Source organism: Planctobacterium sp. R6, assembly GCF_055755215.1.
This window is the reverse complement of sequence record NZ_JBVTQY010000025.1, coordinates 1-57,671: the sequence shown is the minus strand read 5'-3', so window position 1 is coordinate 57,671 and position 57,671 is coordinate 1. Positions and strand designations below refer to the sequence as shown.

The window sequence follows — 57,671 nt, the reverse complement described above, 5'->3', positions numbered from 1 at the left end:
GCACCTAATCCTTTTAAATTGGTTCCAAAGCTGGTTGGTAAACATGAAAAACGCCTTGAAGAGCTCAAGCAATGTTTTGAGGATGCTAAAACGAAGGCGAGACTTTTACATATTAAGGAAGCTGCCACGACTATGGCATTGCAAGCGGATCCTTTAGGACATGATGATAGTTATGTTCCGCAGTTTCCATTTGATAAACAGGAATATCAACGTACAGCTAAAGATTATAATCTGCACCTTGTCCGTAAGCCTTACGCAGAAGATCCGGTACAGTCATTCAGTAATTTTTGTCCGGATCATTTTGCCAAACAGGTGTGCGCGCAACCGGTGAATGAATATGAAGCTGGTATGATTAAAATTGGGACAACATACCAGTGCCCAATGTTAATGCGAGTATTCCCACGTGAAGATAGTTCCTTTTTGGCGTGGTTGGCTGAAATTGACAAACAAGTTCCAATACGTATCAACTTCAGGCTTACTGATGGTAAAGATACTATGTTTGAGTTCAAAAAAGCCTTTGCCGCATTAGTGCGTTGGGGTCACCCTGACAATAAAACATTTTCCAGTGCAGCATCAAAACGTTCCGTTGAAATGGCATCGAAAATAGCTTACTGCGGATTACAGATATCAGCAACAACCTGGGCAAATGATCCTGACAGCGCTTTGGCCAATCGCGAAACTTTGATGCGAGCCACAAATCGCTGGTCACAGGCGAAACTAACTGCAGATTTAGGAGATCCCACAGAAACTTATGTATCTACCATTATCGGTGGAACGAAGACTAATCCCGGGGTCACTGCTTTTCCTCCACTACGCAGCGCAATAGAGTTGCTGCCAATAGTGCAAACTGGCCGTATTTGGAATTATTCCAGTCTTATATTCAGAACTTTGACCGATGTTATTTATCCATTTGAAGTTGCGGCACGTAATCAAAACAGTCACATGGATTTGTTTATTGCGCCACCAAGGCAGGGTAAGTCGGTCATGGCTAACGCGATTAACAAGGCGCTTATTGAAAAAGCAGGAAACAGGCAACTGCCGTACATCACCATTTGTGATATAGGCCCTACCAGTGTCGGACTGGGACGTTGTATTCAGGATATGCTTAGTGAGAAAGATAAGAGTAAAGTAGTATTTCATACGTTTAACATTAATCAAAAAGAAAAGATTAATCCGTTTGATATTCAGTTTGGTCTTACAGAGCCTTTGGCGGAAGAGCATAGCTTTATGGCAAGGGTGTTGCGGATCTTCTGTACTGATGACAATACCGGAGATATTCCTTCAAACTGTGAAGGATTGATTAACAAAGTTATCCGCGTCACATTTGCAAAAGGTAAAGATATTCGCTCACCTAAGCGGTATGTACCTGGTGTGGATAAAGAAGCTGACGAATTGATCATTCAACATCAATTGGAAGTCAATGAAGATACAACTCAGTTTGAATTACGAGATATTTTGTTTAAAGCAGGAGCACTAGCGGCAGCAAAAAGAGCGCATTACAGAGCAATGCCTTTGATTGATGACTTTATAGATGTTGCTTCAACAACCACAGAAATTCAAAAAGATTACAGTATTCCTGTTGGTAATTCAGATAAGTTCACGGTGATAGATTACTTTGTGCTGAAGCTTAAAGAAGCCGTGGACAAGTATAAGCTATTTAACGGGCACACGATGCTTGATTTTGAAAGTGCCAGGGTTGTGATTATGGACCTCAAAGCTGTAGTACCAACTGGAGCTATGAGTAATTCGGGGCATTCACCTGAGGCGCAGCAAGCTGGCTTATTTTATATGGTGGCTCGTAATTTAGGGGCACGGAATTATTTCTTGCGTTCGAGCATGGAAGATGGTCACCTCCCGTTCTGGCCAGAGTTGTATCGGGCCTACCAACGAAAACGCATCGAGCAAATCGAACAATTGCCGAAACGGTTACAGTACGACGAATATCATTGTACGAACGGTTGCTATGGTTTTAGAGCTCAGGTGGCATATGATGGTAAAGAAGGTCCTAAGTGGGGGCTATCCCAGGCGATTATCAGCCAAGCGCCGAGTGACTTTGATGATGCATTGTTTGAACTCTATACAAATCTTTTTGTGTTTGGTGGTCTGGAGAAGAATGCGATTGATTACTTGTCGAAAAAAGTGCAGCTAAGTGAGGCTGCTGTGGATGCAATGGCAAATTGGTTACATGGTCCGCGTAAAGGAGGAAGTTGTTTCTTATTGCAATCAAAGATTGATCAGAAGGTATTTTCTCAGATTTTACGCTTTGCAAAAGGCCCACTAGAACTGTGGTCTATGACAACACAAAAGGAAGACAGACCGATAAGAGAAGCCTTGATCCATAAACTTGGAGCTAAGCAGGCTCGTTGGTTACTGTCGAAAGTTTTCCCTAAATCAACAGCTGTAGATTGGCTTCAGCATCGTGAGCATATGCTTGAAGGAAAGACACAGGAAATGAACAAAGAGCAACTTGAGGATACCTTAAGCGCAGAGTGTATAGAAATGCTAATGAGAAAATATCAGGATCACCTGGAAGGTGAAAATGTTTCTGAACAGTTACAATAAAGTAGTGTTCGAACTAGTCGTTTCTTCGATTGACGCGAGTAATTACTTAACCTAGAATCAGGGCTTACTCATGGTATGGGTAAGCCCTGACGGTAAACTTAATCTGACGAATGTTTACCTTGTGAATACTCCCCGTTTCGGCGGGGAGTAGTATCACTCAGAATCCGGTCACTCACGCACAGTTCTCATCGATATTGTTCAGCAGTTCTGAATTATTCGAGTTTCGGGTGTGTGTAAGATGCAGTTGGGTGGCATAAAACGAGCCAACAGAGCCATTTTCGGCAGGATAAAGCATCATGCCGCAACATTCCCCGTTCTCATCTTTCATCGGAGCCCATCGATATGTCCCGCGAGTGATTACTGAATTTTCCAGTTGGATTGGTTGTTGTTCATATTTTGAAGGTCTGAATTGCTCTGTGCATGCCTGCATCATTTCTTCTGACGAAATACTACCTTTAGCAACGAAAGACTCCGTTATACCAAGCCTGGATAGTTGAATTACATCAATAGCCATATAGGTCCTCTTTAGCTAAGGATTACGTTCAGTTAGTAGCAGTATCTTGCTACATTGTGAAATTTTGCATGTTGCCACAGTTTTTACGGAATATGCCACTACTAACTTCATAAGGTAGAACAAAAATCACTTGTGAGCGGTCGTGCGATCGTGGAAATGTTGTCTGGGTGTCATGGAAATCAAAATATTAGTCACGCGAAGTAGGGTATGCTATCTTATGCATAAGAATTAATATGTATGTAGGTTTGTGATGAGTGGTAAACCAGAAAAAGAGTGTTATCTGAGTAAGTTGTTAAAGGATGACAATCGATTGGGGAGCGGTATCCTTAACTCTCGAAAGGATCTTGAAGAGCAGTTTTATAGAATCGTTGATTTTTACATGAGTAATAATCGTCACAATGTGCCACGTCACGGATTGTTTAGTGTTGTGGCCAGACAGACTGGTTTTTATTTGTTTGATCATCCAGCACTTACCCAATTATGTGATACTGGGTTTACACAGGGAACCGGCGTTTTTGTTAATACACAGTTCTTTGAAGATTTAATGGTAGAGCGTGAGCGAGGGAAGCAGCGTGGGGTAGTTTATAACGATATTGAATTTTTATTGACTCACGAAATGCGGCATATGATGGATTTACATTTTTCTCGTCTGACGCAATACAGTAATGAACTCGCCAATATTGCACAAGACATGCGTATTAATATCACAATTGTTGATATGTTTCCTGAATGGACACTGTCCGGATTTATGACTAATGGTGTAGGGTTTACCGAAAAGGAGCGAGAGCTGTTTAGTGGGGATGCTGAAGAGACTATAGCCAGGAAATTACTGGCTATGGCTGAACGAAAAAATAAAGAGCAATCAAATCAGAATTCTGGTCAATCAAATAAAGAGGGTAGTGAAGGGCAACCGCAAGCCGGTAAAGAAGATCGTAAAGGACAGCCGCAGTCTGGTCAAAGTGGGATGTCACAAAATAATGAAGGTGTTGCTGAGGTGATTGAAGAGCTGATTGGTCAGGAGGTGCGTGAGCATGACCATGTTGTAACACCCGAAGATTTTGTAAATGCTTTACAGGAAGGTGCGGATAAAGATTTGCTAGAAAAGCTTGGCATTCCGGAAAATATGGACAATAAGGCAAAAGCCAAAATAGCGAAAGAAGCAGAGCAAAAACTACGTGATGCGGTGGCTGAGACCAAACGGACCAGAAATGAAAACCCTAATGGGCAACGAATGCCGGGTCAGCATATGGAAGATGATTATCAGATAATGTTGGATTCACTGACAAAACCAAAGCTGACCTTTAAAACTGCATTTAAACAGGCGGTTTATGGTGACGGAATGCAAATGGATCCAACAGATGACGTGCCAGATATGTTGTATTTCGTAGATCCAGATGTAATGAACATGTCGATGAATGTTTATTTGCCAGGAGTGATTCCCGCTACTCGTGATCCAGGTAACTTCTTGTTTGTTATTGACACTTCAAGCAGTAATGACGCGATTGATGAAATGTTTTCAGAAGCCCTGGGAGCACTCGATTCTGAGGAAATGCAAGGAGCACGGTTATTTGTTGCCAGTGCTGATACCCGGGTAAGAGGAAAGGTGTGGGAAGTCACGTTGGAGAATAAGTTAGAAACTGTAGCGATGTTGTCTGCATTTGGGGGGGGAGGAACAGATTTACTGAATGGTGTAAAGACTGCGTACAATTATATTAAGGAGATGCATTCAGGACTTGAGATATCGGCTTGCGGAATATTGACGGATTTAGGGGACACTCCCCCTCGATATGAACAATTACCTGAAGATATTCCTGCATATATTTATATATGTGCTCCCCACCATTACGACGAACGCTTCGCCGCAGCAGTTGAACATTACGCCGAAGTGGCAAGACTTGAAGAGGGAGCTGAAGTAGATCTTGAGGCACTGACAGAGAAGACAGCTGCATTAGCGCCGTAATCAGAACTAAGTAGAATAACTGTTAAGAAATTCTACTACATGACTGGCCGAGGAGGAGAGTAGGTGCTTTGAGGGTTCAAGCGCTGCTCTAAGAGATCGGCGAGTTGCTGTACTTCAGGTTTCCGGATTTTTTCAGGGTTCAGTTTGTGTTCAAACCCTGAAAAATTTATAAATTTCCCTTGCGGGGTACGCGTTTTCATAAAGTACCTTAACGTGTTGTCGTCGCTATAAAGCTATACGACGCTGTTTTCAATATAGTTGGTAGATAACGTTAATGTATAGGACGATTTTACCAAATCCTCATATTGCAAACCATTAATTTGCGGAGGAAGTTCAGCATACTGCGATGTACGAGCAGCATGTATCGCATCGTAAGTAGATTTTTGAATCGGAGCCTTTATCACAAACGTTACATCATCATCCTCATCTTCATCCAGTCCAGGGAAATTAAAAGCACTGTTTAATGAATACTCATCATCTTCATGGCATACATACAACTGATGCTCAGGGGCATATTGCACCCAAGCAAAGTAAGCCTGACTTACGGCATATAAAAAATGTTTATCATTTTCAAAAATAGCCAACCAGCTATGCTGATAATCTCCGCTAAACACTAGCGTTTTTACGTTTTCCGCGCTTTCTATGTACGCATTGTCAGAAGCTACCAAGTCAGCAAAAAATGTGACCAGTGCTGTACGGATGTTAGCATCGCTAAGGCTCATATTCAGACTACCCTGTTGCTTTATGAAGTAATGCCTATATAATAACATATATGTAGTATAACATACACAACGAATATGACTCCATCGGAGACAAAGAGCTGTATAAGCACAGCATATAAGGCATCGTTGCAAAACGCAAAAGTTTTGTGTCACGCATCTTATAGTCAAATTGAAGACCGAACCATACAAGATTTATGTGTTTATTATGCAAACGGCTTGAGTTTGCTTGTAAGGGAGCAACCCATTGCAACTGGTAAAGTCAACCCTGACGCAACGCTTTCACTATCTCGCCCGGTAGATGGCTCTCAAAAAGTCTTTCTGTTGTTGGCTACTACAAATCTTTTCATGCACTACGGCCAACTTAATGAAGCGAAAAACGGTCGTTCATTGGCTGAATTAAAGTCGCGTTGGCATAAGCAGTGTGAATCATTTGAAGGAAAGCAGATGGACATGAGTGAAGCCCAGTCTTTTTGTCTTCTTTTAAAATTACAGGAAAAAACCGGGATCCGAGCCATGCATCATCCGACTTTACTACCTAAAACTCTGGAGAATGTTTGATGAAGGAGAAGATCAAAACAGAGCCGTTTACGTTAAATAAGCTCACTGGTGGGGTTGGTGTACCTGACTCTCAGAGTATGTCTATAGAAGACCTGGAACAACTTAAAAAGTCGGTAATTGAAGAGCAGCAGGAAAAAGTGGCTAAGGCCAGTACTTTAGCAGACGATAATTATCGCGCACGGTTGTGTATGACTGCACTTAAAGTATTTCAACCGATGTTGGCCGCTGTAAATCATTTTGCTGATATGTCCGATGAAGATAAGATGGTGGCTCTGCAGCATATTATTCGTGATTGTATGTCATTGACACAGTACATTAATACCGGTTTAAAGAAGTCAGGAATTGAAACTTCACACAAAAAATATACTTGGATGTTGCGAAAGGTTGTTGCTGATGCGGCAGTCAATATTTCAAAGCAGTATGTTACGCACAAAAAGACTCAATTGGCGTCACTTAAGGCATCCTACGGTGCACTATTTAGTGTGATGAATAATGAGATAATGAATCCAACTGATAAACATAATGATAGTCTTATTGCTGCACTGATAGCGGATAATCATGAAGCGTATAAAGATTTTCTAAATGTACTTGCAAGCGATGATGAATATGAAGAGACAGACGAGCAAACCGCAATTGCATTAAGTACTTTGACGGGGTTGAGTGATCTCACCGTAGAAATGGCTCGATTTTCGTTTTTTACCAATGAGTCTGCCAGACAGGTTCATCATCAAAAAGCGGTAAAGAAAATATATGAAGGTGCGCAACGGATGTACCGAACGCTTTTAGATCACAATATGATTATTCCAGACACGAAAAATCGTACAGCATTACTGCAAGCTTGTATTCGTGATGCTTCGCAACACTATGTTTTTGCTTATAAAAAATACGCTCAGTTAGCCATTTCTAGAATTAAGGCAATGGAAAACCCAGACGATGTAAAACATAGTAAATCAGCGGTAGCCTTAGCTGGTATACCTGAAGAAGCTATTGGGGCTGAGTTTGATAAGATGATCCAAATCCATTGCGCTGGCGCTTGCAGTACAGTTGACCCGCTACGCGAACTTATGGAAGCGGAGGGACTATCCGCAAAAAAGTCTGAACACCCGGTGATGCGTGCCTGATGAATAAAATCCATAAAAGCAGAAGAAATTTTATGTTAACTGCGGCAGGTTTTGTTGGCGGTGCGGTTCTGTCACTGGGTGCTTCAAAAGCCCGTGCGAATCCATTGGAAGATGTCATAAAGAGATTGTTGTATGCGGCATTGGCGGGCATCGCTATTTATTTTGCCTGGCGTTACATCATGCGCGTTTATGAGTCTTTGGAACAGTGGATTGATGAACACACAGAGAATGAAGAAGAGAAGACAGATAAGCACGTTCTGTTAATTGCAAAAGATACAGATGCAGAGAACTTTGGCACTTATGTTGTGGAAAATGCGGAGTTGTTGGCTGAAGCAGAACCAAATAGCGCGGGATGTGAGACTCCTGCTGTGCAGAAGTTGACTAGAACACGCGTGCAAGATAACAGACGAGAATCAGCTAAACATTTCCAGCAGACATTGGAAGATACTCTGGATAATGCAAGCGTTGAGACACTGCGCAGAAAAGTACCTCAAGTGTATTATAAAATGGATACCGATCTCGATATGAGTCAACTTTTAGGGGGTAAAGGATACATAAATAGTCAGTCGGCTTATAGGTCTATACAGTTATTGATGGGCGAACTGGTACCTGACGCAGATATAGGTAACATAAAACGCCGGGGGGCTAATACGAGGGGAAGTAGTACTGCACATGTTGCACAAAAACTATTTGCTAAGAGTGTCTGGTTGGATATGTACAGCCGGCGCAATCGGGAACAGGGTATTGCAGAAGAACTTAAATCGTTGAGTGATTCAGAGTATTTGAAACAAGTAATTGATGAGATGGCGCAAGCTGAAAAGGGGTTGTCGGCCATCGACCTGATGACTTTCGATGTAACTGAGCGAACACAGTATAATGAGCAATGGCATGATTCTATGTCCACAAAAATGGGATTTACACCGTTGGTAAAAGAGTGGTCGCAATCGCAAGCGCAGTATAATTTCATACAAATGCAAATCCTTGAAGTTGCGAAGCAGAATGCTAATGCAGATGCCATGATTGAACTGCTAGAAGCGGAGGTGGCTCAACATGGCAATCGCTGAGGTTATTGGTACCGCAATCGGTGAAGCAGTAGGGTATGCGCAAAAACAGGCTACCAAATTGTTTACTGAAAATATTTACGATCAACTGATGAATGTTTTCAAACAAGGAGAGGTGACATTTAGTCAGGCGGATAATGTTAATGAGGCTAAACGGTTGATGTATGAGCACAACCTTATGCGCAAAGCTGGTCGAACAACAGATTCATGTGTGGCACCGGAAAAGGCGCAACGGTACCGTAGCAATAAATTTCGTACAGCAGATTCATCCGAAGCCATGGCACGACAAAGCGCTATCGGTACTGCCAGAGGAGTCGATGAAAGACGTAAACTGACTATTAATAAGTTACAGCGTTTGTTTGATTATCAACAACGAGCAGGGGCTAATGGAATGCCGGATGTACTTTCCGGTGATAGGGTGCTGAAAACTGCTCAAGAGCAATTAGATGCGGGTCTTGAGGTGCAGTTGCTGGTGGAATCAGTAGAGCAAACTATTTCGGATTTTCCTCAAGTGTCAACTGTAGAGGAATTGTCGGGCGAGTGGCTGACATCGACATCTTATAAACTTACTCAACAGGCCCGAGTTAATCTGGTTAAATGGGTATTGATGACTAACGCAAGTGAACGTATTGCGTTGAACGATGATCACAGTCGCATTGATGCTATTGATGAGGTAGTTAAGCGATTCTGGCCTGAGCGCGTTGATGGAAAAAATACACCACTTGACGATCTGATTTTGAACATAGCCCACACACCTGGTGCGATGAAAGAACTACTAGGTGCCGTGGTGTTGCGTAACGAATTAGCACTAGATAGTTTTTTACAGCAGGAGAGGCGTCTAGCTCTCAAAGCTTTGCGTATATTAACGTTACTTGAACAAGTCAACAGAGTAGGCTGAATAATGACATATTCTGAAAAAAATAGTGAAGATAATTCTAGAGAGCAGGAGAACGTCGAATCTGACGTTCAACCAAAGTGTCCGGATAGTGTAGAGCAGAATAGTGTCACCGATGATAATGCTACAGCGAAACGTGTTGGTATTGCTGCGGTGGCAGCTGCTGTATTGACTCATTCTCCACCTGCCAATGCGTGGGTCAACGACCTTGCTAAAGCTATATCGGAAAATATCACCAAGGTTATTACTGAACCTTTGCAAAGCTTGTTTGGTAGACTGGGAGAGGTATTCAGTGCATCAGGAATGTTTGGTACCCAGGAAGAAAGTAAAGCTATTGCGCGGTCAACAGATATCAAGAATGAGATAACTAAAGGGATTGAGCAAAGTAAAATCATGCGTGCCACTGAACCTCCTCCTCAGCCGTGTTATTCGGTGGCAGAGTCACAGCATATCGGTAACATGCAAAAAATTACGGAAAGTACGGTTGCAAGATTACAGGCGGGCCAAGCACAAAGTGCGCTGGAAAGCGCACAAAAAGGTAGTGAATCTGAACAATCAAAACTGATTGAACGCATGAAGCTGAATGCTGTTGGTAATCAGCCATCTGATTTTCTTTTGCAATGCAGCGCCTATGTCAGGGAAGGTTTAGATACTTACAATGATGAACAGGTTCAAGAAGCGGCCAAAATCAGTATCGATGTAATGTATGCTAATTTGTCTGATGCCATAGGTGTACCCCAGATAACCGGAAATATGTCTCGTGAGCAAGTAGCACGAGCACAGGCACAAGCGAGCAAACGTGCAAGATTGAATGTAGCTACGTCGATATTGCAGAGAGATGTAGCAGAGCGAATACCTGAACAGCCTGGGCAGGCATCTTATTATGAAACCCTTAAAAAGACGGTAAATCGTACCTATGGAGGAGATGGGGAATGGCACAGTGAAGTGATGAGTAAAGCAGATCCTGTACCGTTGCTAAAGGATCTGGTTCTGCAGACATCAGTTACCAATAAATTGTTGTTAGAACAGAGGGAACTGTTGCGTAGGGGTAATAGTGTAATGGCCACACAGTTATTGGAACAGATTGAATCGAATTTACGCGAGCGACCAGCGAGGTAATGTGTTATGAGTTTAGTAGCAGAGTCACAATTTCTGATATCTGGTGTGTCATTGGATACTCCGGGTTACCAAAAAGCCGCTGATTTTTTAGTGGATGAAGATCGTCTTGAGGCACTGGATAAAGAGCTCGGCGGTTTTGATGGGCACCCCATACCACAATTCAGTTATTTGGATGCTGATATGCCTGAATTGAGAGAATATGACTCAAAGGCAGATCCTGGAGGAGAGCAGACCAATGAGATGAGGAAGTTACTCGAAGACGAAATAGAGCATAATAGAAATAAACTCCGGTTACTCGAAAGTAAACAGCGCCCGGAACCATCTATTTTAGGTTCGCTGTTTGGTCAACAAAACAAGAATAACAACCTGCTTAATGATGAGAACACCTCGCACACTCATTTGCGACAATTGCATGATAATAACCGTCAGGCAGTTCAATTGGCTAATACCCTGAACAGGGACTCTCAGCGACTGAATTATGCTTTTAAGCAACTGAGCAACCAGATTGAAAAAGCCGGGTTGCAACATGCAAGCGTTGATGAAATGACTGAAGAGGCTAGAAGAAATCCAGATCTCAAACGGGCTGCAGATACTCTTTTGCATGCTAAGGCAAATATGTTCCAGCATTTAAATAATGAAAAAACGCAGAGTATCCTCAAAACGCTGCAAGATAATGATCTGGTCGGTAAAAATACCAAGTTTCAGTTAAACAAGAGTATCGAGGCAGCGAAAGCAGCAGGGGCCCAAAATGGCAGCTCGGTAAACAATATGCTGAAAGCTTTGAAAGACGGCAAGAAGATTAATGATGCATTAGGAAGTATTGTCAATAAGTTGGTGACGTTGTTCAGCCGTAGTAAGGGTTCAGCGCAGAATGCGAAAGGTATGTCATGATAAAAAGCACGGTAAAATGGTTATTTAAACCTGGGTTTTTTAATGGGAATCCGTTAAAGCCTAATCAGGACATACACCGTCAGTTCGAGAAGATAAAAAAGGAAAACGATGATGTTGCTGGTAAGCGACAGGAGCGCTTTGATTCTGTAAATGCGAAGCAGGCTGAAGCGTTATTTAAAGAAGAGATAAAGATGTACAATGTCAGTCCCGATATGATGGAACTTAGGTATCATCAGTCTCTATTGTTTGGACTTGTTTCGCTTGTCATTGCCCTTGTAATAATTTCTGTGCCAATTATTGGTCTATATAAGCCGATTAATATTCACATTCCGTTTATTTCATTATTTATGCCTGTGTTTACCTTTGCGGTGTTACTTATTGTTGTCCCCTTATCGATGTTGTTTACTTTGATAACTCTAAGCTTTTGGTATCAAGCAAAGATGATTCGTACTCGTCAGAAGTTCCCTTTTACTCAGTATTTAAAGAGTGGGCGGTATTGGCCATCAAGAACAAGTATCTTTCGTTAAATTAGTAGGGTGACAATATGGCAGGGCATACTACAAAAACGGACATCATTTTAATTTTCAGCGTACTTATCTTTGGTGGACTTATTGCCCTGTTGTATTTTAAACCTACGATAGTGACAGAACCATGGTCTACGGTAAAAAGAGTTGAACTGAACACTGTTGATATATTGCTTGAGCAGGTTTTTGGTGAGCGGCGTTCTGATATTCGCACGTTTAACGAGTTGGATGATGCATTGGAAGGGAGAGGGTGGTCCCTTGGCCAGTTGGTAGATGCAGAAGGACACTTTTATTGGTATTCATCTTGGCTATGGCCATTGCTTATCCTGATAGCTGGAATTTATCACTATAGAAATAACATACAGGATAAATACAACACGGTACATTCGTTAGAGACATTACTGGTACAAGAAACCAAAATTCATCGTTTTAACCGGCATCTTATTAATAATGATCCATTCGATGACTCCAGCGACATCACCAAAGGTAAGTACCGTATCGCTGAACATCCTTACCCTTACTGCGTAAAGCGTGGAATTATCGTGGAACGTCAGGGACAGCCAGATATGGTTAATTCTGTGCAGGTCCGTAAGGTTATGTCCTCGCAACTAGGGCCCCTGTTAACGGGACTAGAGTCATTTTCTGAAACTGAACGTTTGATTGTAGCGATTCTGCTATCGGCACTTGAGGTAAAGATTGAATCGGAAGAACAGACTAAAAATAGTGGAATTTTTGGAGCACTGAAGAAAAAGTTTCGACGTCGACGCGCACAAAAAATGAAAATAGGCAGGAATTACGCCATAAATGGCCTAAGCGGGGATGCGTCCTATTGGCTAAATGGAGAGATGAAAAAGGAGCAGGTATTTGAGCAGGTTGATAGAATCCTGGATCTTTACTGGGATTGTCCTTTGGTGGAAGCATTAGCACAAAAACATGCATATGTTTCTACTTTTATTCGCAGACTATATATTGAAGTAAAGCGTGATGGCACTTTTCAACCGGCATACTTAAACTGGATGAAATTGTTAGACAGGCGTTTGTGGTTTGTATTACATTCCACGGGGTGCCCTGGGGACAGTGAAGAATGGAATCCTTGTGAAAACATGCCTGCAGGTAATGCTGAAGTGATGATGGTTATTAAACAGTATACTTCAGAACGTATTGCTGATCAGGCAGTACCAACTCCGGAGTTTGATTTAATTCAACAGGATATCGAAAAAATGGTACAAGTACGTTTTGATCGTGCTTCATTTGGATAAGTATTACAGGACTGATAATTTTTATATAAGATGTTGTTAACGATATTGGTGAGTGTCTATATGGTTATCGTATAGGCGGTATTAATATTAGGTTTCGCACCATTGCCATCACCTTCTTACCATGGTCAATTATGGTGAAATCTCTATCACTCTGCAGGTAAGTCAGAACGGTGTTTAGAGGTGAATATGAGCTATCTATTGGTAGTTGTGTTCACTTATTAACATTGGCAGGTGTGCAATGAGCAGAAATGCTGCAAATCAAAACCGAATAATGAAATGGGTTGATTACACCCATTCGACCCCAAGGATATTTCTCCCTAAACCATACGTGACAGCTTTGGCAAAGGCCATAAGAAGAACCTCCAACTCTAAGCATAGGGAGTGTGTAACTGTAGTTGGTAATTGCTTCTGTGGTATTGAGAAGTGTTTTAATGAATACTATGAGCTGCACCGGTTTGATCTGGACTTTCACGAAGCACTAAAAGAACATCCGGATATTGTCCTTGATTGTGCCACAAATCTATCTAAAAGAAGTGGGTTAAGTGTAAAGCACATACTTGCCGTATTGGCTCTCCCTATCCGATATCATAAGAAATCTAGCAAACCATATATTGATTGGAAGAATGCTATTGATATTGAATACAGATAATTTTAGTTCTGCATCATATGTCCACAAGATGGGTAATTTATTGTTTGCAATGCGAATGTTTTACACTTATCAACTTCGAAAATTTGAACCTGAGGAGTAAATCGTACCTGAGCAGCTTGTTGCATGAGTGTAGACGGTCGATGAGAAATGATGCTTGTCAAAGTGAGTGGATTTGTCAGAGGAACTGGAGGGCGGAGGCTAAAAGATATATAAAGGTTTATTCTTTGGCTTAACGAAAATTCAAGAAAGTGCGATTGATGCAGAAAGGCCTCAGTCGGTTTGAATCAAGTGTAATGTGCAAGTGATTTTAAATGCCTGGTCTGTTTAGGGATGTGAATCTAATTTCCTGACAAAGGCATTGACTGGAAACAACACAGTAGCTACCGAGTAAAGTTTTCTGTGATTTAACCGGCACTTTTTATATTCAATGGGACACTTTCGTGTGCTGAAATACCGCATAAGATAGTGCATCGTACCTGCAATACAAAAGCTGACGACAGGATTGTACATTTACTTTAATGCAAATGAACTTATCTGAACAGTTGACAGGGTGTGCATATAAGATAATATGTATGCAGTGTTGTTTATTTTCAGGGTTCAACCATGGCTTACAGTAAAAATGCGCATTTTGCATTAGGAGAGATGGTAACTGACCTGCTAGGTCTTACCACCGTTGGTGGGTTAAATCCGCGACATGAGTCTTTACCGGAACCAGAGTTATCTTATAAGACGGAAGAAGAAAAAAGGTATGGCAGAAATTTAACAGACATTGAAAGGGCTGTCAGGCATGTCAGAAAGCCATGGAATTGTATTGAGCGTGATTTTGATATGGAGGCCTGCCTTGGAGCTCTCCAGTCATTTGATGTCATAAGTTTACCACGTAACAGTACTCAACAAGCAAAATATGAGGCATACAGCCGTCAACATAGTGCGTTAGATCATCGTCTATCTGCAATGCTCCAAAGAGCAGCCATTGAGGGGTATGTGACGGATGACGAACATGTTTCCCGTGATGAAAATTCTTATTTGAGTATTGGGCCAGATATTATGACCTGGGAACTGTATATGTGTAGCGACCTGCAGACCAGTGTTATGATGTTTTTTGAAGAGGGGATCAGGACTCAGCGCCATCTCGGAGTAAACTTTCAACAAAGTGACCTGGGTTATCCGGACGATGCTTTACATGATAATCCTCAGAATGCTATTGCATTGGCTTCAGTAATGGCCATTCACGATTATTACTTTCACCTGGCATATAACATTATGGATCTATTGCATTTTGGTGCACGACAAGCAGAGAACCCTGCTTTGCAGCAAGCGGTTGTAAATACGGTTGCCTCAGCGCTTGATGACACGATGGCGAAGCGTATGAAGGTGCAGCGAATGGTGGATATTATGCGTCCACATGCAAATATATCGTTGAATGGGAGTGCATTAGACATCAGAGTTATAGATTCGAATATTAATTTTAGGAAGATGGTTCGCAATGCCCCTCGTTGGACCTTTAAAGAGTACCAGTTACAGCATCTTGGTGAACCATTAATGATGCCATCTATGATTGAGAGTCGTTTGTGGAAAGCGGGTTTGCCGATACCGGAGTTCACTGAGGCGGATAAACGCTGGATTACCGATTCATTTTGCGACTTTACTGGGGTGGAAAGTGTTATGCAGCGATTGCCAGAGTGGGAGAACACATCATGTCCTACACTCTGAAAGATTTTGAGGGAATTATCAGCGCCTTTGATGATAAAGTTAAAGAGAAATATGGGATTAAGTCACTTCAGTACAGGCGTTTACAAAAAGAGTGGGCTATGCACTTTCCGAATATGGATGGGAAGAATGTCATTAGTGATATGCCGCTGACAGATTTGCTCAGGAGCGTTCCATATCGCATGTTGTTCATGTTGACCCGTCCAAATGAATTTTTCCCGTATTATACTGATGATGAATGTCTACATGTCCGCGGAACGCAAAAGGAAAGTATGACAGCGATACACGTCGCGGCTATTGAAGCGTCAAAAGCTAATGATCGATTTTGGAGACGGATGTCACGACAGGGGTTGTTGACTGGTGATAATGAAGCTAAGACGGAACAAGATGAACATAAACAGTTGAGATTTAAAGCGGACGTACACAACGCATTGAATGTAGCTGAAAAGCTGTATAATGAAGTCAAGGATTACCCCCGACTCCGGATCAGTGATCGTTTATTTAATGCAAGAAAGCAGCGAGATGATCACAAAGGTAATTTGATGATTATGGATCTGAGAATACGCCGGGAGCAACTTGCTGAGGAGTTGACTCAGCAAATTGAAGAAAAAACGCAAGGTTGTTTGTTGTCAGATCCGGAATTGTTTATCAAAGGTGGATCTGCGATTACAGAGGCGACTCGTAATAACCCGTTGTATCTTACTTATATGGCGGCTTATGTTGCATTATTAGAGTCTTCCTATAATCAATTTATAACTCCCTCTTACCTGATGAATGTGGTTCTCGAACAGGACAGAATTTCAGGTGAATTACGTACTCAGATCCTTAAAGGAGTGGCTAAGAGTATGAGTGGAGAGCGTAAGCAACAGTATGTCAAACAGCGTATTGATGAAATATGTTCAGTTATCTTGTCGCCGGATAAAGCTGACCAATTAAACTTCAGCTCGGGTGAGGCATATCAAACAGATGGTTATGCGTATTTGAATTATATCGCGTTGCCTAGTGGCTTTGTTGAGACTGCGATGTTGCAAGAAAAACATATTAGCACTAGTGGCCAGCGAATTAATCAGCAGATTTTTGGCAGTTGCGTTGATATCGAAATGGAAAAGATTATCCGAAAAGGGTATTTGGATGATACGTTCAAGTTGGCCACGTGGTTAGACTTCAATGAGCAACGACTGCAACAATGCCTGGCACGGGGATCTTATAATCGTAGTATATCGAGCGCACTACATACATTTGAAGAGATGCAGATGATATGCGCTCAAACACAATGCGCTGCAGTAAAAATAAGCCCTTGATAAGCGTTTGAATATTACTGTTCTTCTGGTGCTGCATCAGTATGATATCGACGACGAATGAAATCCTCTAATAGAGATACCTGTTTTTGTTTATCAGGTTTCAGAGTGGGTTCAGATGGGTGCTGAGCTTGCGTCGCTACATCGACAATAAGCTCGTCAGCTCGCTGTTGTGCATATCCATTTGGCATATCCGGGGAGAGTGAATCATTTAACTGGGTCAGCTGCTCTTTGATTCCCTGGGCGGTGATTTGCTTACCGCTAAAAATTTCATCAAATATAGCCATAGAGCGATAAAATGTCTCATTGGTTTTCTCAACATCTTCCTCAGTCATGAAATCGTCAATTGATGGCATATCATCAAAATCATCGATATCTGGTGGTGTCTCACGCGCAAGGTCTGCTTCTATCGCCTTGTCATCCATAATTGGTGGTGGGGTATTTGTTTCTTCTGGAGGTGATACTAAATCTATCGATGGAGCCTGACTGGTATGTTCTGGACTGGACTGTTCCGTTGGGTATTCTTCCGAGTATGAAAAATTCTGATTTATTTCGTCCTCAGTCCAAACCTGTTGCTCTTGTCTCATTGCTTGTTGTGACTCGGTATTATTTGGAACCGGCGATGTATAGCCCTGTTGGTCATTATTATTGCTGCTTTGTAAGTCAGAATAATCATCATGCCTGTTTTCATCAGTAGAGGGATTAATTGACGGATTATTGGTCTGAGGGGCTGAAAGGACATCAAGCGAATTGCCAGCCATGATATTGGCTACACTTACTTGAAGATGGTACATTTCAGCTGATGCGCAAGACGCGCCCCGTTCAAGGAGAGTCCCTTGTTTAGGAGACTGCATCCAACTCTCGTAAGTTTGGAAGCGTTCCGTGAATTCGTCTGTTATTGTGAAGGTCTCATCAGTTTCGAGTATTCTTTTAACTGCGCTCAGAAAACGCTGTTTATCGTTTTCCTTTTGAGTGACAACTGAGGTGTTGTTTTCAAGGGTGATATAGTTATTTAATGCCAGTACAGATATTTCTTTTGTTTTAAACATTGGGATCTGCATTAGCACAAGTTTATCGTTGTAATTCAGTACGACTTCACCTTCCACCAAATTCTTCAGGATACGTACGTTGACGCGATCTTCTTCGGTGATAGATACAGTGTCTTCTTTTAGGTTACCTACGACATCACCTTCACTATCTACAGATAGGCGATCTAGATTTGCATACTTGGCTTTACCTATGGACTCAATAATTATTTTGAGGGTTTCTGGATCAAGGTTCTTACCAAACAATTTGACGGCAGTGTTTCCCCAGATTGAGTCGACTTCTTTACTTACCATATCCGATAATTTACGCATAGCGGACAAATCCTGAGCTGCAAAAAGTAAAGCAAATCCGATGCTTCGAGCCTGGGCAGCGGTAACAGCAAAGCCTTCTACCATATAATACCCGCACTCTTCAAAGTCTGACATAAATGGTACTGGGGAGTTGGTAGGCTTATTATCTGTGTGCCGCTTTGTTTTACCGGATAGTGTACTGCCTAATGATTTTGCCATCATAGCTTTCTGGCCGCTTAAGGTTATGCGTCCAACGCTGGCCAGCGAGTTCATGGATAATTCTAAAGCAGGGAGCAAGATAATGAGAGCGCGTCTATTCATGACAACATCGGCCATTGAAACATGTCCGCGTTCGGAATAGGGATCAGAAAAAATCATACCGTAGTCTGAGCCGAGCATACTCATAACCGGTACTATTTGCATAGAGATGTAGCCAAACTGATCAAGAACCGTAGAGGCGCCTTGCCCACTGGGAGATTTTCCCGCCTTAATATCTGCAATGAACTTATCATTGATACCGGGTAGCGTGCGCATGAATTTATCCAGTTCAGACTTTGCAGCATCCGGAATGGAATCATTGCCAAGAACTTTACCGGCATTTTCTAGTATCAACATGTCAGAAAGAACAGCTACATTTAAGTCGATGCCCTGTTTATCTCTTAAATAGACATTAGGACGAATCATGGCAGAAACGTACGCGTCAGCACGCTTCGCCCAGATGTCACCATCACCATCAAGTAGCGATTTAGTCATTTCATTAAGGGTGTCGGAAGCGGCAGAGCCGTAAGGGTTAAAGCTATTAGTATTGATGTCGGAATCTGGTTTTATATTCCAGACGTCGCTGTCTCCACGGATGTAATTAATGATAAGTCCATCATCGATTCGATTACAGCGCCAAAGAACTGAAAAATGTTCGACAGGTAGTTTGAGATCAGCTTTTCCATCCTGCAGAGCATACCCGCTCCCAGCCAGGATGAAACCGGAAAGTATGGTTTTTTGCCCTACGGTTTTTCCCGAGCCCGTCGTGCCTGTAAAAAGTGAATGGGCTCGCAGGATACTGTCAGAGAAGTAAACTTCTTTATTCGTCCCGATTTCATTGCCGAAGTAAATTAACCCTTTTGGCTTGTCAAAATTTTTCTCAGCTCCAATTTTTCCAGCGCCGGGCGGAACACGGTTTTCAAAGTCTACACTGAGCCCTGATGATATAGGGGCAAACATTGGGAAAGTGAAACGACCAGTTCTTGCGAACACATAGAAAGGAAACAACAGGAATATTGAAAAGAAACCTATTCCAAGGCGTAGTTTAAAAAAACCTTCAACGACAATAAGAAAAACGGAGTAGAAAATTAGTAGCAACGCGAAGTTCTGTCCACGAAGAAATTCACCAAACCCTTCACCGAAAAATCGGTAATGTCGCTGATAGACTTTTTCTTTAACTTCTTTTCGTAAAAATGGGTTATGTGCTGTCATATCCTTGAGACTGATTAATTATTATCGTCTTTCTTATCCTGTGTGCCAAACAACTGATCGCGGAGTACTTTCATTGCATCCTCGTCATTTTCTTGTTTGACCTGAGGCTTTATCGTTAAGTTATTGGATCGAGGAGTGCTACCGCGAGGTTCCGATACTGGTGGATACGGTAGGTTTGGATTTCCCGCCTGTCCACTTTGAGGGGCTGGTGGAATATCAAGAGGCATATTGTTTAAGTTGTCAATAGCCTGATTTACGGAGCCTTGTGATAGCCCCTGTCCGGCTACTTGTGACTGATAATTTGAAATGCTGGATCCTGAGGGCTTTGAGGAATAATTTAATTGTCCACGTAGAGCATTTCTCTGGTCATTTACTGAGCTGTTAATTCTGTCCAAGATACCATCTGGCGGACCGTCTTCACCGTATACGAAATCCTCTGCAAGTGTTTCAATGCTTGGGGAAGAATAGCTGTAAACAGGCGAGTTTATACGTAAACCATGCTGATCAAGTGCGAAGCTAACGCTTAGGCTTTGTTGAAAATCGCCTATCAGGTCATTCGCAAAATTACAAAACAGGTCACCCAACGATCCAACAGATATCCCAAAGTCGAAATCTAAAAAACCTGATATCCCGCATTCTTCTAGCGCTGAAGGCATTTCAGGTAGTTCCCAGCGTTCAGTCACACTTTCATGGAGAGTTCCGATGTCACAGGTGTCACTTGCCATGGCAGAAAAACTCATACCCATTCCAACATATGCACTGACAGCCGTTAATTTGAATGTGAAGGTTTTTATCATTCTGATGATTCCTTTTTAGCGTTAATGTCTTTAGAAATACGTTGATAAAGCGGGTTTACGCCCTTAATGGTCGCCTGTCCCTGTTCGCCATCTGGCTCTTTAATCGTTATTTCTGCGGGTGTTTCTTTGACAGTTTCCAGAGATTGTTTTGTAAATGAAAATTCATTTTCATCAGTAGTTAATGCGGTATTGATTAAGCTGATCAATTCAGGATCAAAAAGTTCATGTATTAATTCCGTTCGAATGATATGAGTCAGGCGAGTCATCACTGTGTGTGCATAAACATCTCCATCTTCAATTCGTCCGGCCACATAAGGTGAAATTATTTGTGCAACGAACTCCGGATTTATCTGAGATAGATGTTGTAACAATTTTAAAAAACGTTTCAGATTAAACCGTGCACTGTTACCTAACAAAAGGTGCAATTGTTGATGAATCGCACTTTCCGGCAAACTCGCCAGTTTTTTACCTGCGACGTCGACCAGCGGCGTAAGGTCAGGTTCATCATCAACTGGCCATATTTCAGCCTGCGCCATTTTTTCAATAATGTTTTGGGTGCGAGGGGATAGGGAGCTAATATACTCCTCGACCTCTGATTTAGATAACATAAAAAAATATAAAATGTTGCATAATTGATATATTATAATCTTCAAATAAGCAAAAATATAGCGTTACGATGCGCTTTAGCTATGCCATATGAAATATAAAACCGCAATCCACATCCTATTGTTGAGTCTGATCGCAATCAAACTTAGTTTTCCTGTGCATGCGCAGGAAGATGACGATGCGTTAACATCTGAGCATAACATTTTTCCAGAAAACCAAGATGAGTTAATTGGATTTGGTAGTGGAGCGACAGTTGATACTTATGGGTTACCGGAAAGGGCATTTAGTGGCCCGGGCAATCAAGATATTGGACTGTATTTAGGCTATCAGATCATCGGCTCGCCAGTTATGAATAGTTTAACCCGTACTTTTGACAGGGAAAGTGCTCCATATGGAATGTCTGGTGAGGACGGAGGACAAATCACCGTTGTCACATATCTGGCTGCTTTGACAGTTGGATTAGCTGCCTTTTTCGCCAGTATAATGATGATGTTTGGGTTGTTTCAAGGTCTGATGTATACCGGTCGAGACGGTAAACTGCTTGGTGAGCAATGGCAGAGTAAAATGTTACCTTTTAGGTTATTCATCACTGCGCCGATGCTCGTTCCTATACCCGGATTTGGTGGTCTGTGTGGCATCCAGGTGGTTGTACTGTCCTTTGGTCTGCTAGGTATTGGCATTGCCTCCACTATTAATCAATTGGGCGCTGAATACTTGATAAGTGGCGGGCAGGCAGCAGTACAGCGCGATGGTGGAGTCGATCTGCTCAGTGAAAATATTATTGAGGCTGCGATGTGTGCCTCAGCGGCTAAGTATGCGACACAAGATGAGGATAATAGTTTAAATTGGTATGGGGAATCGAGTGATTCTCTGGGTCAGTGGGGCGATATTATATTAGTTAGCGGTGACAGAGGGGGGGCTTTTTACGATCGCTACAAAATCATGGATGGTGCATGTGGTGATTATAATTTGCGTAAAACTGCGAACATTGAATATACCGAACCTGTTATCGAAGAAATTCATCAGGCGATAAATCAGCGTTTCAGGGATGAAATTGTTAACTATTATAATGCTGTCAGGGCTATAGCGGACAGGTATCCATCAATTAATGAATATTTAACTAACCACGGTTCTTACCCGTCCGAAGCCTTAGAAGGTGGAAGTAGTGATGGTGAGTCTGTGGCTGGCTTTTACGCAGATTTGAACATCGAACGAAACAATTTTCTTAATGCGATTAATGGTCCATTTGACGTTGATGTTCAATCGCGATTGTTGGCGTCAAGTAGGGCATTCGTGGATGAGGTAAGTAGGTACGGCTTTATGATGATGCATACGTACTATTACGAACTCAACCGTCGACAGGGTTTAGTAAGTGGCGCTATTTCTATGAATGTTCCTGAAATGTCTGTTGGATGGGGGTGGTCTATCGAATGCAGCTGGTTTGTTTTTGGCTGTGATGACTCTGCGGGTGAAATAGCTCAAGCTAAGGCTGCGAAGGTATTGGCCGAATATAGTAGCAGGGAAGGACTTAATTTTTTAGCAGAAGTAGATAATCGGGCTGCTGAGGGAAGATTGACCAGCGACGCACTAAATGATGTGGTTTTTGGAGGGCTCAGTAGTGGATTGACTGAGGCTGTTCGAACGATTAATCAAGGTATAAATCATACAGGGCAAGTTGACCCAATCGCTGAAGTGAAGTTGGTAGGGGATCTTACTGTAACGGTAATAGAATTATCAATTACTCGGATTGCACTAGCTGTGGGAGCTGCGGAAGCCTTATCAGCTCTACCAGTAGGCATGGGAGCTGTGGGAGCGGGTGCATCAGGAGTAATGTCAGTTTTCCTGCAATTTGGGGTGTCGGGGATTAGTGCGTTGTATGCTATGGGATTTTTATATGCCTATCTTATACCGGCAATTCCTTCAGTTATGATGACTGTTGCTGTCATGGGGTTCATGGTGTATTGGATTCAATGCCTTTTTTACAGCCCGTTGGGTTGGGCGTTACACGTATCGATAAAAGGGGATGATCTGACCGGGAAAGCGGAGCATATGTATCCTATTCTTGTCAATTTGGTGCTTAGACCAACGTTTATTGTTGCTGGGTTTTATGTCGGGATGGGCCTTATGAAGGTCATGGGTTGGTATTTGGATGTTACGGTGTTTGCAGCTTTGGAAGATGCCGCAGCGATAACCAATGCAAACGCGGCTTTAAGTAGTATTGCTGGGAGCCTGTTCGTTTACGGGATGTTAACCCTGTTTATTATTTATAAATCCTTTTCATTGGCATTTGAGTTTCCGAATGCCATGGCTAAGTTCCTCAATGCGGACACTAGTCAGGACTTTGGAGAAAATGAAGCTAAGACCCAAATACTCGGTGGTGGTGCTGTTGCTACTAAAATGGCTGATGGAGCTAGTGGTGCCATCAGCGGTCAGGTAAGAAAAATGCAGGAGGAATCTCGCCGACAAAATGCGAACAATTCACCAGGAGCAGGGAAGGGTAAAAGCGCAGAAACTGTGAGAAAGACAGAACAGCCATTAGAAAAAATTAACCAACAATAGTCAGGGTTGAGAGAGTGAAGAAAACTTGTCAAAACAATGGGATGGTACATTTTGCTGAGCATGTTAAAAGCGACAGTACGGAGCTAAACTATAAAGGTGCTGAGACGCCATTTAGTGATAGACAAATGCTGGATCATATTATCAAATCGGCAGATGTTGATGGTGAACAGGTGGTTAAGATGCTTAATGCTTTATATGAGGTCATTCAATACAATCTTGTGGTTGAAGGGCAATTCAAGTTAAAGTCATTGTTTAAGTTACAAATGGAATATCTGCCCGAATCAAATCCTTATTCTGCTACAACCCGGACTGGCGTCAAACGCAAGTATAATGGGCGTCCTGAACGAATTAAAACAAAGATGATATTAGATAAGCAAGTGGAAGCGCTTTTGATCCAGCAGGCGCGCTCCCACCTGACACGCAAAGAGTGATAATCTGAATTAATGCCGTTTTTGCTTACTTAAAATTTGAGTTCTGCCACCTCTATCTTTGATATTGGTTTTTGCGGTGTTTCAGATGTTTGCTGTGTTTTTTCAACGGGGGATGGTTTCGCAGAGTCGTCGGGCGAAATGCGATGTTTTTGTTCGGCTTTCTTGATATCAGTTAACTGTTGCAGCGTTTCAGTTGATTTAGACAATGGTCTGTTAATACGTTTAACTTTTTGCTCAACCACACGCTGCCAGGTTTGCTCATGTTTTTGCATGCTCGCAACTATTGCGTTTGTATCATGCTCCATGGCCCTCTCAATGCGAGAAGTAAGAGCTGAAACCATAGACTCTTCATATCCGCCTTTTTTGCGCGATAGTGTCACATCAAATGAATGTGACTTTTTGAATGCAGCTGAGAGCTCACTTTCGGTAATTGTCTCGGTTTGGTTCATTGCCTTTATGATAGAGTCAATATTATCTTCATTAAGCTTTTCATCAACGGACAACAGACCTTCACGTTCAGCGAGATAGCGGATTTTTTCAAGGTCCGGAGAAGTTTTTACTTTGGAGCGCAGCGTACTATAGGCGTGCACTAGTTGATATGCCTGTCTCGGCATGTTTAGTGTTGCCATATAATTTTCCAGACGAGCTTTGTCATCCAGGATGGCATTCTCAGCTATTCGTTTTTTGATTTTGTTCGCGCTGATACGATGAATTACCTCTTTAATTGTATCAGGGTAGTCAAAGGCACTTTCTGTGGGAGTGCTGCTTATTTCATTGTATGGCACAATACCGGTAAGTATGTGTTGTTGATAGTAGTAGTTTCCGGTAGTAATGAGATCTGCTTCAAGAGCAGGATTGTGCTCAACAGTGGTCAAATAACACTTGTGTTCATCCCAGTCAAAGGCGGATATCACCATAGTGTCAAAGTGAATGGGGGGGTTATGCGATTTACCAACAAGGTTATAGTGATGCAACTGCGCAACATAATCAAAGTTTAATTTTTCTTGAAACGTTCTGGCCTTTCCCGCTGCAGGACATTTAATGTCGATAAGTATTCGCTTGCCAGCGACCTGTAGAATTAGGTCTGGATTACCTTCTAACCAGGGCATGTTTGGATGGTTTAAGCGTGAACGCATTAATTCCATAGCTTGCTCATCGATATTTACGTCAGGGGTGTACTGTTTAAAGGTTTGAATGGTTTTGGCTATTGCATACTTCTCACCTTCTATGCCACGTTTTAAATGATGGTTATCATCAGCACTTTCAGGTAGGCCACGACACAATTTCTCGTTAATGATATCCGTGTCATTGCGAAACCAGTCATCCACAAAGACACCATCAGTCTCGTATTTGTCAGGGAAACGGGTAGCAATTAATGTCCCTATATCACTTCCACCGATTACAGCAAGACGATTTAAATGGAACATTAGAATACGTTCCCGCTCATCTTGTACAGTGGTATGACGGCATGCATCACTATGAATATGAGCTACCCAACGAGCGACATCTTCATCTTTAAGGACATGGCGATGTGGTAAGGAGTTGATAAATTGTGTCGCGGTTTGAATGAGCGAAGACATTGCGAAAACTCTTTCGTTTCTTTATTTACATAAATATTATTATTTATGCATGTAAAAATCAAACAAAGTGTTGCATTTTTGTTCTTGATAGGTATTCTTTGCGTATGCACAAGTATTAATACATATGTATATGCGCTTTGGCTTGTGGAGCGCGTCAGTTAAAAAGGTGAAATGATGAAAAGTTCCTGGACAGCGTTAGAGCAATTCAAAGCATTAAAAGATGAACAGCAGCAAATCAACTTAGCTCAAAAACAAGAGCGTGAGATGCGAAACGCAATGCGCAAAGGTAAAGGAGAACGTGTAGTTGTACTGGTTACTGCTTTTGAGGACAACAAAATCCTGGCTGTTGATGCCATGGTCGAAAAGGATAATCAGCATTATCGCATTGAGTTGAAAACTCACGACAACCAAACGGTTGATATTAAAGAGCGTTATGGCAATCCAAATGATTTCAATTATTTTGAGCCGGGGGCGGTGATTAGTGTCTATGGTGTGCCGGTACCAGGTCAGGAGGACATGGACGTTAAAGATATGGTAGCTCAAAAGGTGACAACTTTTTCACATTATTCGCCGGAACGCATGAGCTCGCTTAAAAACAGTGGCGAACTTCCAAAGAGTCATTTATCTAGTTTTTCGAAGGTGCAGGCTACATTGAGCTTTAAAGAAAAACGAAAACTGCCAGGTGGTCGTCATATACCAGAGTCTGAGGTGATTAGTACTTTGCGTACAAATGAAGCAAAGGTCATTACCCCAAAAACACCAGAAGATCTGAGGCAGGCTATCCTTGAAATAATGCGCCAAAATGAGCGCCCAAATGTTACTGGAACAGTGAGTTTGCGAGTAGTCGCCCAGGACGCAAATGGCGAAGTGGCAACGATGAGTTTAGGTCGTATCGTTCAAAACGATAGTGCGCAGGACGTCAGACTTCCGGATGGCTCCATGGGGCAGCAGTTTGTTAAACGTACCCCTGAAGAAGCATTTGAGAAGGCGCTGCAAAACCCCAAAAATGCACTGTTGTCGGTGGTTATGGAACGAATTGGAAAGGGACAACAATTTGTTTTTGAGGCTATTCCTGGGTCGGAATTGCGTACAGGCATATTTTTAAAGCAACGTCGGTTTGACGCTAACGGCAGAATGAAAAGACCTTTTACATTTGCTATGGGTAAAGACGATGGCAGTATCCAGTACGGTCATAATGAGTTTGTGGCAAGAGAAGTGAATGGAACATTTCAAAAATTGTTTCTCGACAAAGAAAATGCTCGACGCGTAGAGGTGGCGCCCGGCAAAGATATAGGGCTTCTACCGGTGGTTGCAGATGGCCAACAGGTCTTTATTAAGGAGCAAGTTAAAGATAACAATGGCGGCGTACATGAGAAACAGTCAGCGTTGTTTTATCATTTTGGTCGTTTTACGAATGAGAAAGGACAGCAATTACCTCAACACCTGTTTAGTGATTTTGTACTTGCAGGCGTAAACTCTGATAACGAGTTATTTAAGCGTTTTAATTTAAACAGCCCTGTTCTTAACAGAGAGGCGCAAAATGCTGATAAAGTGAAAAAGCTCTTTAATGTCCACAACAAAGAAGAAGGCATAATTGAAGAGCGTTATTTGCCTCTTGCTCTGAAAATCATGTTTATGGAGAGGGACAATACCCCTTTTGTGGCAGAGTATGTCATTCCTAGCGCGAAGCCTAATTTGAAGCTGGATCAGGTCAACACTGTAAATTATATAGTGACACCACCTGAGAAAGAGGAATTAATGGTAAAAGAAGCTGCACAAGCACAGACAGAAACCGTCTCGCCCTCTAAAACAGAAGCGCCATCTTCACAAGGTACTGAAAATGAGGCAAGTCAGCCAATAACTCCGGAGGTGCAAACTTATCAGGACCCGGGTGAGCCTGAATCCGAATTTGCAGGCTCCCTGGAGGATATTGCTGATTTTGATGTGGAGCCTGATGAGGATTGGGGGGCTGAATTCGATGACGATTTTGAGGCTCTGGCAGGCTCCCTGTCCCATGCCAAAATGGGTTAATAATAAAAAACCGTGCGCTCCCAACCTTGCCCGCAAATTGCGGGCTTTTTTTTGTATAGGGCATTGTAGACATCGTTTGGCGGTGTTATAAAACCTTGCAATGATTATGCAAAAGAATTAATATAAATGCAGTCAATAGAGAGAGTGAAGCGTATGACCACCCAACCTGAGAAAACTACGAAGTGGATCAGTTTACCCGATTCTGGATTTGTCATGACTGATCTGAGTACACCGGCAGATCGTTGGGTGATTGCCTGGGGGGTAACACAACAGGCGGACAGGAAAACATTAAGCGCATTGGGTTTTTTGGAGAACAGAGAAAATCCGCGGTTGATGCAAATGCCATTTCCAACAGAGAAGGCTCAGTTTGTAAATTTTCTTAAAGGCATTAAAAAAGCATTTCCAGCAATGCAATATGAAGATATGGCAGTTGTGAAGCGGGTCATGCCTAGCCCTCAAGCTTGGAAAGCGTCTCAAACAAAGATACCTGATTTTTCATTGCAGTCTCCGGCTGAGTGGCTTAAACAGCAAGTTAAAACGCTAAAAATTCAGTTGGCTCAAGGGGTGTTTTTAGGTGAAAACGCCCAGGGTGAAAAAGTTTATAGAATGCCGCAAGGACGTGTTATTCGCCATGTTGATGGACAGGTTGAAGTGTTAAATGCTATGGCTGATCCGGCACGTTTCTTACGGTATGACGAAACAGCAGGACCTCGTCAGTTAGTAAAAGTTGTCGAAGGCGCGGTTAATAATATTATTAATGGGGCTCAGTATCATAAAGATGAACTGGTTAAGTTGGCAGAGGCTGCATATGATTTTAATTTCGAGCAGGTAGCTGCTCGTAGAGGGGATGCAGGCTATCCGTTTTTAAAAGCGGTAGAAGAGGCCATCAGCACGGGGATTACGTTAAGGATCCCTTTATTGCTAAAAAACCATGAGCGCGATAGTTTGTACAAGCAACTTGATGAAGCTTATGAACGTCGTCCAAGAGTACCTGTGAATTTGGAAGCGCAGGCAGAAACTTTAACTGAATTGCCGCCATCGGTTGCACAGTTAATGGAAAAGTTGGTAGATGCGAACGACTCTAAGCGTTTATATGTTCCATTCACTCGCTCTTCCACTGCTGAAGCGCTTTTGCCTCAAACACTCAATATTGTAGCGCACTGTCATCCCGGCTATGTGGATGTGATGAGTTCCAGGCAACGGGAGATGTTCCCAAATATCAGATTTAGCGACAGCAATGTTTCTGCAGCCCCGGGAAGTATGGAAGCAGCATATATTCATGTTCCGAACTACCCTGAGCAATCGAACTATGAGGTTAGCTATGATAATACGTTATTCCGTCAAAAGGTATTTGCTACAGCTGCGGAGTATTTGGACAGTATTACAGATAACGGACAGGCATTATTAGTATTACCGACATTGTCTGATAAGACAGGGATTGTTTCCAGTGAGTATCAGGCGTTTCTAAGTTATGTATACGATAAGTATTTGGTAAATGACGCTTATGAGTTGGATGCAGATGTAGTTAAACGCGAAGGTGGTGTTAATTACCGAATGCTTCATATTACTGGTAGAAATCTCGACCTGGTGGAACAGGCAGTACCACAGTCGCTTGAAGTGATCGACACCATTGAACAGTTCAGAACTCTATCAGAAAAATTATTTAGTTTGAATCAGGATCAAGCTCCATTAAATGTGGTTGACGATGCAGATACTTCTGGGCTGCACAGTGAATCCCAAGAGGAGTTACCTGATCAAGCGGTAGTCGCTAATGAATTTCAGACTAAGTACAGTCCACTGAGTAAAGTTGGGCCATCTGACATGATGATCCCCCGGGATCTCGCATCTCAGATGCGTCGAGCATTGGCTCAGCTTAAAAATGATGTTGGCGACGTGGATCAATTTGTTGCTGATGCATTGCATTATGATGTGTATGAATTGAGCGGGCTCTTTTCACCAGAGCAAGTAGATGTAATAGCAATGGCCATCAATAATGAACAAAAAGGTACCGGAATTCATAACGGTGGAATGACTGGTGTCGGTAAGGGGCGAATGCTTGCTGCAATGGTGCGTTACAGTCTGCTAAATGAACAAAGCGTGTTATTTACCACGACGAAAGAAAATCTTTTTAATGATTTGTGGCGGGATTTATGCGACATCAAAACTGAACATCTGGTTAAGCCATATGTAATTAACAATAATTCCACTTTGGTAGATGGTAGCGGTGCAGCCATTGATGTGGGCAGTCATGCTCGCAATAAGAATTATATGGATACGGGTAATAAGCCAGATGCTCACAATTTGTTTTTTGCGACGTATAACACCATACGCAGCGGTAAAAAGATGCAACCGTCTATAGCGTATGAATTTATTATGAAAGCGTTATCGCAAGTGCGCTTAATTGCTGATGAATCTCATGAGTTTTGTAATCCAAAAGCGAAAACGTTTGAGGCGATGTCGTCAATAAGAAATAAGTTGGTAGACAAAAATCAAACAGTAACCGCATCAGCGACGATTGATCGGAATGGTAATGAACACGCTTACACGCATCTTTTACCCCCGAATTTTGATGAATCAACGCTACATGGAAGCGAAGATGACCTGGTGCGTGCATTTGTTCGCCGTATGGAGGCGCAAGATGGTACTTACTGGCGCTATGAACATGATTTATCAAATGTGCCTATGTCTACATTAATAGATACGGATAATCGCTCTAAATATATTCAGGCTCAGGATGCATATGCCAAGGTTACTAAGCTAATGGCAGAGCTGAATCATCAGAAAAAGAAATCTGTTTTTGGAAAGCAGAATCAGCCATATGTCAATAACGTGTTGGTTAATGCTGGCTATCGCCAGCATGCGGCCGGTAACAGATTAAAGAAAGGTGATCAAAGCTGGCAGGCGGACAGTACTATTTTTACAAGCCGGGCATATAACAATGAGCGACTATTTAATCTTGTGGTCAAAAATGATTTTGCGGTCAATGATTTAATCAAAACCCTTAAGGATAACAAGCGTCCGGTGGTAATTCTTGAGCAGACTTGTGGCACGTTTCTCAAACAATATGTCGAAGACATGATACAAACAGCAGAACGTGTCGAATCTGGTGAGGTTAAGGTTTCAGATGATGTGCGTTCACGTCTTCCTCAGAAGATTGATGGTGAGTGGCTATTCCCGGAAAAACCTCGATTCAAAGATGTTCTGAAATATACCGTTAGAGATGCTATGAAGGTGGATATTAAGGTTAAAAAAGGCCGAAAGAAAGCCAGTGTAGAGAGTTTTGATATAACGGAACTTATGCCAGCTGGACCTGCTTTGGATGCAGTTAAAGAGGCGGTAAATGAATTAAACAACGCGATAGATTCGTTTCCTTCTGAGTATAGTTATGATGCAATTGATCATGCGCGTGAAGTATTAATGGAAAAAGCTGGCCTTACTGTTGCAGAGTTGACTGGTCGAGAGCGAGCTATGTTGCCGAGTGAAGAACATCAAGGGTTTTATCGGTACACAAATATTAGTGCTGATAAGTCAAATAGAACCAAGATGATCCGGGACTATCAGAATGGCGAATATGATGTGGCCATTATGAATATGTCAGCAGCAGAGGGTAACAGCTTACATGCGGATCCAAAGTTTGACGACACACGACAGCGTATTTTGAAAATTTGGCAATATCCTAAAGATGTTGTGAAATTCTTGCAATTATTAGGTCGTATCAATCGCAAAGGTCAAGAAATAAACCCGGAAATGAATTTTATTGAAGCTGATATTCCTTCAAATATTAAGCAACTGGGTATGATGACGCGGTTGCTGGAGAAAGTGTTCGTAGGTATTTCGGCTTCAAAGAAAAATGGTGTAATGCCGGATTCACCAATATCTCTTAATTCAGTATTTGGTGAAGTGTGTGCAGATTTCTGCATGAGTAATCCCGAACTGGTGGAGCAGATGGCACTGCCTGAATTGGACATGGAAGCACGCACAAAATCGGTTTACAAAAATATAGGTACAAAGGTTTCTAACGCTATCGGTAATCTGGATTATCTGACGCAGGAGAAAGTATGGAATGAATTGCAGAGGAATTATGAGAGTCGGTTTAATTACCTGTTAGCTCAAGGCGAAAATCCAGACGAAGCCAGGCATTATAATATTAAAGCTAAAGTTGTTAATAAGGCGCAGGTCCTGCAACCTACAGATGTTCGTAGTCGCTCTAAATTGATGGGGGGAGTGGATGCGTGGTTGCTAAAGTACGAGAACAAAGAGAAGAATATTGAGTCACGTGATATTGCAAGTTTGATTAAAAAGTATGATGACCAATGTCATAATGATTTAAAAGAATTTCACGAATTAGACTCCCTGGACGCGTTATATGAAAAGGCGATTGAGAATACTAAACGTCGTAATGAGTCATTTTTAGTTAAATGGGCTGATAATAATCCTAATGACGAAATGTTCCTTAAGAATAAAGCACGTAATGATACGGTGTTAAGTCTTATCGAGGAATATGAACCGGGAGTAATATTTGAAGTTACTGATAGAGATGGCGGCACTCAGAAGGGCGTAGTGTTGGGTTTGGAAGTGGCATGGCATGGTAAGACCAAAGTTCTCTCATCTGCACATAATACTGAATCTGCTTTTAGATTGATTTTAGCTGAGCCCGGAGACGTTATGGAAATATCATATTCGTTACGAGAGTTGGCCGATGCACACTTAAAAGGTAGATTCCGGTATACAGGAGAGATTTATTCCCGAGGTCACGCGATTGATACTGAGTTTGATACAGCAGATACATTTGGGCTGGATGAATATAGGGTGGTACTGACAGGGAATTTGCTGGCTGCTCAGGCTTATGCGAAAAAGGAAAAACTAGGGAATATGGGGACGTTTACTGATGAACTAGGTGACAAGCATGAAGCTATTATTTGCAAGAAGAGTTTGAGCTGGGAATTAGTAGTAAATAGAGGTGCTGAAATTCATGATGTGGATACTGTTACTAACTATGTGGGTTATTTGATAGGTAATAGTGCAATTGAAGGTAATAGTATCACTCTGTTTGATAATGCAAATAGTACCCACGTTGCTACTAGAGACGTCAAACTAAATGTGGACATACAAGGTGAACGAGTGTTTGTAGAGTACCCAGCGAATAAAACAGAAGGTGCCGCTTTTAATGGTGAAAATACGGATGAATGGAATGAGTTTTTGTTGCGTCATGGTGGAGTAGCAAATAAAACTGGTAAGAATAAGACTGCTGAGTTTGAACTTGAGCACCTGCCGGATTTGATTGAATACATATACAGCCACGGAAAAAATCGCTTTTATACAAAATCAGGCGATGGTCAGTTTATCCCACAGCATGGCAGTGGTGCGTATAATGACGCATTTAAGCATGCATTGGCTAATAAGGGGCTGCTGGACGACGTTGACCGTCCGATGGCTGCAACTATGTAAGTGATAAGGGTGAAAGAGATCATGACAGAAGATAATTACCCAGAGAGCCTTGTCGACTTAGTGAAGTGGTTTACTGCGCAGAGAGTTGATGCTAATCAAGAACCTCATGAACGTTGGCGTGTTGAGAGAGCAGTTGGCGAAGACGTGAGCTTTACCGTCACCATGGAGCTGGAAGATATTGATAACTTTGATGATGACATTGGTGAGGACGGGAATGGTGAGATGATTCCCGGGTTTAGAGTGACAATATCTCGATTCGATAAACAAACAGGTCACGATACGTTATACGACATTGTCTGCGGTGATGATGGAGATGCAATAGAGGTCAATAGTTACGGGCAATTAATAGATCTTGAGGAAGGGGCCGATCAGGTAAATGAATTCATTGAAACGTGGAATCGGGCATTATTTGGGAGTGCAACACTATGAACATTAGTGGAAAATTACATTTATTCAGTACGCCAGAAGCGCAGGGAATTATGTCCGTAAATGACGGGATAAATCCATTACAGTATACCGAACTGGTGTTTCAGACGGATCAGCGGGCACGCGTAGGCTACAGTCCGACAGGTCAGGTGATTAACCTTACTAAAGAAGAAGAATTTTTGCTTAATGATGAGGTGCCTGTTATTCAGTTTAACGGCCGAAACAAAGAGGTGTTTGCCGAAGCGCAGAAGGCAAGGGAAAAGCTGCAATTGATTGAGATTGATGAACCTTTCAAAGATTGGGCGGGAGGCCTACTTATGAAGTCTGCGGGTGATGATGAAACTATTGATATTGTGATTTCGCAGGTTGTCGCAAGCATTCCTGAGACATTAATGAAGCCGGTTAATGAATGGGTTGCTGCGTACAATGCGAAATTGGAAAGTACGAAGGATCAGACTATGGAAAATGAAGGCGGACATCTGACAATGTAGAAAGTAACCGTTAATTCTTCATACCGCATGCCGGGCTCACCGGTGTGCATTTTACGTTAAAGTTTAGATCAATCTGCTTGCAGTATTGTGTATCAACAGTTCCCGTCAACCTCATCCATAGTTCGAATTTTTAGGTAAACTGCAAGGGACTGTGAACTTAAAAATTTGATACTACAAAGCACAGTGTTATTTTATTTGAGTGTCACAAAGTCACTTAAACTAGTGTCACAACATCACATGTTGCGTATCGTTTAGTAGACTGTTAGATGCGCTTTTCGTTTTTTGAGGTGATTTGTGAGTATAGCCTGATTAACCGAATGTCAGAAGATATCGATCTTGCATTTTCATTCCCGGTTTTGGGTTGTGATCCTGTTGAGTTATCAATACATGGCTCTCGGACCGCTCGTCTAAAGCATGCCTTGCGTATTGATGATACCGCAAAAGGGTTTGTGAAGGATTATCTTCTTCCGAATTTTAAGGCATTACTTAGTAAACTTGATGACGGTATTGATGTTAGATTGATTTCTGAAGCTCCTCTGGATGTAGGCATATTTTACAGTCGTTCATTGAATAAAAATGAATATGGTGGAGCTGTTGAAGCGCGTGTGCTATTGGAGACTGGTGGCCGTTCTGATAATCAACCGACTGATGAAGTTGCAGTACAGCACATGTTAGGAAGCGCTGTAACAGAAATGAAGGATGAATCATTCCAAGTGTTGCCATTATCACCTCAACGGACGTTGTTGGAGAAAATTTTCGGTATTCATACGAATAATGATAAAGGTGAAGTTAAGTTACGTCACGCCAGACATCTATATGATGTTGTAATGATCCATGACTCAAATCCAGACTGGTGCCTTGATAAAGCGCTTTTTGGTAAAGTGGTTACGTTTTGTGACTATTATTACAAGTGGCATTTGCGATCTTGCGAATCCGCAATCCAAGGTCCAATAGTTCTTTGCCCGACAAAAGATGAACTGTTAGAGGCCTATAAAGTTGATTGGGAGTCTATGGCCGATATGTTTCCGAGAGGTGAGTTGCCATATTCATTTGATGAACTTCTGGAGAAACTTAGCTTGTTAGAGTCAAGTATAAATAACCACTATTTTTAATAGGATTAAGATGCAAGGAGCCGTCGTTGAAAATCCTTTTTCTGCTTTTTTTACTTCATGTAAATGTGTAATGGCTTTTAGGAACTCGCAGCAGCTTCATTGTATTTATCCTGGACATATTCAGCTATAGGAGCAATGTTTTTGGGGACAGCTTCCTGACTTGCGTGACGTTGGTGGGCGTAATGACGATGCTTTGTATCATCTACCTGTTGACCGAGTAAGTATGTTTGCCAGTGTTCAGGTACGTCAGAATTTTTAAGGTTGGCAACAAATTGGTGTCTGGCAGAATACAAATGAATGCTTGGGCCATTTCGCCCCCAAACTTCAATGATACTTTGCCTTAAAGCTTTCTGAATTGCGTTTATGGCTTCTCGTGGGCTATATGAATCCAGAGTGTTCTCACAATACATCAGTAATGAGTTAATCATAGTCATCTCAGTATCATGTAGATGATCAAGCGGAACGCCGCGATAGGGAAAACAAAATTGCAGCATTTCATCTTTAACTATGTTGGGGTGGAGGTGATTGGCTTTTTCTGACTCTAGTTTGTGAGTTCTGGTCTTTAAGAAAGGGCGTGATAAATGATGTTCAAGTGTGGTGTAGAACCATTCGTCCGGGCGTAAGCCAGTTAAGCGGGTGCAATGTAACCAGTGTGGGATTATGTGGGCCCATGAGCCGGCACGTTTGTGCTGATGGATATAGTCACTGAGGGCATTAAGTTGCTCGTCACTCAGGTATTTCTGTCGGCCAGCAGAAGTGTTTTTGCGCATATTTTTGGCTGGTTGCCCTTTAGTATTGCGCAATTGTGTTCCCAGATTTGTATAAGGGATCAAAGGTATAAGGGCATTCCGATAAATTTTATACGTACTATGGGAGACTTGTGAGGCTATATTGTCAGTAAGCCAATGAGTACAGGCGCTCCAGAACGGATATAGTTCTTCAGGCGTTTCGGGTAAAGAGTTTTTCGTTTGTTGACAGAAACGCAGTAACAGTTGGCGACATTTTGTTTGACGCATGTCAGAACGTAAACCGCTTACTTCATCGAACCCTTCAAAACGTTTTATAATTCTCAAGCTCTCATCAGGGGTAATCATGATAAACCTTGCTTTTTCAACCTTATCCCTTAATATTACCAAAAAATAGGCGTAACGTATAATTGATATGCAGTTTTATGAAATATATATGGCGGTTTTTTAAATCTTTTTTATGTGTGTTAGTGGTCAGCGGGTGTGCCACTACAGACGATAAGAATCAAGAGATGATGCTGCAGTCAAATAGGGTAGATGAGCAGTTAGTGCAAAGTGCACGTGCAATACAAGAATCTATACGCGTAATGCGAGAGATGCGTAACTATATTGCTCAGCATGCTAAATCTGACGAAGAAAGGCGTGCGGCGGCATTAGCTCGTGAAAAAGTTCCAAAGGGCACTGATAGGCCGCTAATATTAAATACCGATGGTGGCGTGATTGAGACAGTCAAATTGCTGGCGGGGTTAAGCAACTATCACTTTGAAGTGGTGGGTGTTCCTGTGAATCGCCCTATCGTGCTGCGGGCAAATGGTCGAATGATTATAGATGCATTATATGATCTCGATGGTCAGGTCATGGAAGTGGCAAGGGTCTGTATTTATCCGACACAAGGGGATACAGATATCAATGGCATGATAACAGTGAATTTTACAAAACAGTGCTGAACATGAAGAAAAAGTCCATAGTCAATTATTTTGGAATGCTCCTTTTGTTAGGTGGTATGGGAACCAGTCATGTAGCTAGCGCTCAGAGTGTTTTGTACCAGAGCATTCACGATTTAGAGACCACTGGTATTCCTAAAACGGATAATATTCAGATTAATGCAATGAAGCGTCATGCTACGACCCTCGGAATTGAAGGGGGAATGTACGAAGCAACGGCACTAATTAAAAAGCATTTGGAAGAAAAAGGAAGTCAGCTAGATGCTATTTTTGACTTTTCTATTTTGATGCTAGAGAAAGATGGTTATTTAATATTGCCGGCAAAGATATTTGAAACCGATTCTCGGGTGAAAACCGATTCAACGGTTATTCGTGCGTCAAGAGCTTCATTGAAAATTGTGTCTCAGCCTGTATTTGTTACCGCCGTACCTACGTGGCGTGATTACTTTACCTATGAAGTTTCTATTCCGAAAATCACCCCTAATACTATAACGCCTACCAGCGATAAAGAGCGCGAAATCTGGCAAAAATATGTCCGTCAGGGATGGAAGGAAGGCGAAGAGAAAGCCTATTTTGTGTATGAACAGCGTATGAAAAAGTTGGTTAGGGATTATCAGGGATATCTGCGTTATCACATGGCGAGAGAGCGCAATATGGTGTCTGAGCCAAAAATTATAAGAAATGACTACTCACTTACCGGCAATAAGAATGCAATTCGCTTAGATGAAACGGTTTTAGTTATTGGAGGAAGCAGTCAGTTTAATACAAATAGATTTGACTGGGTGGGTATACCACAACTTCCTGATTTAGACGATCTTCTTCCTGAGACATTGACTCCGAACGTGGAAGAATAATTATGAAAATTAATCGTGAGAAGTTTATTACAAAACATCCTAAGACTGTTTATCGGCCAGAGGATATGAAAGGTTTGCTTCGGGAGATGATCCAGCGCGATAAGCTTGAGGATATCATAATTGCCATTGGCGATGTGGTGAAAGTTAAATCAATGGCGACAATCTATCCGGCTACTCACAAGAAAATCAGCGAGTCTGAACTTAAGGATTTTGTTACAGAATACTTTAGTGCATCGGCATGGTCTGATTTATCGGCGGCGCGTGAAGAATTAGATGATGATATTGAGATAGAGCGATATCCTGAGGATCCCCGTAATCGCGAAGTGTACCGGTTTAGGGTTAATGGTGTTCGCTACAGGGCGCCCTTTGGCTACAAAGGGGTTGTGCTTACGATGAGGGCAATCAGTGATGTGGTGCCCAGTTTTGATGATCTTAAAACTCCCATGGACATTCGGCAAAACTTTGCGAGTCTCAAGGGGCTGGTTATCATTGGTGGCGAAACTGGTTCAGGTAAGAGCACACTGATGCATGCGGGCATCAAGGAGATGCTTGAAGATCACTCCAGGGACTTAGTTATAGCCGAATATAGTGCTCCTATTGAATACGTGCATGATAAAACAGATAAGGGATTTAGTGAGATTTACCCACAAGCTGTTGGTCCACATAAGGATTGCAAGACATTTGCCCAAGGGGTACGTAATGCGGTTAGACGGAATACCGACGTTGTCGTAGTGGGTGAACTTCGTGATGTCGAAACAGCTGACGCGGTTCTGCAGGCGGCTAACATTGGTAACCTGGTGATTAGTTCTGTGCATGCCAACAGTATCTGGCAGATAGTTAGGCGGATTGCAAACTTGTATGACGAAGATGTTCGTGAGTTTAAGGCCCGTGAAATGATGGAAGAAACACGATTGATGGTAGTACAGTATCTGGCGAAAGCAGGTGATGGGCGCATTCCTGTTCAGGAGATATTAGTCGTTGACGAACGGACTCGCGAAGCGTTAGGGCGCGCAAAATGGAAAGATTTCTACGTGGTTTTGAAGGAGTGTGTACATAAGTATGGCCAGACTATGCAGAGTCACGCTGAGAAGCTGTTTAACTCGGGAGAAATCACAGAAAAAACATACAGATTGATTTTGTCAGGGTGTTAATTATGGATGATCACTGGTCTAACATGAATAATGAATTATGTTTAAAGCACCCCTATGTTAAGTGGTGGTATTTCTATGTGCTCATAAGCTGGATTATGGTGTCAGGCGCTTATTGGATAATCATAATTGATTTTACATTGACGCGCCTATGTGCAATGAAAGGACTGACATTGACGGAAGCGATGCGTCGCTACCGCAAAGGGATGCTTAAAAGTGACAGAACAGTTCATGTACTTCCTCTACGTGACAGAGTTACCAGCAGAGAAGTTGTAAGGCGGTATCTCAAAGCTTGCATAGTGTTTTCAGTGCTAGGTGCAAGCATAATGCCCACAGGGGACTTAAGGGCAGTAGAAATTATTGAGATCCCTGCTAGTCCAGTCGAACCCCCATCAACAGGTGTTTTAGGGGAGCCACTTAGAGGGGTTGGGCGTGATGCACGTCTTGAGGACGTTTTGAAAATTATTTTGCCTAGCCAGTGGGTTTCCGTATTCCAGCACTCAGAATTAAAAGCGATGCGAGTGAACTGGTTCTCCGAAACCGATACGACTGCCGATGTGTTAGCTACATTGGGGAGATTGTATGGATTTGAGGTTTATTATCAGGCTTCCAGTAAGCTTTTGAATGTCCGATGGCGTACTGATGTGTGCTATGAAGCACAACTGCGCAATAAAGCTGTCCGGATGCAATTTCGAAAACTCGCTGGGTTTCCGTCGGAAATTCCATTAAATGAAGAAACGTTAAGAGTTAATGATGGTTCGCGTGATTTTTTGTGTTAGTTACCTATTAAGTGGGATCGCGCAAGCGCTGACATTGTCCGATGGGCAGAGAGATTTGTTATATCAGGAGTTCTTACCAGAACTTGCATCGCATAAACTCTGTGTCAAATTAGCCGCGCAACTTGAAGGTGTAGATGAGTTAGTATTGATGGGTATTTTAGGTCAGGAACGTGGGTATAAGAACCCGGTTAAGCGAAATAATAACGGCACCTTTGACCATGGTGTTGCACATATCAATACCGTTAGGGAAAAAGAATTAAAGCACTTTCCATTTGATTTAGAGGAAACCATATTTAATCCGTGCGCCAGTATTTTGGCAGCAGCACACCTGGTTTCCACTGAGATCAAGCAAGCTAATGATGTTTGGCAAGGTGTTGGAAATTATCATTATGATATACGGGGGAAGCATCCCCGGCATCACTGGCGATATCGTGATGCAGTAAAGAAAAGGGTGATCAGAATGAGGCAGACAGTGCAATGAGGACATTGGCCACAGTGTTTATGGTTAGTATGGCTGCGGCAGGAAACGTGTCAGCAGCGTGTCTAAGCCAGGAGCGATTTATTGAAGAGAATGGGCAGGTTTGTCAAAGTGGTAATAATTATGCGATGGCCAGTGTCGGGCAGCAGCTGATACCCAAAGGGTGGGTGATGCAGTTCGAAGCCAATGAGATAGAGCCTATACCAGTAAGCTTTCAAGAGGGCTTATTGTGGGTAGATAATCTGGATGCTATTGGAAAAGCAAAGGGGATGTCTTTTATCGTGGATGGGGCGGAAAAAACAGTGATTGCTACTTATCCAGACGATATCTTAGGCAAAGGCGCGGTGGTGATTAATTCGCAGGTTAAACGGGCACGGGAGCTATACCAAATGACTTCAAGGTATGCGCGACTCAGCGATGGGGCTCGTTTGAAGCGGGAGATTGCCAAAAGCAAGAGTCGGGTTAACGCACCTCTTGTGGAAGTAAATGATGTCCGTGACACCATGATCAGTGTTGAAGATGCGGTGTTCGATTTATCTATTTATCCCGGAATATTAGAAGAAAGCATAAAAGCGTACTTCATGAAAAAGTGGAATTACGGTGTAGTAGTTGAAAAGTATGGGTTTGTTTCCGCGCCTAAGCTTAATAGTGCTATTCAGTTAAATGGTGACACGGTGCAGCAGGATGTGGATGAACTGACTGCCATATTAGATGGGCAGGGAAATATACAGTACGAGTTTGAGGTGTATGGCAATACCGAAGTCTTGCATCTGAAAATGACCAAAATGGGTGGAGTAAGATAACCATGCAACGGAAACTAGTTAAGTTTGCAAGCATTGTCGCCGGTGCAGTGATGGGAGGCAGTGTATTTGCTCAGCCTCAACAGGATACAATTTTTATTGATGTAGATGAAGGTGAATTAAGAACTGTACTTGCGGATTATTTCGGTACGATTTACCCAGGTAAACAGGTTCTGCTAGAGAAGAGCATTACAGGAGTAAACCGTTTTAACACGCGGGTAAGTGGTAGTTCTTCCGAGGAGCTTGCAGTAAAGGTGCTCAAGGGACTGAACTTACAGGGTTGTATTTATCGGAATAATGTAATTGCACTACGCGCAAAAGTGGATAAACCGTTGTGTGAAGGAGAGAAATCCAACATTGAAGAGGACGTCCCGGTAACAGTAATTGCTAAGGGGTGGTTTGAAAAAACAGACAGGCGCTTCGATGTTGAGGGTTTACGTGATTACGGTAAAGCTGCGGCGCAGACGGGTCAAATGCCACTAGTAACAGATCCCAACGACACACCGATGTTGGCGGACAGTACTGATGAAGTTGTTTCAGAACAAGTGCACTTTCAATTGAACAGGGGGCTTATTAAAGGGCAGATTGAAAAATTGCTTGCTGATCATTTCATTCACAGTCCGAGTTTGGTTTGGCAACTGGATGAAAATGAAATGTGGCCAAATGCTATAAAGGTTAGCGGTGCTACTTACGATCATATTTTGGCCAGATTATTAAAGAGTTACGGAGCTGCGGCTTATTTTTACGACAATAACTTTGTTGTGGTCAAGAAGGATAACTAAAACATGAAGAAACATCGTCCTTTTAAATTCGCAGCATTAGCTGTGTTAATGGCAAGCTTAATGGGCTGTACAGCGTCGGATATTTTAACAGGGAAGACTAAGCGCATTATAGAAAAAGAGGGTACTAAGGAGGTTAGCAAAGCTCGCGAACTCGCCCCAAAAAAACACGCGCTCAGCAATATTCATCGTGTAAATGAGTTTTATGTCCCTCAATTGACACCGACGGAGCAAAATAGACCATCCTGGTTTTTTGTGGAAGAGTTTTTCCGTTTCAATGATTACACGCTTGGTGAGTTTATGTTGGATTTACAATCCAAGTTTGATGTAAACACACGCTATGTGGATAACATTGATCCTAAACTGATGCGCTTTTCGTTAGTCCATGACGGGCGGATTGGTGATGCAATGGAAAAAATAAAATTGGCGACGGGTTTATCATATACATTGGAAGGCTCTGTCGTGACATGGAGTAAATATGAAATTGCCCATTTAGATATTTCAGGTATCCCAGGTCTAGCCAATTTCTTAATTGGCAGGGATGAAAATGCAGATACTAATTCTTCTTCGGACAGTGGTGGAAGTTTTTCCACGGTGGTTACCGAATCCAGTATTGATAACAGTAGTTTTACTAACTTTTCAGCTACTCAAAAGGATAATTTCCAACAGATTATTGAAACACTGAACGAGCTAAAAACTGATGATGGTTATGTAAACGTCGATATGGCGACGTCTACACTGTTTGTACGGGATTTGCCGCGCAATGTAGCAGATATAACGCGATATGTTAAAGATGTTAATAAACGTCTTACCGCGCAGGTATACCTTGATATCAAGATTGTTGATTTTGACAACGATAAAGGCGATGAGTTTGGTATCGATTGGAATGCAGTTGTGAGTGAGCTTGAGGCGGGGGGCATTGCTACTGTAACCACGGGCTTTTCTGGGAACTTACTTAGTGGTCTGACACCGACAGTTTTAACTTATACGCGCAATGAAGGGAAGTATTCAGGTTCAGAGGCAATGATCCGGGCGTTACGGCAGCGCGGTGTAGTTCTGAACGTTACCGAACCCTCTGTTTTGGTAACAAATAACGAAGTGGCGCAGATTGTCAAAGGTGAAGATGTTACATATTTGGCTAGTTCCGGTAGTAATCAAACCGCAAATTCGAATAGTAACATATTGATTCCAGGTAAAATTCAGACCGGCTTGCAACTGTATGCTGTAGCCAATATTAACCTGGACGATATGTCCATTGTGGGTAAGATTTCGAACAAGTTCAGTGACATTGTGCGAATAGACAGTGTGACCTCCGGCGGCAGTCTTATTCAAACTCCGCAAGAAAGTAAAAATGAATTTTTTCAGACCTTTTATGCTAAAGATGGCGAGACAATTTTACTGGGTGGCATATCAGAACGACGCAGTGAGTATGAAACAAGAAGTACTGGCATGATGTTATTAGGGGGCCAGAAACTTGGCCGCAATCAGTACACTGACACTTTGATCATGATTACACCGCAAATTATTCGTCAATAACAGGAAGCACTGATGGAAATCATCACACGAGCTGACAATATGTCACTAGTGATATCCCCTTATCGCCAAGTGATCGAAGGTGTTGGTCAGAAAGAAAAAGTTACTGATATTGCTGAAGAGCAAGATCTAAACTATTTCACCTTGCATAAGACGGATCGTGTATCGACGGTTGGGCTGATCAAAGAGCAAAACAACGAAGATAAAATATTTTATTTTGATTTTGCACTGAAGTTACTGGCGTTGTATGAAGATTTGGATTTTTTTGTATATGTAGAATCCACTGAACAAGGTGATATGGAAGATGCTTATATCTTTGTTTTACTGTTGCGAGGGGAGCTGATAATTGATGAGATTGCCAGCTTTCCCGATATTGTTAGCGATATCCGATTAAATATTGGAAAGCTGCAAGAACGGATAGAGAGAGAGGGTAAAGGTGAAGAGCAGAAGATAAAGGTACAGTCTTCAGGTTTACGTGCTGCCGATGAAAATAAGATTAAGTTCCTATTTGGCGAAACTAAAATACAGTACGTTTCTAGCAGGGAACCTCTCACTGAATCAATTATTTTAACCAATGAAATTGCTTATCAGCATATACGCAATTTGGGTAAGAGCCTGCGTCCAAAAAGATTTGGATTGGGTTTGTTTATCATTGCTGGTGTAATCGCTGCGCTTGTTGGGAGCGTACTGGTTTATCAGGCGCAGCAGCCAAAAGAAATTAAGGTTGTGAAGCGGGATGATTTTAAAACATATCGAGAGGCGGTCACCAGTATACGTAATCCACAGGCCTATAACCGAATGAAACAGGAATACAATATTCACACCCTGTTTAACAATAACCTCGTTGGTTGGAAGGTTGTAAGGGTAGAGTATTCACCTTCGAAAGCGATTGTGTATACGTTACAAAATACGGGTGGCTTGTTAGCTCATTTACATGAACAAGTCAGGAATTTGTCGCTGGCTATCGGTTTTGCCGCGGCGCTGGACGTCACTAATAAAGGGGTTATGGTGGCAGTCAGTGGTGCAAATATTCCAGTGTTTGAACAAAGCGGCCCTGGCGTGAACGACGGGATACAAATATACAACATCAATGAAGTGTATCACTTGATCAATGATGGCTTTTCAACTTTTATCCCGAATGCGAACGTAGGGGTAATTGATTACGATACTGTATCTGATAAATGGAAAACTATGAATGTTCAGGTCAGTTTACAGGGGGTTCATTTCAGTGATTTTCTGCTTATTGGTAACATTTTTAAAGCTTTGCCTGTTTCGGTAGGGGGGGCTTCATACAGCATTTCCGATGGACGGGTTAGCGGTAATTTTGAGTTTAAGATCCACGGTGATCAGAATTAATAGGAGTGTCAGTAATGGCAAAGGGCAAAGCAAAGCAAGCGCAGGATAAAGATAAGACTAAAAAGCAAGTGACCTTTTTAGTGGTCGCTATAGTTATAGCATTGCCTGTATGGATGTGGCGACTGGGAATGTTTGAATCAACTAAAGTACCGCCCCCTCCGGCAAATCAAGCTAGAGCGGAAAATAATTCGGGGCAAAATGCACAAGCAAAACAAGCTCAGGGGCGGCTGGAAACGATAAACGGGGAAGTTCGTCGAGTAGTAGAAACACCAGCGCCACCCAGAGTAGAGCTTGGAAAAAGCGCTGATGAAGTGCTGGAAGATTATATTAATAGCCATCCTGATAAGCGCGCAGCCATTACTAACTTAGATTTGACAACACAACAACCTTTGGTTCAAAAGCAGCTTAGTATCCAAGAAGCTCGCACTCAAATTTCCAAAATGGAGTTTGAAGAACTGGAATATCGGTTACGTTTGAAGAGACTGCAAGAAGAAGGTCTCGAATCGCTTGAAGAGACTAGTGTAAGTACTCAACCCAACAACTTGTCAGGTATAACCGCCGGGCAGGTAAATAGTGAAGTCGTGACTGCGGTAGAAACTGACGAAGTCGAATTATCAGATTTTGCTTTGAGAGGGGTAACAAAGTCGGCCGACAGTGAAAATTATACAATTTTGTTGCGGGTCAACAATCGAAACCTGAGTGTGAGAAGTGGTGAGCGTCTGTTTGGTAACATCGAAGCAACCGTTAAACAGGATAGAACGGTAGAACTGTGCAAACGTAGTCGTTGTATTACTCTTTGACATATAAAAGGTGAGCGAGATGAATAATCCTGAAGAACTGTTTGAATCCTTTGATGCCGTTGAAGAGAAATCGGAACAAACAAAGGATGATGCGCATTATTTAAGTGAAGGGTATGAGCCGATTTTATCGCTTGTTGAACGTGCAGAAGCATTGCGTGGTGATGGATCAAAGAAAGAGGAAAACAATGCGTTTATAGTCGCATTAGTACGTAAAGATACCAACAGTGCTGTTGTGTTATCCACTCGTGAAACGTATGACCGGCATCGAATGGAAGTGCAAAACATGGTGTCTTTGGTTAAAGAGAAGAAATTCGAGAATGTTAACCGTGAAATTGCTTCTTTTGACACAATTGTGCAGTTACAGCGTGAGGGGCGGCAAGCTTTTGAGACCGAACTAGAACTTAGTAACGATACCAGCGTTAATGAATCGCGAGCAAAGGAAGATTTCGCACAGGTGGTAGAGCAGGGAGTGTCGCTTGGGGCCTCGGATTTTAATATAGTTAAGCGTAATAGAGGTAGCTATTATGCCTTTTCAGTTGATAACTTTATGACGAAAAAGTTCCATCTGAGTGAGAATGACGCACATCGGATGGTTTCTGCGGTACTTCAGACTGAATCTGAAGGTACTGAAGCGGACATGCATGAACAAAAGATTATATCTACCACAATCAAACAACAGATATATGTTGAGCGAAACGGCCGCACAGAAAAAGAGAGTGTGCGTCTTCGTGCCGAGCGAGTACCGTGTCACGGTGGATATAGCTTATCGGTAAGGATAATTCGCGAGAATCAAAGCGATTCCCGGTCAATTGATGAATTAGGGTTTGATGCAGTCACAACACAGATGCTGAAATGGTTGTCAAAACAGCCTGATGGTATTGTGTTGCTGGTGGGGCCGACCGGACAAGGTAAAACCGTCACAATTAAAGCGCTGTATGAATATATGGCTGGAAATAAAAAACTGGTGGTCATTGAGGACCCGGTGGAATATATAATTGATCATCCACATGTTCACCAGCAGGCCGTGAATATCAAGAATGACCTGACATTGAAGAAGTTCATTAAAAGTTCTTTACGACAGTTTCCTAAGGTTATCGGGATTGCTGAGGTTCGTGATGCTGAGGTCGGTGAAGACATGGTGAATGCTGCTTTGTCTGGTCATCTTATGGTTTCAACATTACACGCAGCAAATGTACTCTCTGCTCCGCAGCGTCTTGATAAGATCGGGGTGACCTACGATGTTCAGGCGCTTCCAGGACTGATTAAAGCTTTTATGTCACAGAGATTGTTGCCAAAGTTGTGTAAATGTAAGTTGGATGGGTTTCATCCTGAGTTTGGTAAGGTAAAAGTTAAAAACCCTGAAGGTTGTGTGCGATGTGGTCAAACGGGCATAAAGGGACGGGAGCCAGTAGGTGAGATATTAGTGTTAGATGGTGTCAGTCGCCGTTTTCTAGCTAAAGGTCAGGTGAGGGAAATGGAACGCCATATGCGTAATATGGGGTGGAGGTCGATGCGAGATCATGGGATTGAGAAAGTCAAAAGTGGCAACGTAGATCCTGGAGATTTATTTTCATTATTGGGAGACACTAAAGATACGCCTGACGCGGTGTTTAACTATGCTAAAGGCGAGTTTGAACTTGCAGAAGAATCAAATATATATAATGAAGCCTACGGTGAAGTTCCAATAGACCAGGTCACTTTTAATCGGGGCGTTATTTACGAACAACCAAATAGTGGAAAGCAGAACATTTCTGAAACAGCACTCTATAAGTCTGGTGTGAAGGATCGTGCTAAGACTGGCTTATGTGAAACTGCTAAAAATGAATATATTGATGATATCGCCAACAATAAGGCTGGCTCCGAAATTGTGAGTATAAAGCGTTTATCCACAGAAGCGGAAGATTTACACGGTACTGATGACAACAATGAAAAAAGTGGTCACGACACATCGGATTCATCGGTGGAAAATCAAATCCATTCAGATGTGAATGTAACATTGTCAGAAGAGGTAGGTGAAGCTGAAAACCTGGCTCATAATGAATCTGCAGAGACATCAGATAATAATGTCGCAAAAAAAACGCATGCATTTATTCCCAGAAGTTTTGAAGACCAGGATGATCACACCTCCTTAAGTAAACCTGAAGCAGATGATTCAAAGTATGAGCCTCTCAGAAGTTCGGTAAAGGGAGATAATCGCACTACGCCTGACCAAACTGCCAATTCCACAGAAGGAATGGAAAATGTTACAGAGCCGGATAATAGCAATACGGAAGATGCTCCTGATGCTAACCCTGGAATGGCTGACAATATTGCTGATGATGAGGGCGATTTAACTAGTACAACGTTACTGGAGAGTAGTGAGACTTCTAAAGAAACCGTTAAAGGAGAAAGCTCACAAAAAGAACCTCTACATGAGATACTGCAGCGATATAAGCAAAGTCTGAGTGATAAAGAATGAAGGCGTTGTTCAGCTTTATACAGCAGGATTTACGGTACATTGGAGATAGAATTGCTACCAATGTCTTAAAATTGAGGGACTTTAAACAGTACTGGCGGCGCTTTTTATTTAATCGGTCTCGACAGTATGAATTTATTAAAGATTACTACTCGTTCCTCATGTCTTCGAGCCATTTTGAGGCTTGTAAAGCTATAATCGACGGTGTGGACGCAGTGAATGATAATCCATTAAAAAAATACGTGGCTCAGGCTATTAAAAATGGTCTGGATGAAGGTCACAATGCTTCATATGGAATGCGACATTGGTTCGATGACGACATTGTACAGATATTTAGAGCTGGTGAGCAGGCAGGTAATCTGGAGAATGTACTAGATATCTACAGCAAAGAAGAAGAAAAGCATAAATCATTTGTACAGTCGCTTTTTGGCGGTGTAAAAACACAGGCTGTGATGGTTTCAGGGGCTACAATTGCTTATCTGTTATTGGCTTCTATTAATTGGATGGGGTTTCCTGAATTTACAGCTGTGTCTAACTGGGCGGAGCCCAGCCAAAAGGCCTATGCCATGAGTCAAACGGTGTACAACAATATTGTAATCATTTTGATAATTTTGGTTGGTGGGTTTTGGTTTATTAATAATCGAATGAAAAATTATACAGGGAGCTTTCGGGAAGTTCTGGACAAATTGCCGCCTTTTTCAATATACAAAAGCTTACAGGCGCTTCGTTTTTTTAAACTTTATGTGGTGTTAAAGACAGCGAAAGAAAGTGACCAGCGTGCATTCAGAATCGCCTATGACAATGGTAGCAAATATCTTCAAGATTATGTCAGCCTCATGGAGGGGGAGTTGCATCAAGGTGAGGATAATATTGGTAACCTTTTAGACGTAGGGTTATTACCTAAACGATTAGTATCCCGTTTATTTACTGTATCAAGACAGGCCAATGATGAAGCTCGTATCAGAGTATTGCTTGATATTGCAAATTATGCGGAAAAAGAAGTGGATTTAGCTCTGGGTAACACTTTGATGTATTTAAAGATGGCAGCGTGGATGTTTGCTTTATGGTATGGCGGCACGTTACTTGTGGGATTTGCGTTGGTAACTCAATCTGTGAGTGCCGTGTAAATAATAGTGATATCAAATAATTTTTTTTAAAACAAGCGAGGATAACAACATGAGAACAATGAAGCGGCAAGGCGGCTTTAGCCTGATAGAATTAGCAATAGTGCTGGTTATAATCGGGATACTTGTTGCGGCGATGCTGCCACAGCTACAGGCTTTTTTAGGCGGTGGTAAAGTAGATGCCGCCAAGACGCAACTAAATGCACTGCTAGGGTATGCACAAAGTTGGGCGCCACCTAATGGAGATATGACAGGTATAAGTATGACTGCGCTGGACAGCGATGGTTACCTCCCTGATGATTGGGGAACATGTACCAACTGCAACCCATGGGCAGGTGCGATTACAGTGACAGTAAATTCTAGTGACGTAACACAGATTGATTTGACGGTAACTGGTATTGATGATGATGATGCCGGCAATAGATTGGCTCGTGAGATGTCACAACAGTCGTCTACGGTGGGTACGCCCAGCTATTCTGCTGGCACGTTATCAATGACTATGGGAAGCACCTGATGACCCCCAGCCGTCAGGCCGGGTTTTCATTGGTGCAACTGACGATAGTTCTGGCTGTGGCTGGTTTTATCGTCAGTGGCCTGCTCTCTCAACAACGGCAGCAACAACAGATAGACGAGTATGCTCGTATTCATTATATTGCTGATTTGCTGGGTAAAGCGCTGGATAGTTACTATTTGGCACACTGTGATGAGTCCCCGTTCCCTCAACCTGATGTGGCGGCTTTAGTCGCCGAATCTCACTTAATGAATGACCGGTCGTTATTAACACCGTTAGCTGATGAATTCGGTGTATCGGTGTTAAACCCTGGTACTGTAAGTGTGTCAATGCAGGTGTCGGCTATTGTTGATGCGACTGCGTTGGCTACCCGAATAGCGGCTAATGCAGATAACGCAAGTTCAGTGGGGCTACAAATCACCTGGTTGTACAAACCAACCATTGCCGGCACAGAAGATCTCACCGGTTTACAAGACCTTAAAGGGGCGTTTGGAGACACTCGCTGTTAAGATCGTCAAACTACTCAATCTCACTGCATAAGTATTATAAAATATACCTTTTATAAAACCGCATACAATTCAACGCGAGAATGACGGTTTTATAATTGATAATAGTTATGCACATCATGTATAATGTATGCCTTGAAATACCTATCCTACGAGAGATATGTCAGCATGATGTTACACAAACGAGGCCTTAGTGGAAAACAAGCGGGTTTTACGTTAATTGAGCTAGCGTCAGTGCTGGCTATTGCCGGTGTTATAGCTTCATATGCGATTGGCTACAAACAACAGCAAATAATGGATGAGCGGGCTGATGTGGCCGTGGAAGACATTAAAGCGTTGCGTCAGGCATACAGACGGTTTTATTCAGAGACGTTGAGGGATCCTAACAACATAAACGAACTGGCACCTTATTATACCCGTAGTTTTACCTCTCCTTTTAATACCACTTATAGCGGGACTGTAACCGCGAATGGTTATCAAATTTCATTGGATACTGATGATAATCGCTTTGCTCACCGGGTTAATCGCAAAATGTCTGCAACCACGAGAGCTGGTGATACAGTTAGTGTAGTCACGCCAGTGCCATCTATCGCGACGATTGCAGCTCAACAACTACATAGGGTGCAGGTAGACGGGCGTCCGGAACTAAACCAGATGCAAACTCATATCGATGCAAATGGGTTTAACGTTTCCGATATTGGTGAGCTCAACGTTAGTAATGTTGATGTTACTTCTTTGACCGTAACAACGAGTATTGAAACGCCAGTGCTGGAAGTTTCCGAAACCATTGAATTCGGGGATAACTCAATTAGATCTGATGGCACTAATTTAATCATTGATGCAGGCAATGTTAATGTTAATGGTGCGCTGAGTGTTAATGGAAATATTAACGCAAATGGTAACAGTCTGGAAAATGTAGGGGTCCTAAGTGCGAGCAATGTTACAACTGGTGACATGAGAGTGACTGGGACTGCGGTTGTGGATCAGCTTGATTTTGACGTTCAGACATTTGATACCTTAACGATTAATAATGAATTGAGTGTGACTCAGGAACTGAGTACAACTAACCTGACAATCCTGGAAAACGGTGTCCTTAGCGCTAATTTAGGGGAATTTAATAACATAACAGTAGAAGGTCAAACTGTTACCGGGACAGCGGTAATCGGAAGCACATTAACTGTTAATGGTGACGCGACTGTGAGCGGGAGGCTGACTGCAGATCGAGTTGAGGCGAACAGTGGTTCCATTGATACATTAACGGGTAATAGTCTGACCTATACTCAGGGTAATTTTGGCAATTTAAACGCTAGTGACGTCATTGCAGCAGGGGTAACTGCAAATGTAGTTCAGGCCGCAATAGTTAATGCCACTAATATTAATCTTGAGGGAACTATTACCGCCGTAACTGGTGAGTTCAACTCAATATTGGCTACTGACATCACTGCTACCGAGGCGTATCTTGATACTGTGGTTGCCCATTCGGTTTTAGCAAATACGGTTAATACAGACGAACTCAAAGCGAAAGATGCTGAGATAACAGGTAGCACCGTTTCAAATGGGGTTAAAGCTAGCACTGCTGAGTTTGATACTGCCATTGCAAGGACAGTTGATGCAACATCTATCACGGGTGAGAACATGACATTGACTGGTAGTACAACTATTGAAGATACATTGACAGTATTTAACAGTATCGATGGACAAAGTGCGGCAAGGATATTGGATTTTGCCAGTGTGGCCAGTACCAATTATACCGGTGGTTCGTATACTGCTACGGGCGATTTTTCAACATCAAGCCGTGGGTATGATGGTGCCAACAACTCCGTAAATACTAATGAAGGGCGTCTTGCTGCCATTCGACAATTGCTTGAGCAATGTGATGCGGCAGGAGGTTGTTTGGGTATTAATCTGGATTAGACGAAGTTGGATGACTCATTATGCTTAGACAGACAGGTGCCGCTCTTCCTTATATGCTGGCAGGATCATTAACTGTTACAGGTATAGGGGCTTATTATGTGGCGCAAGAGCGGTCGGTTGATAAGTCACAACAGCGTGCAATAGCAATTGCTACACAGGTACAACAGGCACAAGAGTCGGCCCTTGATTGCTACAGTGGACTGCGTCGCTGGTGCACTGCTGATGAAATGGTGATGTTTGGCGCTGGCTTGATGCAAGGTCCTGATGGTAATGATTATGTGTTATCTGTTAATGCCAATAATGAATTAAATCTTCAGTTAAACGTAGCTGACCTTAAAGTCCGTGAAATTGTCACGTCGTTGTTACTAAATGGTCAAAGTGCCGGTAGCGCGGTTACCACTCGTATTAGGCCTCCAAGTGAATCAGATATTCTTGGCGATCGCTTGCAGCGATACGCCAGTGACAGAGATCCCAGTAGAACTCAATTGGAAACCGATATTAGCTTAGGCGGCTTTAATATCGAAGATAATTCAGATCCTGATGATGCGCAGTCGAGTTCTGTGAGTGCAGATATTGCTGTTATTGACCAAATTGTTGCGGAAGAAGTAGTTCAAGCGACGACGATTCAGGTGACAGAAACTTTAAGGATTGGAGAGAGTACTGAAATCAGCGTAGCTGATGGCGATGTTACACTTACCGGAAATACGATACAGGTTAATGGTCAACTGACATTGTACGGTACACTGAATGCAATGAATAATGACATTGTAGGTGTAAATCAGTTTAGTGCTGATGAAATTGAAACACAAACTTTGAATGTGACCAATGCAGAAGGAGATGGTAGTTTTACCGGGGATACACTAATTGTTAATAGTGGTGTTGGTGATGACTCTCAAGGCCGTCGAGTAACAGTCTTGGGTACAACCAACGCAGGAAATGTATATGTAGGCGGTACATTTGACGCTACCGCTGCCAGTGAAGCCAGGCTAAGTAATCTGAGCGTGAATAACAACTTGACCACGTCAACAATGGTAACTGGTGCATTACAAGCCGGCACCCTTGCTATGAACAACGGTATGTTGGTAGCGGACCATATACAGTCCGCCAGTGGCGAAATTACAGCGTTAACAGGTACAAGGGTAGGTACAGCCACAGAGCCATTTGCTTCGGGCAATTTTAACGGGATAGATGCTGACGGAGTGACTGTTAATAATCTGTTGGACGTGTCTGGGTCCATAAATGTTAATCGCAACGATGCCGAGGATAGCGGTAATATTACGGTAACCGAATCGGTGGATACAGATTCGGTCAATGCGAACGTGGCTCAGTTTACTGATAATAGTGATGACGCGACCGCGTTACAGACCTCCCAGATAAATGTTACTGGTACACTGACCACGGAGCAATTAGAAGTTGGTGTATTGACTGTGCAGGAAAAAGTTACCGATGACGGTGATGTGATACCGGGTACACTGACGGTCAGCGATAGAGTGACTTCAGGTACCTTCACAATACAGAACAGGCTCAATACAACGGGGCTGGTGGTATTGCGGAATAGCTCTGAGTTTTATAATGAAAACGGGTATGATGTGGTTGTTACGGGTGAGATGGATATTACTTCACTGGAGTTTCAGCGCAATGGGCGCATGAAAGCTGAAACTATCACAGCTACAAACGCAAGCATGGTGAGTGTTAAATCCGTTGACATCAGAGGAAATAACGCAACAACCGCGTCTAATTTTAGTTTAGTTGATGCTGATATATTTAATGGCGACAATTTTTCTGCGACGTCAGATTTTACTACAGATAAAAACGCACATTATGGAGGCAAAGCTAGTGTTAATCGTAACGCAGAGCAGATCGGCTTAATTTATGGTGAGGTCGAACAGTGTGTGGGTAGCGAGGAATGCTATGGACAGACGCCCGTTATAAATTTTATAAGCGCTTATTTGGATGATCAGGGTTTTAATTCACCAGATTGGCAAGGGAATTTTACGGTCACTATTGATAATTGCACACGGGGGTGCTCGCTCGGCATTGATGATAATAATTCCGGTGCAGCAAGTAATCTGCAATGTAACGACCTAAGCGATATTCCTGCCAACTCCAGCAGAACACTAAGTTGTACATTTGATGTCGATGACATACCGCCTAACGCAACATACTCCGGCCAATATATACTGTCAGCTGAAGGTGTAGTTTATGGGTTTCAGGCGAGTGTGCAGATAAATTATAGATTTCGTAATCGCGGCGAACGCCCTCCTATCGATGAAGTTAAAGCTGGATGTTTTTGGGATACCACTGAATTTGATCAGGCGACTCAAAATAATTGTATTCTGCTTGCAGATTCGGGAACACAGCATGTTGTTTATAGTGTTGGAGAGGCTCTTGGTGTTCAGGATTTTGAATTTGCAAATCGAGATGAATGGGAGGTGCAGTGGTCTGGGGATTGTGTTTCCGGAATTTATCAATGTAGTATCGACGTCGATGCGGGTAGTTCCCTTAAAAATCGCTTTCGAGCTACAGCAGATGTTTTACATATTCCAACAGGTGACAGACGTACTTTCAGCGTTTCAGCGTTTTTAGAAAGGTAATTTAGTCTGGGTAAACGAAGGGCCATATTATCGTGGCGGTGTAGTTGCCTAATCGGACACTAGACCGGGGTAAAGCGTCGCATGGGGATAGTTTTAAAACACTAAACCAAATTAGAACCATGATTCATAGTTCATGCAGGATTAATTTTAATAATTGCTCATCGGATACATCATTCAACGCAACAATAGCCGCTCTCACGATTGCAGCATTACTGACCTTCTTTATATTCTGAGTAGCAAGCCGCTGCTTAATTACTTCAAATCGTTTCATCTCATTATCACTGATATTGAATATTCTTCTTTTGCGAAAATCTTCCGGGGCCAGAGATACGGGCCTGCCCGCTTTTTTTTGTTTGTCATCATGAGATTGCATTCAAGAACCTAAATTAACAGTATATTTATGATGCTTATATTATACATGTAAATTATATAAATAAAATACAATTAATGTATGAATATTATTTGCATAATAAGTGTACTTGTGTTAAAGTCTACTAAACAATGCAAAAAACAGTTATTCAACTGAGAGTGCGAACGTAAACTTCTTTAGGATGAAAATAAAGATTGAATATTGTGCTTTGTTCAGTGCAGTTTTTATTCGAAGATGGTAAAACAGAGAGTTTGGGGCGTATTCGTTTTGCTTAGGAACAGTAAATTGATTAGTAAATCCTGGCAGTAGCAGTAGAGGTTTCATTGTTACCAGCTGAATTGAACCGAAGTAAATTAGAAGATTTTAAGAAAGGACCAAAATATGCAAAATATTAGAAGAAGTATTGTAAGTAGCAGCATTCTATCTACGTTACTGTTAGTACCGTGGGGGGCGTTATCTCATGTACCAATTGATGATATCACTGAAAATAAAAGTACGGTGATGGCAATCGCAAACGCAGGATTTGCTGCACGAGATTTACCAGAAGATCCTCAATCTACAATTGACGTTATGGTTTATTACCAACCAACTTACGCTACCGCATTGGGTAGCCATCAAGCGGTAGTAGAACGAGTCCATTATTTGTACGATGCAGTGCAAGCTTTACATAATGAAGAGGGTTTTGGTGTAACCTATCGCATTGTGGCTATCACTCCTACGGTGAGTGTGCCAGACGATCTGGCTATGTACCCTGAAGACCCGGATGTGGTAGGTGCCGATCAGTTAGCAAGTCGTGTAATTGGCAACCTTGGCAACCCGGAATACGATACTAGACTATTATACAAGCCAGACATGGTGACGTATATCAGGGAGTACACCGATGAACCGCGCCTGGGTACTGCTGCCAGTGAAACTGACGCTAATGACCTTGGTATTGAGGGTTTTTATGCAAGCAATACTGTGTTGGATGAATTCACAGATAGCTCTGTGAGAACTTTGGCACACGAGATTGGGCATAATTACGGTGCTGATCATGAAGAAGCTGACAATCCAAATACAGGCGATCCACGCAATCGAGCGTGGTCTTGTGGAGGTGTGAACTCGGTAATGCACACCCGTGGCACTGGTGATTTATTGTTTTATTCTAATCCTGACAGAAGTCATAATGGAGAAATCTGTGGGGATGCAAATGAAGCAGATAATCATGCGGTTATTGAGCAGGATATTGGCTGGTTCAATAATTTTTCTACTGCGACTACAGCAGTTGGAACGGTGGGCTTTTCTTCAACAGATATCAGGGTTAGTGAAGGTAATGCTGCGATGTTAACAGTGGTTCGTGATGGAGATTTAAGTGAAACTGCACGAGTTACTGTGTTGGTAACATCACAAACAGCAGCGTATAACGTGGATTATACAGACGGCTTTTATGAGCTTGTTTTTGAAGCTGGCGAAGACACCAAACAAGTGACTGTTAATGTATTGGAAGACGGAATTCAGGAAACTGATGAAGTATTAACCGCCTCATTGGTTTTTCCTGCACGTATGACTCCACAACCTGAAAGTGATGAAGCAAGTATTATTATTGAAGGTAATGCTATTTCAGGAAATGCGGGTACATTTTCACTACCAGAAAACCTCCTGGTAACGGAAGGGAACTCTGAAACGTTTACTGTTGAGCGCACGGGAGGTAGCGATGCTCAGGTAGTGGTAGATGTTACAACTACCTTTGGTAGTGCCTCTGGAGAAGATTTCGTTGCAATCAATGAATCGTTAATTTTCGAAGTTGGAGAAACTGTTAAAGAACTGACGTTAGAAACAATCAACGATGAAATTGAAGAGGGAGTAGAAACTGCAACAATCTCGATCAGCTCGGCGGCTAATGTGGATAACGCAGATATGAGCGTTACTATTGATGATGACGATGGTGTGGTTAATAAAGGTCAGTTCTCTGTAAGTGTTTCAGCGTCAACTATTTCAGAGGGCAGTGCTGTGGATGTTACAGTTACACGCTCTGGCGGTACTGGAGAGGCTGTATTGTCACTTTTGGCTGATTTCAGTAATGGAACAGCAGATGTGACTCACTCACTGACATTTGGCGATGGAGAAACACAAAAAACTGTATCAATTACTGCGACAGATAATAGTACAGATGAAGCTAACTATATGTTAACTATCTCTTTAAGTTCCACTGATGAAGGAGTGACGTTTGGTGATGATGAGGTATCAGTCACGGTGACGGATAATGACACTGCACCTGTGACCCCACCTTCTAACAACGATGGTGGTTCTGGTGGCGGTAGTGCCTGGTATCTATTGTTACTGGCTTTCGCTGGAATGATTAGACGTGTGATTCGTTAACTGAGAGGTTCAATATTCTTCAAGAAGCCGGTTTATACCGGCTTTTTGCGTTAAGGCGAAGGCTATGGAGTGGGATAGAGGTGGTATTTTTGAATCACACTGTTGGAAGCTCTCCTGAAGAGACTATGTAACTTCAGATGCTGGGCATGATAGCAGAGTATGAACGTGCCAAAATTGTGGAGCGTAATCTGCGGGGTAAACTACATACATGGATCCAAATGATAGTAACCTATGGCACAATCATTTTTTCAGGCAATTGACGTTAATAGTGATTCCGATTCTATCCACAAACTCTCAATGGATTCGGGAGTTTCAGTTGAATCGTTTAGGAATTATCAAAAGTCACATGTATTACCTGATATTTTCAGATTCAACAAGCTGTTAATAAACAATAAAGTATTCATATCGAAACCCAAGGGCATGATCAAACTTATTGATATAGCATTTGTTCTTAAGATCACATTTTGGCATAAGCTAATAAATTTGCTTTA

Annotated in this window: 45 protein-coding genes (1 of these 45 running past the window's edge); 37 read left to right on the top strand and 8 right to left on the bottom strand. The window is 42.3% G+C overall.

What is annotated here, in order from left to right:
- Window positions 1-2,562 carry the 3' portion of a hypothetical protein gene (locus AC0J20_RS15415; protein WP_473022375.1) on the top strand. 510 nt of this gene lie to the left of the window's left edge, so only the last 2,562 of its 3,072 coding nucleotides appear in the window; its start codon lies off the left edge, out of view; the stop codon is at window positions 2,560-2,562.
- Between the two features lie 172 nt (window positions 2,563-2,734).
- On the opposite strand, the gene AC0J20_RS15410 is transcribed toward AC0J20_RS15415, so the two are convergent.
- On the bottom strand, window positions 2,735-3,076 hold the full coding sequence (locus AC0J20_RS15410) for a hypothetical protein (RefSeq protein ID WP_473022373.1): 342 nt from the start codon (window positions 3,074-3,076) through the stop codon (window positions 2,735-2,737).
- Window positions 3,077-3,326: 250 nt separating this feature from the next.
- On the opposite strand from AC0J20_RS15410, the gene AC0J20_RS15405 reads away from it, so the two are divergent.
- Window positions 3,327-5,036, top strand: coding sequence for a DUF2201 family putative metallopeptidase (locus tag AC0J20_RS15405; protein WP_473022372.1), 1,710 nt, complete (start codon window positions 3,327-3,329; stop codon window positions 5,034-5,036).
- A 233-nt stretch (window positions 5,037-5,269) separates the two neighbouring features.
- Here the strand turns inward: AC0J20_RS15405 and AC0J20_RS15400 are convergent, their stop codons facing one another.
- Window positions 5,270-5,758: a hypothetical protein gene (locus tag AC0J20_RS15400; protein WP_473022371.1), complete on the bottom strand. Its 489-nt coding sequence runs from the start codon at window positions 5,756-5,758 to the stop codon at window positions 5,270-5,272.
- A 126-nt stretch (window positions 5,759-5,884) separates the two neighbouring features.
- On the opposite strand from AC0J20_RS15400, the gene AC0J20_RS15395 reads away from it, so the two are divergent.
- The 11 genes from AC0J20_RS15395 to AC0J20_RS15345 all read left to right on the top strand — a co-directional run bounded on the left by AC0J20_RS15395 (window position 5,885) and on the right by AC0J20_RS15345 (window position 16,846).
- Window positions 5,885-6,316: a hypothetical protein gene (locus tag AC0J20_RS15395; RefSeq protein ID WP_473022370.1), complete on the top strand. Its 432-nt coding sequence runs from the start codon at window positions 5,885-5,887 to the stop codon at window positions 6,314-6,316.
- Window positions 6,316-7,437 carry a hypothetical protein gene (locus AC0J20_RS15390; protein WP_473022369.1) on the top strand — a complete coding sequence of 374 codons (1,122 nt, stop codon included), beginning with the start codon at window positions 6,316-6,318 and terminating at the stop codon, window positions 7,435-7,437. The genes AC0J20_RS15395 and AC0J20_RS15390 overlap by 1 nt, the downstream gene beginning before the upstream one ends.
- Window positions 7,437-8,501, top strand: coding sequence for a hypothetical protein (locus tag AC0J20_RS15385; RefSeq protein ID WP_473022368.1), 1,065 nt, complete (start codon window positions 7,437-7,439; stop codon window positions 8,499-8,501). The genes AC0J20_RS15390 and AC0J20_RS15385 overlap by 1 nt, the downstream gene beginning before the upstream one ends.
- Window positions 8,488-9,396 (top strand): hypothetical protein, encoded by a 909-nt coding sequence (locus AC0J20_RS15380; RefSeq protein WP_473022367.1) that lies wholly within the window; start codon window positions 8,488-8,490, stop codon window positions 9,394-9,396. Before AC0J20_RS15385 ends, AC0J20_RS15380 begins: the two co-directional genes overlap by 14 nt.
- Window positions 9,397-9,399: 3 nt before the next feature.
- Window positions 9,400-10,512 carry a hypothetical protein gene (locus AC0J20_RS15375; protein ID WP_473022366.1) on the top strand — a complete coding sequence of 371 codons (1,113 nt, stop codon included), beginning with the start codon at window positions 9,400-9,402 and terminating at the stop codon, window positions 10,510-10,512.
- Window positions 10,513-10,518: 6 nt separating this feature from the next.
- On the top strand, window positions 10,519-11,403 hold the full coding sequence (locus tag AC0J20_RS15370) for a hypothetical protein (RefSeq protein WP_473022365.1): 885 nt from the start codon (window positions 10,519-10,521) through the stop codon (window positions 11,401-11,403).
- Window positions 11,400-11,930 carry a hypothetical protein gene (locus AC0J20_RS15365; protein ID WP_473022364.1) on the top strand — a complete coding sequence of 177 codons (531 nt, stop codon included), beginning with the start codon at window positions 11,400-11,402 and terminating at the stop codon, window positions 11,928-11,930. The genes AC0J20_RS15370 and AC0J20_RS15365 overlap by 4 nt, the downstream gene beginning before the upstream one ends.
- A gap of 17 nt (window positions 11,931-11,947) precedes the next feature.
- Window positions 11,948-13,186 carry a secretion/conjugation apparatus DotM-related subunit gene (locus tag AC0J20_RS15360; RefSeq protein ID WP_473022363.1) on the top strand — a complete coding sequence of 413 codons (1,239 nt, stop codon included), beginning with the start codon at window positions 11,948-11,950 and terminating at the stop codon, window positions 13,184-13,186.
- A gap of 238 nt (window positions 13,187-13,424) precedes the next feature.
- Window positions 13,425-13,835 carry a hypothetical protein gene (locus AC0J20_RS15355; protein WP_473022362.1) on the top strand — a complete coding sequence of 137 codons (411 nt, stop codon included), beginning with the start codon at window positions 13,425-13,427 and terminating at the stop codon, window positions 13,833-13,835.
- A 603-nt stretch (window positions 13,836-14,438) separates the two neighbouring features.
- Window positions 14,439-15,548, top strand: coding sequence for a hypothetical protein (locus tag AC0J20_RS15350; RefSeq protein WP_473022361.1), 1,110 nt, complete (start codon window positions 14,439-14,441; stop codon window positions 15,546-15,548).
- The gene (locus AC0J20_RS15345; RefSeq protein WP_473022360.1) at window positions 15,533-16,846 is read left to right on the top strand and encodes a hypothetical protein; all 1,314 of its coding nucleotides are present in this window, start codon (window positions 15,533-15,535) and stop codon (window positions 16,844-16,846) included. The genes AC0J20_RS15350 and AC0J20_RS15345 overlap by 16 nt, the downstream gene beginning before the upstream one ends.
- 14 nt (window positions 16,847-16,860) lie before the next feature.
- On the opposite strand, the gene AC0J20_RS15340 is transcribed toward AC0J20_RS15345, so the two are convergent.
- The 3 genes from AC0J20_RS15340 to AC0J20_RS15330 are packed head-to-tail and all read right to left on the bottom strand — an operon-like array spanning window position 16,861 to window position 21,055.
- A complete protein-coding gene (locus tag AC0J20_RS15340) occupies window positions 16,861-19,650 on the bottom strand; it encodes a TraM recognition domain-containing protein (protein WP_473022359.1) in 2,790 nt (929 codons plus the stop codon).
- Window positions 19,651-19,664: 14 nt separating this feature from the next.
- Window positions 19,665-20,447 carry a hypothetical protein gene (locus AC0J20_RS15335; RefSeq protein ID WP_473022358.1) on the bottom strand — a complete coding sequence of 261 codons (783 nt, stop codon included), beginning with the start codon at window positions 20,445-20,447 and terminating at the stop codon, window positions 19,665-19,667.
- On the bottom strand, window positions 20,444-21,055 hold the full coding sequence (locus AC0J20_RS15330) for a type IVB secretion system protein IcmW (protein ID WP_473022357.1): 612 nt from the start codon (window positions 21,053-21,055) through the stop codon (window positions 20,444-20,446). The genes AC0J20_RS15335 and AC0J20_RS15330 overlap by 4 nt, the downstream gene beginning before the upstream one ends.
- 88 nt (window positions 21,056-21,143) lie before the next feature.
- Between AC0J20_RS15330 and AC0J20_RS15325 the strand changes: the two genes are divergently transcribed.
- Window positions 21,144-23,612 carry a DotA/TraY family protein gene (locus AC0J20_RS15325; RefSeq protein WP_473022356.1) on the top strand — a complete coding sequence of 823 codons (2,469 nt, stop codon included), beginning with the start codon at window positions 21,144-21,146 and terminating at the stop codon, window positions 23,610-23,612.
- Window positions 23,613-23,626: 14 nt separating this feature from the next.
- Window positions 23,627-24,043 (top strand): hypothetical protein, encoded by a 417-nt coding sequence (locus tag AC0J20_RS15320; RefSeq protein ID WP_473022355.1) that lies wholly within the window; start codon window positions 23,627-23,629, stop codon window positions 24,041-24,043.
- A 29-nt stretch (window positions 24,044-24,072) separates the two neighbouring features.
- On the opposite strand, the gene AC0J20_RS15315 is transcribed toward AC0J20_RS15320, so the two are convergent.
- Window positions 24,073-25,623 carry a hypothetical protein gene (locus AC0J20_RS15315; RefSeq protein WP_473022354.1) on the bottom strand — a complete coding sequence of 517 codons (1,551 nt, stop codon included), beginning with the start codon at window positions 25,621-25,623 and terminating at the stop codon, window positions 24,073-24,075.
- A 174-nt stretch (window positions 25,624-25,797) separates the two neighbouring features.
- Between AC0J20_RS15315 and AC0J20_RS15310 the strand changes: the two genes are divergently transcribed.
- From AC0J20_RS15310 to AC0J20_RS15290, 5 genes are all read left to right on the top strand, one after another.
- On the top strand, window positions 25,798-27,654 hold the full coding sequence (locus tag AC0J20_RS15310) for a hypothetical protein (protein WP_473022353.1): 1,857 nt from the start codon (window positions 25,798-25,800) through the stop codon (window positions 27,652-27,654).
- Between the two features lie 153 nt (window positions 27,655-27,807).
- Entirely contained in the window at window positions 27,808-33,102 is a 5,295-nt protein-coding gene (locus AC0J20_RS15305; RefSeq protein WP_473022352.1) for a strawberry notch C-terminal domain-containing protein, read from the top strand.
- Between the two features lie 21 nt (window positions 33,103-33,123).
- Window positions 33,124-33,531: a hypothetical protein gene (locus AC0J20_RS15300; RefSeq protein WP_473022351.1), complete on the top strand. Its 408-nt coding sequence runs from the start codon at window positions 33,124-33,126 to the stop codon at window positions 33,529-33,531.
- Window positions 33,528-34,019, top strand: coding sequence for a hypothetical protein (locus tag AC0J20_RS15295; protein WP_473022350.1), 492 nt, complete (start codon window positions 33,528-33,530; stop codon window positions 34,017-34,019). The genes AC0J20_RS15300 and AC0J20_RS15295 overlap by 4 nt, the downstream gene beginning before the upstream one ends.
- A gap of 266 nt (window positions 34,020-34,285) precedes the next feature.
- Window positions 34,286-35,131, top strand: a complete 846-nt coding sequence (locus AC0J20_RS15290; RefSeq protein WP_473022349.1) for a nucleotidyl transferase AbiEii/AbiGii toxin family protein — start codon at window positions 34,286-34,288, stop codon at window positions 35,129-35,131.
- Between the two features lie 77 nt (window positions 35,132-35,208).
- Here AC0J20_RS15290 and AC0J20_RS15285 read toward each other — a convergent pair whose 3' ends face one another.
- Window positions 35,209-36,225: a hypothetical protein gene (locus AC0J20_RS15285; protein WP_473022348.1), complete on the bottom strand. Its 1,017-nt coding sequence runs from the start codon at window positions 36,223-36,225 to the stop codon at window positions 35,209-35,211.
- 77 nt (window positions 36,226-36,302) lie between these two features.
- On the opposite strand from AC0J20_RS15285, the gene AC0J20_RS15280 reads away from it, so the two are divergent.
- The 16 genes from AC0J20_RS15280 (at window position 36,303) to AC0J20_RS15205 (ending at window position 54,452) form a co-directional block, all read left to right on the top strand.
- Window positions 36,303-36,824: a DotD/TraH family lipoprotein gene (locus AC0J20_RS15280; protein ID WP_473022347.1), complete on the top strand. Its 522-nt coding sequence runs from the start codon at window positions 36,303-36,305 to the stop codon at window positions 36,822-36,824.
- A gap of 2 nt (window positions 36,825-36,826) precedes the next feature.
- Window positions 36,827-37,675: a type IV secretory system conjugative DNA transfer family protein gene (locus AC0J20_RS15275; RefSeq protein WP_473022346.1), complete on the top strand. Its 849-nt coding sequence runs from the start codon at window positions 36,827-36,829 to the stop codon at window positions 37,673-37,675.
- A gap of 2 nt (window positions 37,676-37,677) precedes the next feature.
- Window positions 37,678-38,826: an ATPase, T2SS/T4P/T4SS family gene (locus AC0J20_RS15270; RefSeq protein WP_473022345.1), complete on the top strand. Its 1,149-nt coding sequence runs from the start codon at window positions 37,678-37,680 to the stop codon at window positions 38,824-38,826.
- A gap of 2 nt (window positions 38,827-38,828) precedes the next feature.
- Entirely contained in the window at window positions 38,829-39,602 is a 774-nt protein-coding gene (locus AC0J20_RS15265; RefSeq protein ID WP_473022344.1) for a hypothetical protein, read from the top strand.
- A complete protein-coding gene (locus AC0J20_RS15260) occupies window positions 39,574-40,083 on the top strand; it encodes a lytic transglycosylase domain-containing protein (RefSeq protein WP_473022343.1) in 510 nt (169 codons plus the stop codon). Before AC0J20_RS15265 ends, AC0J20_RS15260 begins: the two co-directional genes overlap by 29 nt.
- The gene (locus AC0J20_RS15255) at window positions 40,080-40,883 is read left to right on the top strand and encodes a hypothetical protein (RefSeq protein WP_473022342.1); all 804 of its coding nucleotides are present in this window, start codon (window positions 40,080-40,082) and stop codon (window positions 40,881-40,883) included. The genes AC0J20_RS15260 and AC0J20_RS15255 overlap by 4 nt, the downstream gene beginning before the upstream one ends.
- Before the next feature lie 2 nt (window positions 40,884-40,885).
- Window positions 40,886-41,662 (top strand): hypothetical protein, encoded by a 777-nt coding sequence (locus AC0J20_RS15250; RefSeq protein ID WP_473022341.1) that lies wholly within the window; start codon window positions 40,886-40,888, stop codon window positions 41,660-41,662.
- A 3-nt stretch (window positions 41,663-41,665) separates the two neighbouring features.
- Window positions 41,666-43,195, top strand: a complete 1,530-nt coding sequence (locus AC0J20_RS15245) for a hypothetical protein (RefSeq protein WP_473022340.1) — start codon at window positions 41,666-41,668, stop codon at window positions 43,193-43,195.
- 12 nt (window positions 43,196-43,207) lie between these two features.
- Entirely contained in the window at window positions 43,208-44,548 is a 1,341-nt protein-coding gene (locus AC0J20_RS15240) for a hypothetical protein (RefSeq protein ID WP_473022339.1), read from the top strand.
- A gap of 14 nt (window positions 44,549-44,562) precedes the next feature.
- On the top strand, window positions 44,563-45,348 hold the full coding sequence (locus AC0J20_RS15235) for a hypothetical protein (RefSeq protein ID WP_473022338.1): 786 nt from the start codon (window positions 44,563-44,565) through the stop codon (window positions 45,346-45,348).
- Window positions 45,349-45,367: 19 nt separating this feature from the next.
- Window positions 45,368-47,806, top strand: a complete 2,439-nt coding sequence (locus AC0J20_RS15230; RefSeq protein WP_473022337.1) for a GspE/PulE family protein — start codon at window positions 45,368-45,370, stop codon at window positions 47,804-47,806.
- 212 nt (window positions 47,807-48,018) lie between these two features.
- The gene (locus AC0J20_RS15225) at window positions 48,019-48,930 is read left to right on the top strand and encodes a hypothetical protein (protein WP_473022335.1); all 912 of its coding nucleotides are present in this window, start codon (window positions 48,019-48,021) and stop codon (window positions 48,928-48,930) included.
- A gap of 49 nt (window positions 48,931-48,979) precedes the next feature.
- A complete protein-coding gene (locus tag AC0J20_RS15220; RefSeq protein ID WP_473022334.1) occupies window positions 48,980-49,441 on the top strand; it encodes a prepilin-type N-terminal cleavage/methylation domain-containing protein in 462 nt (153 codons plus the stop codon).
- A complete protein-coding gene (locus AC0J20_RS15215) occupies window positions 49,441-49,947 on the top strand; it encodes a type II secretion system protein (RefSeq protein ID WP_473022333.1) in 507 nt (168 codons plus the stop codon). Before AC0J20_RS15220 ends, AC0J20_RS15215 begins: the two co-directional genes overlap by 1 nt.
- Window positions 49,948-50,112: 165 nt before the next feature.
- Window positions 50,113-51,858: a type IV pilin protein gene (locus tag AC0J20_RS15210; RefSeq protein ID WP_473022332.1), complete on the top strand. Its 1,746-nt coding sequence runs from the start codon at window positions 50,113-50,115 to the stop codon at window positions 51,856-51,858.
- 20 nt (window positions 51,859-51,878) lie between these two features.
- On the top strand, window positions 51,879-54,452 hold the full coding sequence (locus tag AC0J20_RS15205) for a hypothetical protein (protein WP_473022331.1): 2,574 nt from the start codon (window positions 51,879-51,881) through the stop codon (window positions 54,450-54,452).
- Window positions 54,453-54,576: 124 nt separating this feature from the next.
- On the opposite strand, the gene AC0J20_RS15200 is transcribed toward AC0J20_RS15205, so the two are convergent.
- The gene (locus AC0J20_RS15200; RefSeq protein ID WP_473022330.1) at window positions 54,577-54,825 is read right to left on the bottom strand and encodes a hypothetical protein; all 249 of its coding nucleotides are present in this window, start codon (window positions 54,823-54,825) and stop codon (window positions 54,577-54,579) included.
- Between the two features lie 378 nt (window positions 54,826-55,203).
- Between AC0J20_RS15200 and AC0J20_RS15195 the strand changes: the two genes are divergently transcribed.
- Entirely contained in the window at window positions 55,204-57,180 is a 1,977-nt protein-coding gene (locus AC0J20_RS15195; protein WP_473022328.1) for a Calx-beta domain-containing protein, read from the top strand.
- The last annotated feature ends 491 nt before the right edge of the window (window positions 57,181-57,671 follow it).

What these genes read in the sequence shown, in the direction of transcription:
- AC0J20_RS15410 (WP_473022373.1), bottom strand. Translation starts at nt 3,076, where the DNA reads ATGGCTATTGATGTAATTCAACTATCCAGGCTTGGTATAACGGAGTCT.
- AC0J20_RS15405 (WP_473022372.1), top strand. Translation starts at nt 3,327, where the DNA reads ATGAGTGGTAAACCAGAAAAAGAGTGTTATCTGAGTAAGTTGTTAAAG.
- AC0J20_RS15400 (WP_473022371.1), bottom strand. Translation starts at nt 5,758, where the DNA reads ATGAGCCTTAGCGATGCTAACATCCGTACAGCACTGGTCACATTTTTT.
- AC0J20_RS15390 (WP_473022369.1), top strand. Translation starts at nt 6,316, where the DNA reads ATGAAGGAGAAGATCAAAACAGAGCCGTTTACGTTAAATAAGCTCACT.
- AC0J20_RS15385 (WP_473022368.1), top strand. Translation starts at nt 7,437, where the DNA reads ATGAATAAAATCCATAAAAGCAGAAGAAATTTTATGTTAACTGCGGCA.
- AC0J20_RS15380 (WP_473022367.1), top strand. Translation starts at nt 8,488, where the DNA reads ATGGCAATCGCTGAGGTTATTGGTACCGCAATCGGTGAAGCAGTAGGG.
- AC0J20_RS15375 (WP_473022366.1), top strand. Translation starts at nt 9,400, where the DNA reads ATGACATATTCTGAAAAAAATAGTGAAGATAATTCTAGAGAGCAGGAG.
- AC0J20_RS15370 (WP_473022365.1), top strand. Translation starts at nt 10,519, where the DNA reads ATGAGTTTAGTAGCAGAGTCACAATTTCTGATATCTGGTGTGTCATTG.
- AC0J20_RS15365 (WP_473022364.1), top strand. Translation starts at nt 11,400, where the DNA reads ATGATAAAAAGCACGGTAAAATGGTTATTTAAACCTGGGTTTTTTAAT.
- AC0J20_RS15360 (WP_473022363.1), top strand. Translation starts at nt 11,948, where the DNA reads ATGGCAGGGCATACTACAAAAACGGACATCATTTTAATTTTCAGCGTA.
- AC0J20_RS15355 (WP_473022362.1), top strand. Translation starts at nt 13,425, where the DNA reads ATGAGCAGAAATGCTGCAAATCAAAACCGAATAATGAAATGGGTTGAT.
- AC0J20_RS15350 (WP_473022361.1), top strand. Translation starts at nt 14,439, where the DNA reads ATGGCTTACAGTAAAAATGCGCATTTTGCATTAGGAGAGATGGTAACT.
- AC0J20_RS15345 (WP_473022360.1), top strand. Translation starts at nt 15,533, where the DNA reads ATGTCCTACACTCTGAAAGATTTTGAGGGAATTATCAGCGCCTTTGAT.
- AC0J20_RS15340 (WP_473022359.1), bottom strand. Translation starts at nt 19,650, where the DNA reads ATGACAGCACATAACCCATTTTTACGAAAAGAAGTTAAAGAAAAAGTC.
- AC0J20_RS15335 (WP_473022358.1), bottom strand. Translation starts at nt 20,447, where the DNA reads ATGATAAAAACCTTCACATTCAAATTAACGGCTGTCAGTGCATATGTT.
- AC0J20_RS15330 (WP_473022357.1), bottom strand. Translation starts at nt 21,055, where the DNA reads ATGTTATCTAAATCAGAGGTCGAGGAGTATATTAGCTCCCTATCCCCT.
- AC0J20_RS15325 (WP_473022356.1), top strand. Translation starts at nt 21,144, where the DNA reads ATGAAATATAAAACCGCAATCCACATCCTATTGTTGAGTCTGATCGCA.
- AC0J20_RS15315 (WP_473022354.1), bottom strand. Translation starts at nt 25,623, where the DNA reads ATGTCTTCGCTCATTCAAACCGCGACACAATTTATCAACTCCTTACCA.
- AC0J20_RS15310 (WP_473022353.1), top strand. Translation starts at nt 25,798, where the DNA reads ATGAAAAGTTCCTGGACAGCGTTAGAGCAATTCAAAGCATTAAAAGAT.
- AC0J20_RS15305 (WP_473022352.1), top strand. Translation starts at nt 27,808, where the DNA reads ATGACCACCCAACCTGAGAAAACTACGAAGTGGATCAGTTTACCCGAT.
- AC0J20_RS15300 (WP_473022351.1), top strand. Translation starts at nt 33,124, where the DNA reads ATGACAGAAGATAATTACCCAGAGAGCCTTGTCGACTTAGTGAAGTGG.
- AC0J20_RS15295 (WP_473022350.1), top strand. Translation starts at nt 33,528, where the DNA reads ATGAACATTAGTGGAAAATTACATTTATTCAGTACGCCAGAAGCGCAG.
- AC0J20_RS15290 (WP_473022349.1), top strand. Translation starts at nt 34,286, where the DNA reads ATGCGCTTTTCGTTTTTTGAGGTGATTTGTGAGTATAGCCTGATTAAC.
- AC0J20_RS15285 (WP_473022348.1), bottom strand. Translation starts at nt 36,225, where the DNA reads ATGATTACCCCTGATGAGAGCTTGAGAATTATAAAACGTTTTGAAGGG.
- AC0J20_RS15280 (WP_473022347.1), top strand. Translation starts at nt 36,303, where the DNA reads ATGAAATATATATGGCGGTTTTTTAAATCTTTTTTATGTGTGTTAGTG.
- AC0J20_RS15275 (WP_473022346.1), top strand. Translation starts at nt 36,827, where the DNA reads ATGAAGAAAAAGTCCATAGTCAATTATTTTGGAATGCTCCTTTTGTTA.
- AC0J20_RS15270 (WP_473022345.1), top strand. Translation starts at nt 37,678, where the DNA reads ATGAAAATTAATCGTGAGAAGTTTATTACAAAACATCCTAAGACTGTT.
- AC0J20_RS15265 (WP_473022344.1), top strand. Translation starts at nt 38,829, where the DNA reads ATGGATGATCACTGGTCTAACATGAATAATGAATTATGTTTAAAGCAC.
- AC0J20_RS15260 (WP_473022343.1), top strand. Translation starts at nt 39,574, where the DNA reads ATGATGGTTCGCGTGATTTTTTGTGTTAGTTACCTATTAAGTGGGATC.
- AC0J20_RS15255 (WP_473022342.1), top strand. Translation starts at nt 40,080, where the DNA reads ATGAGGACATTGGCCACAGTGTTTATGGTTAGTATGGCTGCGGCAGGA.
- AC0J20_RS15250 (WP_473022341.1), top strand. Translation starts at nt 40,886, where the DNA reads ATGCAACGGAAACTAGTTAAGTTTGCAAGCATTGTCGCCGGTGCAGTG.
- AC0J20_RS15245 (WP_473022340.1), top strand. Translation starts at nt 41,666, where the DNA reads ATGAAGAAACATCGTCCTTTTAAATTCGCAGCATTAGCTGTGTTAATG.
- AC0J20_RS15240 (WP_473022339.1), top strand. Translation starts at nt 43,208, where the DNA reads ATGGAAATCATCACACGAGCTGACAATATGTCACTAGTGATATCCCCT.
- AC0J20_RS15235 (WP_473022338.1), top strand. Translation starts at nt 44,563, where the DNA reads ATGGCAAAGGGCAAAGCAAAGCAAGCGCAGGATAAAGATAAGACTAAA.
- AC0J20_RS15230 (WP_473022337.1), top strand. Translation starts at nt 45,368, where the DNA reads ATGAATAATCCTGAAGAACTGTTTGAATCCTTTGATGCCGTTGAAGAG.
- AC0J20_RS15220 (WP_473022334.1), top strand. Translation starts at nt 48,980, where the DNA reads ATGAGAACAATGAAGCGGCAAGGCGGCTTTAGCCTGATAGAATTAGCA.
- AC0J20_RS15215 (WP_473022333.1), top strand. Translation starts at nt 49,441, where the DNA reads ATGACCCCCAGCCGTCAGGCCGGGTTTTCATTGGTGCAACTGACGATA.
- AC0J20_RS15210 (WP_473022332.1), top strand. Translation starts at nt 50,113, where the DNA reads ATGATGTTACACAAACGAGGCCTTAGTGGAAAACAAGCGGGTTTTACG.
- AC0J20_RS15205 (WP_473022331.1), top strand. Translation starts at nt 51,879, where the DNA reads ATGCTTAGACAGACAGGTGCCGCTCTTCCTTATATGCTGGCAGGATCA.
- AC0J20_RS15200 (WP_473022330.1), bottom strand. Translation starts at nt 54,825, where the DNA reads ATGCAATCTCATGATGACAAACAAAAAAAAGCGGGCAGGCCCGTATCT.
- AC0J20_RS15195 (WP_473022328.1), top strand. Translation starts at nt 55,204, where the DNA reads ATGCAAAATATTAGAAGAAGTATTGTAAGTAGCAGCATTCTATCTACG.